The sequence below is a fragment of the Bacillus sp. JJ722 genome (assembly GCF_036963345.1).
Lineage (GTDB): Bacteria > Bacillota > Bacilli > Bacillales > DSM-1321 > Bacillus_AD.
On sequence record NZ_JBALMO010000068.1, the window covers coordinates 1 to 48,909 of the forward strand.

Consider the following 48,909-nt stretch of genomic DNA (forward strand, 5'->3'; position numbering starts at 1 on the left):
CAGTTCAACACGTTTTCCTTCTGCTTTGTCAGCTCTTGCAGGTGCTTTCATTTCATTGATATCATTTGCAATCATGACTAAGTCGCGAACAAAGGTATCATTTTGAATACTTCCTTGCGCTCGGACCCACATGCCTTTCTTAACTGAATTAAGAATAGCCGCATCTTCTTTATCACGTGAGAACATTTTAACCATGATCGAGCTAGTATAATCCGTCATTTTAAAGGTTAATAACGTACGCCCACTACGTAGCTCTTTCGTTTCTGCATGGAAGATGAAGCCTTCAACAGCAATACGACGCTCTTCATCAACAATCTCTTCCATTCGTTTAAAGTCAGCGTCATCTTTAATCGTATAACCGATTTTAATCGGTCCTTCTGGGATATCTGGTGAAGAAGCACTTTCCGTTTCCTTCCTTTGCATTTCAACAACTGCGGCCATCGCTTTTTCCGCATCTTCTTTTTGTTTTTGTTCAAGGAACTTCGAGTATTCTTCATTTGAAGCCGAAATTTCTGTATCTAAAGTTAAGGTTGGAAACCCGTATGTTTCATAAACCTCTGAGATTTTTTGAGAATATTTATTCTTCAACTGACCTGCTTCCGCTTCATTTCGTGCATTCACAATCAGCTTATGACCAACAACCTTAGGAACTTGCTCATTTAGTAAAGATAATAATGCTGGAGACGTTCCATCTAACTCTGCTAAACAGCTTGTCCAATAATCTTTAATTAACTCTTCGGTAACTTGTTGATTACGTACCGACATATTATACGTAACATCCGCAATATGTGAAAATGTTTTAACAAGTTGTGTTGAAAATCTTGTTTGTACATTACATGGAATGATTTGATCTAGTAAAAAGTGAAAATGCCATCTTTTCGCTGATCGTTCTATGAATAGTTTTGTGACTTCTGCATTAGAAAAGTAAGATACAACTGCATCTTCAGTTAACTGTAGTTGTTGGAGTAAGAGCTGAAATTTCTCTCTTCCTTGTTGTGGATTTTGATCCAACGACTCTCCCCCCTCAAATAATAATCAGTCGTTATTATAACATATTCTACCCTCAGAATATCGAAAATAGTGCAAACAAAAAGGCACTTAGAAAAGTGCCCTTTTATGTTTAAAGCTATATTTAACCTAAAATCTCATTAATCTTTTCAACTAGCTGATTAACATGAACTTCTGCTGAATCACCTGTTTTACGATTTTTCACTTCTACAATACCTTCAGCAGCTTTTTTACCTACTGTTACTCGAACAGGTAGACCCATTAAATCAGAATCATTAAATTTAACACCAGCACGCTCATTACGATCATCAAGCAATACATCAAAACCTTTTCCTTTTAATGAAGCATACAATTCATTACCTAATGAAGCTTGTTCTTCATTCTTCATGTTAACAGGAATTAAATGTACATGGAATGGTGCTAGTTGTTTAGGCCATACCAAACCGTTCTCATCATTATACTGCTCAGCGGCTGCAGCTAATGTTCTAGAGACACCAATACCATAACAACCCATAATCATTGGTTTGTTCTTACCGTTTTCATCTAGGAAGTTAGCACCCATATATTCACTATAGCGTGTACCTAACTTAAATACGTGTCCTACTTCAATACCCATTGCGAACTTAATTGTACCGTTGCCACAAGGAGAATCATCTCCTTCTTGAATGAAACGAATATCAGCATATTGCGCTACTTCAAAGTCACGATCAGGATTTACATTAACGAAATGGTAATCTTTTTCATTAGCACCGCATACACCATTTACAATGCTCGCTACTGCATGGTCTGCAATCACTTCAACATTATTCTTCACATTAATTGGGCCTAGTGAGCCAATTTCACAACCAAGTACTTCTGCTGTTTCTTCTGAAGTAGCTAGCTCAACAACTGATGCTTCTAATAAATTTTTCACCTTAATATCATTAACTTCATGATCACCACGAACTAGTACTAATACAAATTTATCATCAACTTTAAATAATAATGATTTAATACATGATGCAGCATCTACCTGTAAAAATGTAGAAATCTCTTCAATGCTCTTTTGATTAGGTGTTTCTACCTTTTCAAGTTCTTTTGGTGCGTCTGTACTTTTTTCATAAGTTGCGACAACTGGTGCCATTTCAATGTTAGCTGCATAATCAGATGAGTCACTATAAGCGATTGTGTCTTCACCAATTTCAGAAAGCACCATGAATTCGTGCGTATCTTTACCACCCATTGCACCTGAGTCAGCAATAACAGCTCTGAAGTTTAAACCGCAACGACTAAACACATTGCTATAAGCTGCGAATAAATCATCATACACTTCATCTAAGCTTTCTTGGTTCGCATGGAAAGAATAAGCGTCTTTCATTATGAATTCACGACCGCGTAATAAACCAAAGCGTGGACGTTTCTCATCACGGAATTTTGTTTGAATTTGATATAGTGTTAACGGTAACTTTTTATAAGATGATAACTCATCTCTTACAAGGCTTGTTACTACCTCTTCATGTGTTGGCCCCAATGCGAATTCACGGTTATGACGATCTCTCATACGCATTAATTCTGGACCATAAGAGAACCAGCGTTGAGACTCTTGCCATAACTCAGCTTGCTGTAATGTTGGCATCAGAATTTCATTTGCACCAGTGTTATCCATTTCTTCTCTTACGATTTCTTCAATTTTCTTCAATACTTTTTTCCCTAAAGGCAAGTAGCTATATACACCACTAGATGTTTGACGCATATATCCTGCTCTTAATAACAAACGGTGACTTGTTACTTCTGCATCAGCCGGAACTTCCCTTAATGTAGGAATAAACATTTTTGTTTGCTTCATCTTTTGCACCTCTTCAACTAGCTTCTAAACTGAAATTGTTAGTGAAATTCACTTTATAATTACACAATTATATACGTAAAAAAAGTAGATGCAAAGCTTAAATATACCTTCGCCTCCACTTTTTTCATTTTACCATACTACTTAATTATTTAAAGAAAAAATCTTTGTATATCGTTCCAAGTAACAACGAGCATAAGTAGCATTAATAAAGCAAAACCGATGAAATGAACCATTCCTTCTTTTTGCTTATCAAGCGGTTTACCTCTTACTGCTTCGACTGCAAAGAATGCTAGTCGCCCACCATCAAGCGCAGGAATCGGAAGTAAGTTCATAATACCAAGATTGATACTAAGTACCCCTGCCCACTTCAATAAGTAAATGACACCTGATTTTGCCACTTCTTCAGTTGATACATAAATACCTACAGGACCCGATAACATATCAATATTGAACTGACCTGTTACTAATTGACCTAACAATGTAAAGATTTCTTTTGTCCAAAAATACGTTTCAGTGAATCCATAAGCAATAACGCCTGTAAATGATTTTTCAGTAGGAGGATACACACCAATTACTCCAAGTGCTTTTCCTTCTCTTTCAACCTCTTTCGGTGTTACAGGTATTTCAAGTGTCTCACCATCACGTTCAACTACAAATTCAATCTCTTCACCAGGATGCTTTTGAATCTCTTGTTGTACATCCATCCACGAAGAAACTTCAGAACCGTCAATTGATTGAATTTCATCGCCTTTTTTCAAACCTGCACTAATTGCAGCACCATCTTCGGTTAGTTTCCCTAGCTTAGCTTCATCCGTCACAACACCTTGGATTGCTGCCATGACCATGAATATCACAATTGCTAAAACGAAGTTCATCATCGGTCCTGCAAATATAGCCATCGTTCTTTGACCTAATGTTTTCGATGAGAATTGGCGATCATACGGTGCAATTTGCATTTCCACACCATCTTGTACAACTGCTGCTTTTGGATGAACCTCAAACGTTTGTAACGTTTGATCTTCTTCATCTTCAAACCCCTTCATGTACAATTTATGCTCTAAATCAACATCTTCTACTTCTATAACCTTAATGTCACGATACTTATCTTTATTATTGAGAATGATTTTAGTAACTTTTCCGTCACTATCAAACTTTAATCCTACGCGATAACCAGGCTTGATTTCAACAGCCTCAACATCTTCTCCTGCCATTCGTACAAATCCACCAATTGGCAGCAAGCGAATCGTATATACTGTTTCGTTCTTTGTAAATGAAAATACTTTCGGTCCAAAACCAATTGCGAATTCACGGCATAATATGCCTGCTCGCTTAGCAAAAATTAAATGCCCTAGCTCATGGACGAAAACGAGTGTTCCAAAAATAATCATAAATGAAACAACGGTTTGTATGGTTTGCACGTATTCACCACCTCTATTTTACAAACGTTTTTGCTAACGCTCTAGTTTCTTTATCTACTTGTTGAATTGTCTCCAAATCGGGATGTATTAAAACATCATGTTTGTCCATTGCAGAATAAATGATATTTTCAATCTGTAAGAACGAAATCTGCTTTTTTAAGAACAAATCTACTGCAACTTCATTTGCTGCATTTAACACCGTTGGTAGGGTACCTCCCACTTTTCCAGCATCATATGCATACTGCAAACAAGGAAATCTTGTAAAACTCATTTTTTGAAAGTTTAACGTTGCGATTTCCGCTAAGTTCAGTCTTTCTTTTGAAGCATTTTTCAATCGATCCGGGAACATAAGAGCATGTGAAATCGGCACTCTCATATCTGGTGTTCCTAGTTGCCCCATGATGCTACCATCATGGAATTCAATCATAGAATGAATAATACTTTCTTTATGCATCAATACGGATATCTTGTCATAAGGGATATTAAACAACCAATGGGCTTCAATTACCTCAAGACCTTTATTCATCATTGTTGCAGAATCTATTGTTATTTTAGCACCCATTGACCAATTTGGGTGATTTAACGCTTGATCAACTGTTACATCTTGAAGCTGTTCTCGTGTATAATCACGGAAACTACCTCCAGAAGCAGTAATAATTAAGCGTTCAATATTCTTCTCGTCTTCACCATGCAACGCTTGAAAAATCGCGGAATGCTCACTATCAACTGGCAATATACGAACGCCATTTTGCTTAGCAGCTTCCATCACTACATGACCAGCTGTTACTAATGTTTCTTTATTAGCGAGCGCAATATCTTTCTTCTCAGCAATTGCCTTTAAAGTCGGATATAACCCCACACTACCAATTACGGCGTTTACGACAATGTCGCTGCTCGGATATACCGCTACCTCAACTAAGCCGTCATCTCCATATGAAAAAGAAGTATTACTAAATTCCGATTTCAAAGCTTCATAATCTGATTTTTCTTTAACAGAAACTAATTTAGGAGAAAACTCTTTAATAAATTGTTTTGTTAGTTCTATATTATTACCTGAAGAAAAGGCTACAATTTCAAAAAGATCACGATTTTCACGTACTATCTCTAGTGTTTGTCTACCTATTGATCCTGTAGCACCTAAAAGACTAATTTTCTTCACTGATCGTAATCCCCCATTCATCATAAAAAACTCCATATTATATTTATATTTCATTATGCTTTGAACTAGCACAAAACAGAACTAAATCAATTGAAACAAATGTAGAATTGGGAATACAAAAATCCAACTATCTGTACGATCTAATACTCCTCCATGCCCAGGTAGCAAATTCCCCGCATCCTTCACACCATAATGACGTTTGAATGCTGATTGAACTAAGTCTCCTAACTGACCAAATATAGCAATTACAATTGCATTAACCAACAATTTCAATAATGATGCATCCATATCAGTTGCAAAAGAGAATATTAACGCAATAATTAAAGCTGCACCAATTCCCCCAACTGCACCTTCTATGGTTTTATTCGGACTAATTTCAGGCCATAGCTTGTTCTTGCCAATAGCTCGTCCCACAAAATATGCTCCAGAATCTGTTGCCCATAATGTAAATAGCACAAAGAATATATAAAATAATCCTTCATCTCTTGTAGCATTTATATAATAAAAGCCCACTCCTACATACAAAACGGAAATAATGATAAAACCAACATCATCAAATGTAAAACGATTTTTCGATATAACAGTGCAAATCAATAAAAATATTGCTCCTATTAAAACCGTATTTGCCTTCGTAATACTCCAATCACCTATACTAAGCGTATCGCCTGCCGGTAATAATATAGCCCATAGCATTAAAAATCCAATAATGCTTGAAACCGATAGCGTAGGTAGTTTATGCATTTTCAACAATTCATGTAAACCGATTGTTGCCATGATAAACAATAAGATCGTAAGAGGTATCCCCCCATACATCACAATCGGCAAGAAAACAGCCGCAGCAATCACAGCTGTAATAATACGTTGCTTCATAATTTTCTTAGTCCTCACCTTCTAATGCCTATTTCTAGATTGTACCTCTAAATAGACAGTATTCCCCTACAATATTCACCTTAAGCGTAGGGGAAGCTATATTAAAATATTCATACATATTAATATGAAATTCGAAGATCAATTTTATAATCCACCGTATCTTCGAGAACGTGCTTGATACACTTCAATGGCTTCCATAAAATCTTTCTCATTGAAATCAGGCCACAGCACATCCGTAAACCAAAACTCTGTATAAGCAAGCTGCCAAAGCATGAAATTGCTCAATCTAATCTCTCCACTTGTTCGAATTAATAAATCTGGATCACTTATACCATCCGTCATTAAATAGGAAGAGAAAAGCTCTTCAGTTATTTCTTCGCTAGCTAACTTACCCTGTTTCACATCTTGCATCAACTGTTGAACACCCAACATCATCTCTGCACGACTTCCGTAATTAAATGCTAGATTTAATAACAATCCATCATTATGTTGTGTATCCTTCATTGCTTTTTCCACAGCAGCTTTTGTATGATCTGGCAAACCATCTATTTCACCCATAATGTTTACTCGAACATTTTCCTCTATTAATTCCGGTAGAAATGTATCAAGAAAATCAACAGGTAATTTCATTAAATAATTTACTTCCTTTTCAGGACGCTTCCAATTCTCAGTAGAGAAAGCATACAATGTTAATGCTTTAACACCTACTTCATTAGCAAATTTAGTAATTTTCCGAACAACCTTCATTCCTTCTCGATGACCTGCAGCACGAGGTAGCATCCTCGATTTTGCCCAGCGTCCATTACCATCCATAATAATAGCAACGTGTTCAGGAATATCCGAATTCTTCAGCTTTGTCATGCTATTATCATCTATATTAGCAGAAGCATTTTTGTTAAACCAACGCTTCCAAATTGCCTTCATATCTAAGTCCTCCAATAGGTTCTTCCTCGGTTAAAGTATGGTGAATTCACTTAATAATATCAGAAAATCAGAAAATATCCTATCGGTATTCTAAAATACATATGTATTGTTTTTGAAATAGAAACTACTTATCCATTTTACAATAGGTTATATTCCTATCATATTTTATTATTAATTATAGTTTTAATCAATTACTTAAAACCCTATTACATACTTATGTACTATAAGCTTAAAAAGCCCCTTTATAGGGGCTTTTTAAGTTAAATTAAACTGACATAATCTCTTTTTCTTTATCTTTTGCAACATCATCAATTTTTTGAATGTGTGAATCAGTTACTTTTTGAATATCCTCAGAATAACCACGTAACTCATCTTCAGTTATTTCACTATTTTTTTCAAGTTTCTTAAGATCATCATTTCCATCACGACGGATATTACGAACTGCAACTTTAGCTTCTTCAGCCTCTTTTTTCACAAGCTTCACTAATTCTTTACGGCGCTCTTCCGTTAACGCTGGAATTGCAATACGAATTATTGAACCATCGTTTGTAGGGTTTAATCCAAGATCAGATTTTAAAATCGCTTTTTCAATTTCACCTAATACAGTCTTATCATAAGGTTGAATAACTAGTAGGCGCGCTTCTGGTACAGAAATACCAGCTAATTGATTCACTGGAGTTGGTGCACCGTAGTAATCTACAGTTACCTTATCAAGAATTGCTGCATTCGCACGACCTGCACGAATACTCGCAAGCTCTCTTGATAAAGCTTGAACAGCTTTATCCATTCTTTCTTTTGTAGACGCAATTACTTGTTTAGCCATATTATTTCCCCCTCACTATAGTACCAATTGTTTCACCCATAACAGCGCGTTTAATATTGCCTTGTTCTGTTATAGAGAATACGATTAATGGAATATCATTATCCATGCATAAAGAAGACGCTGTTGAATCCATTACTTCTAAGCCCTCTTTTAACACATCTAAATATGATAAATTATCATATTTCACTGCACTTTCATCTTTACGAGGATCTGCATTGTACACGCCATCAACATTATTTTTCGCCATAAGAATTACATCGGCTTCAATTTCTGCTGCTCTTAACGCTGCAGTTGTATCTGTAGAGAAATATGGGTTTCCTGTTCCAGCGGCAAAGATTACTACACGTTTCTTTTCTAGGTGACGGACAGCTTTTCTTCTAATATAAGGTTCAGCCACTTGTCTCATTTCGATTGAAGTTTGTACGCGTGTTTCAATTCCTAGATTTTCAAGACTATCTTGTAATGCTAATGAATTCATAACTGTTGCTAGCATTCCCATGTAATCCGCCGTCGTACGATCCATCCCCATTTCGCTTCCGATCTTCCCTCTCCAAATATTTCCGCCGCCAACAACTACAGCAACTTCAACATCTAGTTCAGCAATTTCTTTCACTTGTTCAGCGATTGACTTAATAATAGCTGGATTAATTCCAAATCCATCTTGCCCCGCTAATGCTTCTCCGCTTAATTTCAATACAACACGATTATATTTAGCGTTACTCATGAGAACCTCCAACTTTCTATTACCTTCACATTTTGAAAAGGTGGTTTATATCAAATTTAACTAACATTTATTCAAAAAATAGGGAACACAAAGTGTTCCCTATTGACTTACTAACAAAAGCCTAGCGTATTAATTAGTCTTTTTTAACTTGGCTCATTACTTCTTCAGCGAAGTTATCTTGACGTTTTTCGATACCTTCACCAACTTCGAAACGTACGAAGCTTGTTAATTTACCACCAGTTGCAGCGATAAATTGTCCAACTTTTTGATCTGGGTTTTTAACGAATGATTGGTCAAGAACACAGATATCTTCGAAATATTTACCAAGGCGACCTTCAACCATTTTTGCAACGATTTTTTCAGGTTTTCCTTCGTTAAGAGCTTGTTGAGTTAATACTTCACGCTCTCTTTCGATTTCTTCAGGAGTTACTTCATCACGAGAGATGTAAAGTGGTTTAATAGCAGCGATGTGCATAGAAACATCTTTAGCTGCAGCTTCGTCAGTAGAACCCTCAAGAACTGTTAATACACCGATACGTCCACCCATGTGAAGGTAAGCACCGAATGCATCAGCATCAGTTTTTGAAACTACTTGGAAACGACGAAGAGTTAATTTTTCACCGATTTTTGCAATTGCAGCATTAATGTGCTCAGCAACTTGAGTACCATTTTCCATAGTTTGCTCTAGTGCAGCTTCAACAGATGCCGGTTTATTAGCTAGAAGGTGAGCAGCTAATTCTTGAACTAATACTTGGAAACCTTCGTTTTTCGCAACGAAATCAGTTTCAGAGTTAACTTCAAGAATTACAGCTTCGTTACCTTTAGTAACGATAGAAGTTAAACCTTCTGCAGCGATACGATCGCCTTTTTTAGCAGCCTTAGCAATACCTTTTTCACGTAAAAAGTCGATTGCTTTTTCCATATCACCATTTGTTTCAGTTAGTGCTTTCTTACAATCCATCATTCCAGCACCAGTTTTTTCACGAAGTTCTTTTACCATTTGCGCAGTAATAGCCATTATGGATGTCCTCCTTATATTTTATGTACTTTATTAAACCTATAGTAGATTCCGTACAATATTAAGTTAGAAATACGAGTGTACTTCATATTCATTTTACCTACATACGTAGGGACTCATACATGAAGCCTGAGTAGCTTCTTTCTGAAAAAAAAGGTGATAAAAGGCCTTATCCTCTTATCACCTTTTTAGAAAGACTAAGATTATTCTGCAGCAGGAGCTTCAGAAAGATCTTCGCCTTGTTTAGTTTCAAGAATTGCATCAGCAATCTTAGCAGTTAGAAGTTTAACAGCGCGAATAGCGTCATCGTTTGCAGGGATTACATAATCAATTTCATCTGGATCACAGTTTGTATCAACGATACCAACTAGAGGGATGTTTAATTTGTGTGCTTCTGCAACAGCAATGCGCTCTTTACGAGGGTCGATAACGAAGATCGCATCTGGTAGACCCTTCATGTCTTTGATTCCGCCTAAGAACTTTTCTAAACGCTCTTGCTCTTTTTTAAGATTGATAACTTCTTTTTTAGGAAGAACTTCGAAAGTTCCGTTTTCTTCCATTTTTTCGATATCTTTAAGACGCGTAATACGTTTTTGAATTGTTTCAAAGTTTGTTAAAGTACCACCTAACCAACGTTGGTTTACATAGTATTGACCAGCGCGGATCGCTTCTTCTTTAACTGAATCTTGAGCTTGTTTTTTAGTACCAACGAAAAGAACAGTACCACCGTTAGCTGCTACTTCTTTAACGAAGTTGTAAGCTTCTTCGATTTTTTTAACTGTTTTTTGTAGGTCGATAATGTAGATACCGTTACGCTCCATGAAGATATATTTCTTCATTTTTGGGTTCCAACGGCGAGTTTGGTGTCCAAAGTGTACACCAGCTTCAAGCAATTGCTTCATAGAAATTACTGACATGTTTGTTTCCTCCTAGGTTTTATATTCCTCCGCCTGAATCGTCTTTGATCAAAAACTGTAGAACAGCACCTATTAATCAAATCATCTGGCGTGTGTATTAACACCATGAAATAATATAGCATAGACAAATATATTTATCAAGCTTTTTTACGAATTAGGTTTGGTTTGAAATTTTAATAATAATTCTATTTCTGTTTTTCCCCTATTTAACTTCTTAGCAATCTCTTCAATACCATAACCGTTATTATTCATCTCTAGAATAATTTCTTCTGTTGTTTTACTTCCTTCATTTAGCTTATGTTTATTTATTTGCGCCTTTAATGCACTTTGAAACGCAGCTCCTTGATCTTTTTGTTCATCCACAATTTGAGGCAAATCCGTTTTTGTCACTGATAACTTATCTTTAACTTCATTATAAGGAGGTTCATATTTAGCCTGAAGTTGCTTATTTGCGTTATAAGCGCTAACAACGGCATGCTTAGAAGGCTTTACCAGTATATTCGCCTCAATCTCTGGTACAACCTTTTTATCATTTTCATTTATATGTATTGAATCTGATACCTTGGAGACTGCAGATTCCTTAGGTGCTTGATTACCCTCATGTAAGGTCGCCAAAGTAGCTGCAATCTCTTTGTTTTCTTCTTTCATTTCAACCATATAAGCCTGAAAAATATCATCGATATCACGTCGGAGACTTTCCATCTTTCTCTCTGTTTCTTTATATTGATTCTGCCTTAAATACAAAATGATAATGGCAAAAATACTTATGCAATGTAATACAATACTTAATGTAATAATTAATGTTAACATTATGTCCCTCTATCCAGAAAAATCTATAGCATTCCCTTTATAAGGATGTGTTTGTTTTATAACTTTCTCCGTTTTTTCAGCGCTCTCTTCCTTCTTCTCACGTTGCAAATGACTATGCTCATATTGTTGAGAGGAATCATCTTGCTTCAGATGCACTTCTTCTTTCTGATTATATTTAGTAACTGTATGTTCTTTTCTCTCTGTTTCTTTTTGCATTTCTCGGGCAGCTAAATCATGAGTGAGTTGACTTCTTTGTTGTAATTGTTCTTGGATTTTGCCAACATCTTGCGTTCGTGGAAGGGCAATTTGCAATTCAATGGCCTTTAAACCCATAAACTCCCTCCTTTAAAACGGACTAGAAACTATTTCTCCATACTCTAAATATATTTTTACTGCCTGTATTTTACTCTGAACCGGCTTCGAATACTTCCCGAAATGAATTTGAGTATTAGGATAAATTACACCTTTTGCTTTTAAAAACACATTCGAGTCCATAAGACCTTCACCTCTTAAGCGCATAAGTTCCTGCTCTAATTCATGTAAATGCGCTTTTTGAGTAGATACCGTTAATTGTTGCTTTTTCAACAACAATTGGTCTTGCTCTGTGATATGACCATGGGTAAGTTGCCGCTTCTTAATTCGCTCAAAAAGAGCGCCTAATTTTTTTAAAGCTTCTCGCGTTTCTTTTAATTCTTTATGAATTTCAGCTTCTCGTTCAAGATTTTTCGGTGGGCTTCCAACAAATAAGACTGTCTGCATATAATGTTGATTACCAAAGTCAGTAGCTTCAATACTTTCCATTGCAGAAGTTTCGCCACCAATAATATGCCCCTTACGACAAGTAACTTTTCCACCACTAGTAATTTTGCTATGAAGGATGTAAGAATCTACTGAAACATCACGTCCAGCTTTACATACAGCTTGATTTAAATAGTTAGCAAGAATATCTACCCCCGCTTCTACTGATCCTTTATAAGCCCCTGCAATACCGCCGGAAATAGATACTGATCCTCCAGCTACTAAATGAGCACCTTCCACAAGACCAGTAACTTTAATATCGCCACCAGCCTTGATTGAATATCCAGTTGGCACATTCCCACGAATAATAACATTACCAATAAAATCAATGTTTCCGGTTTTTAAATCTAAATCTCCATTCACTTCAAAAACAGGAAATACATTCACAGTATTAGGAGTAATTGAAATTTGACCATCGGTTGTAGAAAAAACACTATCCATGTGGTAAAGAACATTTTTACCTGGTCTCAGCCTTAATGGTTTACCATTTTTCGCTTGAATAGTATTCCCATATACATCTTTTCCTGGTATCCCCATGGAAGCTTCAACAATTTGAGCTAAAAGCTGACCGTTTTTTACCGATTTTATTTTCGTCACATCGCGAAAGTTAAAAGCCTTTCCATCATCTTCTGCTGTTTTTTGTTCGTCATCTAGTTCGGTTTTATTTATAAGATAACCATCTCTTCCTTTTTCAGGCTTTATACCTTCCGCAACAGTGATAGGATAATCAATTTCATATATATCCTTACATATTTCTTGTAACACATCTTCTTTAATACCAAATACTATTTTTCTTACTTTTAGTATCTCTTTGAGTTGAGCAACTGTGATTTCAGTATCTTCAAAGACCTCGTTTTTCAAAGAAATCTCAGCCGTTAAACGATCTTTCGAAACATGAATATCGAAAAGGCTGTCCATGTAAGCTCCCTCTCTTTCCCCTTTATAACTCCTATACTATTTTTGAAAGGATATTTCTTAATTTAAAAATCGCTTTCGAATGTATTTGTGAGATTCGTGATGTTGATAAATCCATTACCTCGCCTATTTCTGTTAATGTAAGCTCTTCTTTATAAAATAATTGAAGAACGAGTTGCTCATTTTTATTTAGTGTCAAGATTACCTTCTCTAATTCTTCGTACAATTCTTTACGTATTACATTCTCTTCAGGAAGAACAGCTTTTTCATCTTTTAAGAAAAAACCTTTCCCATCTTTATCTTCCTGATCAAGTGGATTTTCATCTACTGAGATAACATTGGCAAAAAAGTTCTCGTTAAGTGTTGAAACAACTTCTTCTGGAGTTATATTTAATTCAGCAGCAATTTCTTCAGCTGTTACCGTTCTCATGTTTAATTGCTCTAACTTCTCTATTACGCTATCAATCTTTTTCGTTTTTTCTCTTGAACTGCGTGGTAACCAATCTTCCTTCCGTAAACCATCTAAAATCGTTCCCCTAATTCTAAATGATGCATAAGTGTCAAACTTTAAATCTCTATCTGGGTCAAACCTTTCTAATGCGTTAAATAATCCCATTAAACCAAGACTTCTTAAATCATCTCTACACACATTTTTAGGTAAACCAACAGAAATACGTTGTACATGATAGGAAACGAGAGGCATGTATTTTTTAGCCAAAAAATCTCCTGCTTGTGGGTCTTTTGATTCAACCCACTTATACCATTGATGAATTTCTTCTTCATTAGCTACTTGAGACATTGTTCCCCTCCTAACCACTCATGAGTAAGTGTTATTTTTAATATTTTCCAAATATTATATTCAAAAAATAGCCAGCAAAGCTGTGACTCCGCTGACAAATTAATCTTCTCTCATCAAATCTTTCACATAGTTAGAAACGGATGTGATTTGCTCTTCATTAACAATTTCTTTTTCATTATGATTTTGTTCAGGTGAAATAGAATTGTTTTTCATACCAATTTCAACCGTTTCATTTTTATCTTTATTATTATTTTCTGTAAGAGCGATTCCAAGAAGCCATCTTATTAAATAGGCAAATAAGTAAAATACAATAAACGTAATAAAGGCATTTAATAATGATTGTAGAGGAAAACGTAAACTAAATGAAAATAGACCATAAAGTAATAAACCAAACAATCCAAATACGATATTTGTTTTATATGACCCTATCATTACAAATCTTTAACCCCTTTGTTAACCGTTCTAATAGTTAACATCCCTGTTTTCGGATTAAATTCAATTGTTCTACCATTATTTCCTCCACAATCTTCTGCTATTAAATCAATTTTCAATTGATTTAATACCTTTTTAACTGCCTCAAGATTTCGCGGTCCAATTCGCATAAGATCATTCCCATTAGAAAACTGAAACATCTGAGCTCCCCCAGCGATTTTGGCCTTCAGCATTGAAGCTCGAGCCCCTTCATTTTGCAACCTTTTCACTAATTCCCTAACGCCTGTATCTGCATATTTTGCCACGTTTAATTGCCCCTCTTTCGCAAGCGAAGAGTCAGGCAACATCACATGGACCATTCCCGCTATTTCTTTCCATTGGTCATAAAGCACTACCCCTACGCAAGATCCAAGGCCCGCAGTTCGAATTATATAAGGCGGATGCACAATATTCATGTCTGCAATTCCAACTTTAATAATTTTTAGACTCTCAATCATTAACAGGAACTCCTAATGCAGAAAAAATAATTTCAAATGAATCCGGATCTGGAAGTAAAAAGAAATGACCGTTGACGCTACTAACATCTAATACATGATCTTCAATTAAAGCGGTATCAATTACTATTGCGTAATCACTCACTTTAGACAATTCAATTAATCCATAGCTGATAACTGCTCCCGCCATTTCAATAGAGAGTGCGGGTACAGATGGTATAAGCTTCAGATTCGTAAAATTTGACAACGATGTTAGGTATGATCCTGATAGTATATTTCCGATTTCTTGCAATGCGGATAACGCAATATCTGGATAAGGCGGTTGAGCAAATTGAAAGCTATGATCTCCCGTCATATTTCGAATAAAATGATTGGCTTGCTCCAAGGATAAAATGAAAAACATGCTACCTGGAGCATTTCCTTCAATACGAGAAAAAACACAAGCCACAACATTATCAGGTCCACCTGCTAATTCCATCATTTCATCAAAAGTTACTACCCTAACACTTGGAACCTTCATCTCAATTTTCTTACCTAATAAAGTAGACAATGCTGTCGCCGAATGACCTGCTCCTATGTTGCCAATTTCTTTCAATATATCAAGATGAATAGAAGATATATTCTCTAATGAAAACATAGTTAATTATCATCTCCGTGTCGGTCTACTACTTTATCTGCAACTAATATTTTTTCTAAATCTATTAAAATTAATAATCTCTTTTCTAGCTTGGCAACTCCAGTAATGAATTCAGCTTCATCCGTTCCAACAACTTCTGGTTGTGGTTCGATATTATCGTTGGGAATATCAATTACATCATTAGCTGCATCCACTACTAAGCCAACCTCTAAATCTTCTAACGAAACAATGATTATTCTAGTACTTTCAGTATATTCCTCTTCTTCAAGATCAAATCTAGCTCGTAAATCAATGATTGGGGTAACTACACCACGAAGGTTAATAACCCCTTTTACATAATGCACAGCATTGGGAACTCTTGTAATATGCAATACTTTTTCAATAGAACGAACTTGATTAACAGGAATTGCATACTCTTTTTTCTTTAATTGAAACACAATAACTTTCATGTCGGATAATCCGATTTCTTGAGACATAGCTATTCTCCCCTTATACAAAACGTATATTCATTTCAAACCTACGTTTTATTTAATAAGTGCATTACAATCAATTATTAATGCTACTTGACCATCTCCCAATATTGTTGCTCCAGAGATAGCAAAAACAGATGTTAAATAATTTCCTAATGACTTAAGAACAATTTCTTGTTGCCCAATAAATGAGTCTACAACTAAACCAGCCATTTTATCTCCTTTTCGAACAATAACAACCGATACATACTCATCTACTTCTTCATATACAGGTACATCGAATATTTCACTTAAGTCTAATAAAGGAACAACCTTGCCACGGAAATCAATGACCCTTTGATTATGCGCATTCATGATTTCATCTTTCTTAACAATTGCAGTCTCAATAATAGAAGAGAGTGGAATTGCAAATTTTTCTTTCTGAATTTCGACAAGCATAACTGAAATAATAGAAAGTGTTAACGGCAATTGAATTGAGAAGACACTACCTTCACCTTCTTTTGCATCAATCGAAACTGATCCACCTAATGATTCAATTGTGTTTTTTACAACATCTAGTCCAACACCTCGACCTGAAACGTCTGAAATTTGCTCTGCAGTTGAAAAACCAGATGCAAAAATCAGTTCATATACTTGTCGATCTGATAATGTTGCTCCAACCTGTTCACTAACAACACCTTTAGAGATCGCTTTTTTCAAAACACGTTCTCTACTTATTCCAGCCCCATCATCTTCTATTTCAATAAAGACATGATTACCGCTATGATATGCTTTTAAAACAACAGTTCCTTCTTCCTCTTTACCATTAGCAATACGAACTTCTGGTGTTTCAATACCATGGTCTAAAGCGTTACGAAGCAAATGAACAAGCGGATCCCCAATTTCATCAATGACAGTTCTATCAAGCTCTGTTTCTGCACCAATGATTTCTAAATGGATTTTCTTATTCAAATCTCTCGCTAACTGTCTAACCATTCTTGGGAAACGATTAAATACTGTTTCAACTGGTACCATGCGCATATTCAAAATGATTGCTTGTAAATCACCAGAAATACGAGTCATTCTTTCAACCGTCTCGTGCAATTCTTGATTGTTTAACTCTCGAGAAATTTGTTCTAGTCGTCCGCGATCAATAACTAACTCTTCAAACAGATTCATCAAAATATCTAATCTCTCTATGTTTACACGAATCGTTTTATTTACATTAGCAGCTTTAGAATTAGCTTGCTTCTTCTCATTTGAATTACCATTAACTGATTTTACTGGTGCCGAGTCAGCCTCAGTCGTTTTTACAGTTTTTGGTGGTTCAACACTTATCTGACTTTCTTTATTCTTAATTGCTTCTAATTCAAGTGGTTGAACGTCCACTTTATCAACTTCGGAAACTTTCATTATTTTTGCTCGTAGTTCATCAGCTGTTTCTTTCGTAACAAAAGTTATTGTGAATTCTAAGTCAAACTGTTCTTCCTCTAACTGCTCAGATGAAGGATTTGATTTGATCACTTCACCCAATTTCTCTAATACTTCAAATACCATAAATACTCGCGCAACTTTTAATAGACAGTCTTCTCGTAAATGAACGGTAATTTCATAGCTAGAAAACCCTTGTTCCTTAGACTGTTCAAGAACCGTATATTCAAATTCATCATATGTGCTTTTTAAAGTATTACTTGGTTTCTCAATTGTCGTTGCAGATACTTCTTGTTTAGCTTCATTCTTTACATTTGGCGATTCACCTTTTTCAATTGCCAACAATTGATTAACAGTTTCTGAAACATCCTTCTTACCGTCACCACCAGATGCAATACTTAAAACCATTTCTTCTAAATGATCCACAGCAGCAAATACCACATCTAAAATTTCAGCTGTTACAGTAAGTTTATTATTACGCATAGCATCTAAAACATTTTCCATTTTATGAGTTAGATTGGCTAAATCTTCATATCCCATTGTCGCTGACATACCTTTCAACGTATGAGCAGATCGAAAGATTTCATTTATAATAGATAAATCCTCAGGGTTTTTTTCTAACTCTAATAACTGTTCATTACAGGTTTGTAGGTGTTCTTTACTTTCTTCAATAAACACCTCTAAATATTGATTCATATCCATACAGTAGCACCCCTCAAAGTTTAGCAATATTTATTTATTGCTTGAGCAATATTTTCGACGTTCTCTACAACATCAACTAGATTAGTAGCAATCGCTGCCTTTGGCATCCCAAAAACTATTGAACTTTCTTCTGACTCCGCAATGCATTTTGTCTGTTGAATTTTATTTAAGGCTACTAATCCTTTTGAACCATCATTTCCCATACCTGTCATAATAACGGCGATTGTAGAATAATCCGTTATTTCACTCAAAGATTCAAATAATACATCAACGGAAGGTCGATGACCATTTCTTGTTTGAGTTTGATCAAGCGAAGCAACTAGTTCTCCTCCTCGCTTCATTACTTTCAAATGATAACCACCAGGTGCAATATAGGCAGTACCTTTTTTCAAAACTTCTCCATCTTCTGCTTCTTTAACAAAAATTTCCGATAGATTATTCAAGCGATTAGCTAGTGATTTCGTAAATCCAGCTGGCATATGTTGCACTACTACTATGGGAGCATTCAAATCTTTTGGGAGATTTGTAAGAACACATTGCAGTGCTCTCGGGCCCCCTGTAGATGTCCCTATCGCTACGATTTTTTTTGTTTCTTTCCATGATAATCCTAATGTTGATTGAATCTGAACTTGATTCATCATAGTCCTAATTCTCGTATTTGATTCTGTATCATTCTCTACTACAGTACTTTTCTGTAATTTAGCTATATTGGCTGTCCCTGCAGCCGTTATCTTTGCTTTTAATTCATCTTTAATTTTATGTAAATCAAGTGATATTGAACCAGAAGGCTTAGCTATAAAGTCAAATGCTCCGTATTGCATAGCTACGAATGTTTTATCTGCACCTAAATCCGTAGCACTAGAGAGAAAAATTACAGGAACAGGACACTCTTTCATTATTACTTTCAAAGCATCTATGCCATTCATAATGGGCATTTCAATATCCATCGTTACAACATTAGGTTGCCATTTCTTAATTTTTTCAATGGCATCTTTACCATTCCTAGCGGTACCTATTACTTCAAAACGCTCGTCTTCTGATAAAAAATCCGTAATGAGTTTCCTCATAAATGCTGAATCTTCAACAATGAGAACTTTTATTTTCTCCATAGGACTAACCTACCTTCCAATGAAAAAATTTTGCAGCTTATCTAGAAAGGATTTTTTCACACCTGATTGTTCTTCCTTAAAATTATTTAATAAATAACTAGTAGTTAATTTATTTAATGCTGCACTAATATCAGCATTTGGATTTAGTATTGAAAAAGGGGTTTGAGCTGTAACTGCTTTTACAACCACCCTGCTATCAGGTAGGGAACCTAAAGAAATAATCTCTTTTTCTAAAAATTTTGCTACAGTATTTTGTAGCCTTATGATTGTATCTCTGCCCTGTTTCTCACGCTGAGCCCGATTACATACAATGTAAACCGGAAGTTGCTTATTTAATAAATGTATATATTTAATAATTGAATAAGCATCCATAATAGAAGTCGGTTCTGGTGTAGTAATTGTAACAATCTCATCTACACATTTTAAGAAATCCGATAACTCACTTGATATCCCAGCACCTAGATCAAAGATAATATAATCATATTCCTTCTGTACCATTGAAAACTCATTAACAAATCGCTCAAATTGAGTTTCACTCATTGTAAATATTGAAGCTAATCCTGTTCCACCACAAATGAACGACATATTATCTGATACTTTTGTAATAACATCTTGAAAAGGAACTTCATGTTGAAAATAATCCACGATTGTTTTTTGAGTAATATTACCTAGTAAGATATTGATATTCCCCATACCAATATCCATATCAAATAGTAACACGCGTTTGCCTTTTTGAGATAATAAAATGGAAAAGTTTAACGAAAAATTCGATTTTCCTACTCCACCTTTACCACTTACAACAGCAAGTGTCTTAGCATGCTTTTGTGCAATATTTTGTTGGACTCGAATACGAAGGTTTTCAGCTTGATCTTTCATTTGCACATGCTCCAAGAATAGTTTCAACTATGTTGCTAGGTTTGGCTTTCATAATATCATCTGGTACATTTTGACCATTAGTTAAATAAGCAGTGTTAATCTTATAGTTTGCCATCATATTGAACATCGCACCGTATGATGCTGTTTCATCGATTTTAGTAAAGATAAAATGCGAAATTGATATTAATGAAAATTGTTGTAAAATGACTTCCATATCACTCTGTTTACTAGTTAAAGATAAAACTAGAAACGTTTCCATCTCATCATCAAATGAAATAATATTTTTTAAGTCTGCAACATACTCAGGATTTCGAAAATTTCTTCCTGCTGTATCAATAAAAACAAGATCATAATGCGAAAACCTTTCTGTAGCTTTTTTGAAATCCTCCAAATTATATGCAATTTCAATTGGAACATTAAGTATTTTCGCATAGGTTTTTAACTGATCTATTGCTGCAATTCTATATGTATCAGTTGTAATAAATGCAACCTTTTTTTGATGCTTCAATGCACTTTCAGCCGCTAGTTTTGCAAGTGTAGTTGTCTTCCCCACGCCAGTTGGACCAACTACATTAATATATTTTTTTTGAAACAATAAACTAGGTTCGGAAGGTAGCTTAGATAACAAGTATTCTTTTGTTAGAGCTAAACATTCTTCATACGAAATCTCATTATCAACAATAGATTCTTCTAACAAAATAATAATTTCAGTTATTACATCGTTATCAATATCTTGGTATTTCAAGAGATTCACCGTTTTCTTGATATTACCAGTTAATAGAGAACTATTATTAATTACATTGATGTTTTTGACGATTTTTTTTAAATCATTTATTTCCTTCAAGACGGTATCTTGCATCGGTTGTTGCGTCGTTTCCTTTTTGCCTAAGTCACGATCTACGTTATGTAAGATATGTTCCGAAGGTGTGATAGAAACATTTCTCTTCCTCGGCTTTTCTTTTATTGAAGGAATTTGCTCAATATTTGCTTGTGGATCTATTGCTGCAATAACTTCTATACTTCTTTTTTTGAAAAAACCGAGAAATCCACCAGAATACAATACTTTTGAATTTAAAATTACAGCATCCTTGCCAAGTTCCAGCCTAATTTGCTCCATAGCTTGATTCATCGATGGTGCATGATATTTTTTTATTTTCATTAGCTCACATTCACCACACCTACACTTTGTATTTCTACTTCAGCTTCTAATTCATTGTAAGATAGAATTGGGACATTCGGAAAATATCTTTCCGTCATTTGCCTTATATACATTCTTACAGCAGGAGAGCATATCACGACAGGAACTTGGTCCATGAGTGTTAAATCCTCCAGTTTAGAAGCTAGTGACGTCAATATTTCTTGTGTATCATTTGGATCCATAGATAGAAAATTACCTTGTTCTGTTTGTTGAACAGAATCAGCAACCATCTTTTCTACCTTTCCTGACATCGTAATAACTTTTAATGATTTTTCATCACTTAAATATTGTTGTGTTATTTGACGAGCTAAATTCTGCCTTACGTATTCAGTTAATAAATCCGTATCATTCGTCATTTTCCCATAATCTGCTAACGTTTCAAAAATGATTGGTAAGTTTCGAATTGAAATCTTTTCTTTTAACAGCTTGGATAATACTTTTTGAATTTCTCCAACTGATAACGGATTCGGTGTTACCTCTTCAACCAAAATAGGTGAAGTCTCATTCAAATGATCGACTAATTGTTTTGTTTCCTGTCTACCAATTAACAAGTGTGCATTACCTTTAATTACTTCAGTAATATGAGTAGAAACAACACTTGGAGGATCAACAACTGTATATCCCAACATTTCAGCTTGCTCTTTCATATCCTCACTAATCCATTTTGCAGGCAACCCAAACGATGGTTCGATTGTATCAATACCTTCAATTAAATCATCATCGGTTCCTGGACTCATTGCCAAATAATGATCTAATAAAAGTTCTCCTCGGGCCATTTCACTGCCCTTTATTTTCAATCGATATTCATTTGGATTTAATTGAATATTGTCTCTTATTCTTACAACTGGGATGACTAATCCCATCTCTATTGCTAGCTGACGTCTAATCATAACAACTCGATCTAACAAATCGCCGCCTTGATTGGTATCAGCTAAAGGTATTAAACCATAACCAAATTCAAATTCGATTGGATCTACACTTAACAAATTAACAACACTTTCAGGACTTTTCATCTCATCCGTGTGTAATTCCTCCTCAATTTCCTCTAGTTCCTCCTGATCTTGAACAGGTTTACGTTCGATTAAATATCCTCCTATAATTAAAAGCAACGAAATAGGCATCGTGTACAAACTGCTTATTGGTGTTAATAAACCTAATATAAGGATCGTTCCACCCGTGATATACATCATCTTAGGATAAGCAAATAATTGTGACGTAATATCTTCTCCCAAGTTTCCGTTGGAAGCTGCTCTCGTAACGACAATACCAGTAGCAGTAGAAATTAATAGCGCTGGTACTTGCGTTACAATTCCGTCACCTACTGTTAATAGGGCAAAATGTGTAGCGGACTCTCCAAAACTCAAATCTAACTGGGTTACCCCGATAATCATTCCGACTGTTAAATTGACGATAACGATTATGATTCCTGCAATGGCATCCCCTTTAACAAATTTACTGGCACCATCCATTGAACCGTAAAAATCTGCTTCACTACTTATTTTTTCACGTCGTTCACGTGCTTCTTTATCCGATATTAAACCTGCATTTAAATCTGCATCAATACTCATTTGCTTTCCCGGCATAGCATCTAATGTAAAACGTGCAGCTACTTCTGAAACACGTTCAGAACCTTTTGTAATAACAATAAATTGGATGATAATTAAAATTAAGAAAACTACCATACCGACAAGTACATTTCCTCCGATAACAAACGTACCAAACGTCTCTACAACCTCACCCGCATCACCATGAGTCAAAATCGCTCGAGTTGTTGAAACATTCAAACCTAAACGAAATAACGTCATAAGTAAGAGCAAAGAAGGGAAAATTGAAAACTCTAAAGGTTCTTTCATATTCATAGTAGTTAGCAGAACAATAAGAGCAAGAGAAATATTACAAAGAATAAGGAAACTTAAAAGCCATGTTGGTAAAGGTATAATAAGCATGGCAATTATTAAAATGACAGAAATTAAAACCGTTAAATCTCTTGCTTTCATTTTTTTCTCTCCTAACAAACATTTATAAGATTAAACGTCCATCTGAAATGGAAAATCGGAACATTCAACTATTAATATACTTTTTTAAGGTCAATACTATTAAATCCACGTCAAAAGTAAGTTAAATTTTACCTTTTGTCTTGTAAACAACAGCAAGAATTTCGGCCATTGCTTTAAAAAATTCTTCGGGAATAACTTGACCAATTTCAGTTTGATCATAAAGTGCTCGTGCTAAAGGACGATTCTCTACAGTCATGACATCATTCTCTTTAGCAATAAACTTTATTTTTTGAGCAATAAAGTCCACACCTTTTGCAACAACATAAGGCGCATCCATTTTGTTTTCATCATATTTAATTGCTACAGCAAAGTGCGTCGGATTTGTTATTACCACATCTGCATGGGGTACTTCTTGCATCATTCTTTGCATAGCCATTTCACGTTGTCTTTGCTTAATCCTTGATTTTATTAATGGATCACCTTCTATGTTTTTATGTTCATCTTTAATATCTTGCTTAGACATTCGAATATTTTTCTCAAAATCATATTTTTGATACATATAATCAAAGATTGCCAATACCAACAAAACTATTGAAGCATAAAGTGTCCAACTTTAACTGTAATATCTGCTATAGTCGCAAATGCTGCCCCTACCGATTTTTGTGAAAGAATTAATATTTCATCCATCCTACCCCAAATAACCCAAAACACTACTAAACCTACTAATGAAATTTTTAAAATAGATTTTAATAGTTCTACTATTGCCCTTAAAGAAAAAATTCTTTTAAACCCTTGAATCGGGTCTATTTTACTTAACTTAAATTGAATCGACTCAGGTGAAAACAGAAAACCTACTTGAATATAATTGGCTATCACACCACCAAGTAGAACTGCCACCATTATAGGTGCCATAAAATATGCTGCTTTCTCCACCATTCTCAAAAATATAATATGTAGATTTGCTTCTGTTAATGGCATCAACATAAATTCTTCAAATGAAACTCGATAAATTTCAAGAACAATATCTTTTAAGTAACCACCTAGAAAAGATAGCAAGGCGAAACCAACCAACAACACAATTGCTGTATTGACATCCTGGCTTTTAGCCACTTGCCCTTTTTTCCTTGAATCTTGTCGTTTCTTTGGTGTAGCTTTTTCAGTTTTCTCACCAGAAAAGAACTGCAAATCAAGTGAAAGCCATTCCATTTATGCTCCTCCAATCAGTTCCATTAAACCTCTCATCGTCACTAGTAAATATTCAAACAAGTGTCCTACAACTGTCATCATTACACCAATTACAATTAGTAAAACAAGAAAGCTTACTGCTATTTTAATAGGTATACCAACAACAAATATATTTAATTGAGGCACTGTTCGAGCCAGAATACCAAGAGCTATATCGACGATAAACAAGCTACCTACGACTGGAATAGCCATTTGGAAAGCTATAATAAACGATTGGTTAAAGCTTTTAACTACAAACTCCAATAAATCTTGATTTCCAAAAAGCGCAAAGCCTTGATCAATAGGAATAAATTTGTAGCTGTAAAATATTCCATCTAATAAAAGATGGTGACCATTAGTAGCTAACAAAAACAAAAGCGCTATAGTGTGTAAATATTGACCCATTAATGGATTTTGTGCGCCTGTTTGTGGATCAATTACATTCGCTATTGCGAAACCCATTTGAAAATCAATAAAACCACCAGCTATTTGAATGGCAGTTAAGATCATGTACGCAACAAAACCAATCATTAATCCAACCAAAGCTTCTTTTAAAACGAGTAAAATAAATGTCTCATCGAATGCTATATCGGGAATTTCAATTGTATAATACATAATCCAAGCCAAAAAAAAGCTTAATCCAATACGATGAGTTGCTGGTATTGTTCTATATGAGAATATTGGCATCGTTACAAAGAACGATGTTATTCGCACAAGAACTAATAAAAATCCAGATAATGAAGGAATCATTGCATCCATTCGATTACCCTATAAACCTATTTAGATTGGAAAAAATCTCGGTAGCATATGAAATCATATGTGTTAACATCCACGGACCGAAAAGAATCATACCTAATAATACTGCAACTATTTTTGGAACAAACGCCAACGTCTGTTCTTGAATTTGCGTAGTTGCCTGAAAAATACTGACTATTAAACCAATAACAAGAGCAAGTATAAGAAGTGGTCCACTGATAATCAAAACCGTGTAAATACCTCTTTCTGCTACATTAATTACAAATTCTGGACTCATTTTTTCTCACCAACTAAAAGCTTTGTAATAAAGATTTCACTACTAAGTACCAACCATCAACTAACACAAACAATAATATTTTAAATGGTAATGAAATCATAACAGGTGGCAGCATCATCATACCCATAGACATCAAAACACTGGCGACAATCATGTCTATAACTAAGAACGGGATAAAAATCATAAATCCTATCTGAAATGCTGTTTTAATTTCACTAATTGCAAACGCGGGTACTAATGCAGTTAATGGGATATCTTTGATGCTTTCTGGACGTTCCATTTCTGCATAGGAAAGAAATAATTCTAAATCCTTCTGTCTCGTATGGGTGCTCATGAATTCTTTAAGTGGGACCGATGCCTTTTCATACGCTTGTTCTAAATTAATCTCTTCCTTAAACAAAGGAGTTAAAGCTTGTTCATTCACCTCATGAAATGTCGGTGCCATTATAAAAAATGTCATAAACAATGCAATACCAATCAACACCTGTGTAGGAGGCATTTGCTGCGTTGCCAACGAGGTCCTAACAAAACCTAATACAATAATAATTCTAGTAAAACAAGTCATTAAAATTAATATACTAGGAGCTAGCGATAAAACCGTTAATACAAGCATTAATTTAATTGACGTAGATACATTAGAAGGATCACTGTTATTAAAGAATTCCATAAACTCATTCATTATCAGTGTTCACCTTCTTCTCTATTTCTTCACGTAATTGTTTACGATTATTTTTCATTTCATTTAACTGCTGTTTTAATTGTTCGGCAAATTGATCATTATTATTATCTGATTCATTTTTATTTTTTTTTAACCACTTTGTTAATACATCTGAGGGAACTAATTTTTGATCTACTGTTTGGTTGTAAGTAGATAATATATGTTCAATTTCAGTCTCATTTGTAATTTGTGTGAGAAGTTGTACATCTTCTCCAACACCTAAAACATAAATGTTCCCACCAATTTTAACAATTTGAATGGACTTATTACTCCCTAAGCTTGTACCACCCAAGTTTATTATTATTTTATCTCTTTGAAATCCTTTGTTCTTATTATTCAAAAAGCGAAGCATAAAATAAAGAAGCGCAACTACAAAGATAGTTGCAGCAATCATGCGAAAAAAATCTGAAAAAGTAAAGCTTGTTGAAGAGGTTTTAGTATTTATAGCATTCTCTGAAGACGTTTTATCTTCAGACTTTTCCTCTTTAGATTTATCTGGATTAGTATAAGCATCTTTTACAGATTGATCTATTTCCTCAGCGCTAACAACACCTAAGTATGAAAATGATAGAAAAATCACAATACCGAACGCTTTAATCAATTTTGTTATGAAAGTCAAAATTACTTACTCCCTCTTACCGTTGAATATATATTGAAATATTAGTTAAGAAGTTTCTCAACATATTAAAAGATGTAAAAATATTTTATGGAAAGGTGTCCCCTACTTAAGAACTATTAAACAATTCTTAAAGTAGGGGTGTAAAACTTAATAGAATTAACTTAATGTTTTATTAATTGCTTCAAGAACACGATCCGCTTGGAATGGCTTTACAATAAAGTCACGTGCTCCAGCTTGAATCGCATCAATTACCATTGCTTGTTGCCCCATTGCTGAACACATTATTACTTTTGCAGCTGGATTGATTTGTTTGATTTGCTTTAATGCAGTAATACCATCCATTTCAGGCATTGTAATATCCATCGTTACTAAATCTGGTTGTGTCTCTTTATATTTCTCTACTGCTTGCACTCCATCTGCAGCTTCAGCTACCACTTCGAAACCATTTTTTGTAAGAATATCTTTAATCATCATTCTCATAAATGCTGCGTCATCTACGATTAAAATTCTTTGAGCCATTTACAGTTACCCCCATGCATTATCTTAATTTTTTAATTCGGTCCGTTTGACTTATAATATCTGTTACTCGGACACCAAAGTTCTCATCAATTACCACAACTTCACCAGTAGCAATTAAGCGATTATTAACAAGGATATCAACTGGTTCCCCTGCTAATTTATCTAATTCCAGAATGGAGCCGCTGGAAAGTTCTAATATTTCTTTCACTGTTTTCTTTGTTCTACCTAGTTCAACTGTTACTTGTAATGGAATATCTAAAAGCATATCAAGATTTTTAGCTTCAGATTCCTGTAATTGATACGGTTGAAAGCTTGAAAAACTTGCTGGTTGAACGTTAACCGGTTGAGATGGTTGAGCATATTGTGAACCGTATTGCTGCGGTACGCTTTGTTGCGGCACACTTTGTTGCGGTATACTTTGTTGCTGTATACTTCCTGGTGGTGTCATGTATTGTTCTTGACTTACCGCCTGTTCAACATAAGTATTCATTGTTTCTATAGATGATTCAGTATGAGATGCTACCGGTTCGTTCAATTGTACTTCTTCCACTTCAGATGTTGTTTGCATTAGTTCACTCACTAAATCCTTAGCGAATTTCACAGGTAATAATTGCATAATATTAGAATCTATTAAATCACCTATTCTTAATCTAAAAGAAACCTTGACTAATAAATTATCAGGAGGAATACTATCTTCTCCTTGTCCTGTGTGTATATTCAATAAATCAATACTAGGTGGTGAAATATCCACCTTCTTATTGAATATGGTAGACATAGATGTTGCAGCAGATCCCATCATTTGATTCATAGCTTCTTGTACTGCACTCAATTGTATTTCATCTAATAAATCAGACGGATTTCTTCCATCCCCACCAAGCATCAAATCCGCAATAATTGCAGCATCGCTTTGTTTAATTACAAGTAAATTCAAACCATCAAAACCAACTGTATAGTTTACTTGAATTGCCACATACGGATGTGGAAACTCTTCTTTCAAAAATTGACGATCTATCAATGTAACTGTTGGAGTAGTAATATCTACTTTTTGTCTTAATAATGTAGACAGTGCAGTAGCAGAGCTCCCAAAAGAAATATTTCCAATTTCACCCAACGCATCTTGTTCAACAGGACTCAAATATTCACTAATAGGAGGAGTTTCTACCCCAAGGTCATCATCGTCGTTTAAGCCATTTAATAAAGCATTAATTTCATCTTGAGATAACATATCTTCACTTATCATCTTCGTCGTCTCCCCCCCTAAAGGTATCTAAAATTTGGATGGCCATTTTTTTACCAACCAATCCAGGTTGACCAATAAATTTAGGCGTATCTCCTACTTTTATCAAATAAGGGCTCTCCAAATGAGTATTCAAATCTATAATATCTCCCATATTAAGCAACAAGAAATCACGTATTGAAATTTCTGTTGTTCCAATTTCGGCTACAACAGGTAGTTCAGCCCTTTTAATTCGTTTCTCTAAAACGTTTATTTCATCAGGTTGTCTTTCTTTCTTTGATGTTTGCATCCAATAATGTACAGACAACTTAGGAATAATTGGTTCTAAAACAACATGTGGAATACATATATTAATCATTCCAGTCGCTTCACCAATTTGTGTATTTAAAGAAATAACAATAATTGTTTCATTTGGTGAAACCATCTGTAAAAACTGTGGATTCACTTCAAATTCGGATAGTATAAGATCAATGTCTATTATATTTGCCCATGCCTCTTGTAAATTTTCAGCTCCTCGTTCAAACAAGTTAGACATAATCTTCGTTTCAATCTCTGTTAAACTATCTACTTTATTTACACTTGCTCCTCTACCACCTAACACTCGATCCATCATAGCATAAGCAATATGTGGATTAACCTCCATAACAATTCTTCCATCTAATGGAGGTACTTCAAATACATTCAAAATTGTCATTTTCGGAACAGAACGTATAAATTCTTCATATGGAATTTGATCTACCGAAGCAACAGTTATTTGCACATATGTTCTTAATTGTGCAGAGAAAAAAGTAGTTAATAACCTAGCAAAATTCTCATGAATACGAGTTAAACTTCGAATTTGATCTTTCGAAAAGCGTAAAGCTCTTTTAAAATCATAAACTTTTACTTTTCTTTCTGTATCTTCTTTCTTTAATTCTTCTGCATTCATCTCACCAGTTGAGATGGCAGAAAGTAAAGCATCAATTTCTTTTTGTGATAACACTTCGCTAGACAACGATCCTCACCTCCCAATATCGCAAAAAATTAAAGCTCGAGCAGCAATCTTTATTGGATAATCGAGGAGGTAATATATACCTGTTCTACACTTCCTGTTTGCATTATGCTGTTTATTCTCGTTTTTAATTTTTCTTGCAAATTCTCTTGTCCTTTTTTACCTTTAAAATCCTCTGCTTTTAATTCTGATAACTCTGCTATTATAATATTTTGTACTTGGAAATTACGTTTCTCTAATTCTGTTTTTGCATCCTCGTTATTTGCTTGAATTGTGAATTTTATTTTGATAAAACCATTATCAGCTAGATTCGTTGTTATCTCCGGTACTTCTACCGAAACCTTTACAAGTTCATCAGCAGAAGGCTCTTTACCTTCAGCAGCACTTCCATCTGTTTTCAAAATGATTACAAGTGCAACTACTCCAGCTAAAGTAATCGCAATTAGTATCCCCAGCATTATCACCAAAAGCTTATTCTTCTTCATCGTAACCCCCCATAGTTTCCGGACGACCAAACATTGAAATAGATTTATAATAGCTATGTATAGATTGCAAAATCTCTTGTTCTGATTCTTTCACTACATATTTCTTACCATTTGATAGTGTTATTGTTGTATCAGGATTACTCTCAACCATTTCTATGTATAAAGCATTGATATTATAGCTTTTTCCGTTTAACCTTGTAACTTTAATCATGTAATGTGGAGCTAGAGAACATGCGCCCTCAGCTCCACCCCTCCCTCACATTATCGTTTCAAGTTTACTAGTTCTTGAAGTATTTCATCTGATGTTGTAATGATACGCGTATTTGCTTGGAAACCACGTTGTGCTACGATCATCTCTGTGAATTCTTCAGATAAGTCTACGTTGGACATTTCGAGCATGCTTGATTCAATTGTACCGAGAGTTGCTCTTACAGTTTCATCAATAATCGCTGGACCTGAACTTGGACTAGGTTTAAATAAATTACTACCAGTTTTCAATAAACCACCTGTATTATTAAATTTAGCTAACCCAATTCTTCCAATTGGTACAGGTTCAGTTCCATTTGCATCTATAACAGTCACAACTCCATCCTTCCCAACGGACATACTTGTGGCGCCTTCTGGAATTGTTATTTTTGTGAAATCATCTTGTAAAACGTATAAACCATCTCCGTTAACTAAAGCACCTTTGTCATCGATATAAAAATTCCCAGCTCTTGTATAACTAGGATTTGTATCTCCATCTGCACCAACTATGAAATATCCATCTCCAGCTATCTTAAAATCTAATGGTCTCCCAGTAAATTGCGAATTCCCTTCAGTGTGAATAGTATCGATTGCTCCTAATTGAGCACCTAAGCCAATTTGCATTGGATTTGTTCCACCACGCGTTGTTTCATTAGATGCTGTTCCTCCTTGTGCTGTTTGACTTATTAAATCTTTAAAAACTACCCGACTCTTCTTATAACCAAAAGTATTAACGTTAGCAATATTATTACCTATTACATCTAGTTTTGTTTGAAAGTTTTTCAAACCACTAATTCCTGAATACATCGAACGTAGCATGTTTTTTCTCCTTTCGTACTGACCGCTTCTGTCAATCCACGATCATCGGCCTCCTAATAAGGTCCAGCCATTAATCTAATAGTATTGTTCCATTAATATTAGTGAAGATTTGTGAACTAGCTTCTTCACGCCCCATAGCAGTTACCACAACATTGTTCTTTGCACTTACTATCAATGCAGCATTATTCAACAGAACAAGTGAATCCTTTACTCCCAATTTTTTTGCTTCACTTATTCTTTTTTCAACTTTCGCCCACATTTCAGGGTGTATTTCTATGTTTCTTTGTTGCATTCGTGTTTGGGCATGTTTGCTAATACTTAAACTGTTTGATGAGTTATTAATACTTTGTTGAAGCTCAGTAGCAAAGCGTCCCTTAACTCTATTGTTATTTTGATTTAACTGATGTACATTTTTACTTGTAACAATTGGAGTGGGTTGAAACGGATGAAAATTTGTTTTCATCAATATTCCACCCCTTACACAGATGAAATCTTAATTATTTGATTGGCAGTCAATTGGGTTCCATCAGATAGTTCATACATTACTTTTCCATCTTTATAGGATACGGATTTCACTATGCTTGATTGTTCTGTTTCATCCTTCTTCCAAGTTACAGATTTACCTATTAATTCACTCGCCTGTATTAGATTATTACTTGCACCACCAGAGCTAGAAGAACTGTCTATTACCTCTGAAATATTCCCAGGTTCAAGTTGAGTACCATCCTGTAATTCAAATATAACTGATCCATCTTTATATTGAACCTTTGAAACCACACCTGTTCCCTCTTGAACACTCGGTTTACCCTCTGGATATTCTTCCGTTTTGTCACCGTAAGTTATTTTATGCCATTTTACTTCTTTTCCAATAAATTCATTGTAGGCTATCATTTGACTCTGCATCTGTACATTTGCTAATTTTTCAAAACTGACTGCCATGTTTGTCATCTGTTCCAAAGTAGAGAATTGAGCCATTTGTGCAATAAATTCTTTATCGTCCATCGGATTCATCGGATCTTGATTCTGAAGCTGGACCATTAGTATTTTTAAAAACTCATCTTTTCCTAATACACTTCCATTATTTTTCCGCTGTTCTTGTTGATTATTAGATAAATAATAAGAAGGATCAATACTTGCCATGTTTTCTCACCTACATTTCTGCTTGTATTAAAGCTTCCTTAAATTGATTTTGGAAATCATCCTTCACTTCTTCTTCATCTACTACTTGTTGCTGTTCTTTATGCTGATTTTGTTGCTGATTTTGTTCCTTCTGCAAGTTTCTTTCTTGAGACAAATTAGTAAATGATTGTGAAACTTCAATTTTTTCAACTTGAATATTTTGGTTAACAAAAGACTGTTTCAGACCTTGCAATTGAGAATCCAAAAGTTCTTTTGCTCCTTTTGTGGACGCGATAATTTTCGCCATCATCATCCCATCTTTTTGAACAAGCTCAATTCGTAATGAACCTAAACTTTCTGGGTTTAACTTGATAAATAACTTTTGAATTCCATTACTATTTGAAAACTTTGCTTTACTTAATAAATTTTCAAAAGCTTTCATGAACTCTTCTTGATTTACAGGTGTCCTAGTGGTCGGAACAGTTAGTACATATTGTTCTACTTTAGACATTGTTATAAATGGATTATGCGTTGTAATACTTTCATTTCCTGAAGAATTTACTATGCCAGAAGTCATACCAGCTTGCTTAAGAGTTTGAATACCCACGTCTTGTTTCAAATTATTAAAGGAATTCACATTTTGAAGTTGTAATTGTGCATCAAGAGACCTTTGACGATTAAAAATCGTCGCAAAATTACCTTTAACAGAAGTACCTAATATTTGATCCAACTTCATGACAACTTTTTCAAGAGAATGTTTTAAAGCATCCAATTGCTCCAACTGCTTGTTTGATAAATCTATTTTATTTTTTAACAATGTAAAAATCTTACTGAACTTCAGAACACTGTCTGCATTCTGTATCGATCCATTCATAGATGCAAGATTTTTCATTTCACCTAACAATTTATCAACAACATCTCCTAAATGTTGGATTAAATCTAGTTTTTGTCCAGATTCATCATTAATAGAATTTAAAGATGCCATTAATTCATCATTAGGGTTTAGTTCATTCATACCAATTAGGGATGCAAGCAGTTCTTCTTGACCATTTCCCCCTAATATTTCCGCTAACAATGGGTGGTTTTGAAGTTCATTCATACTACCCATTATTTCATTAGCCAATTCTTCACCATGTTCAATATCAGTTATATCGTCGAGCTTCAAGAAATCTAGTAAGGAAGTAATTTTCTCCATTTGTTCAGATGACACACCACTATCATCCATCGATTCTCCCTCAGAAGGCTTAAGCGTTTGGGATAAAACATCGCCGAACTTGCTTGTCGAAGAAACGCCTTCTCCTTTCGAAGCTGTAGATACATTTAATGCTTTACTTTGACTTGGTGCCAACATCATTACGTTCACTCATTTCACCTCCTTTCAAATTGACTGGATTATTGCGCTTGATTGTCTTTTTCACTTTCGATTGTCAATTGTTTTGTGAATTTAGCCGCATCAACAGGAGCCATTTGTTCTAATATTTTCGCCAATGTTTCAGCTTTCATATTGGACAGTATTTTCATAGCTTCTTCCGTTGGTAATGCTGTTATAATTGGAGCAGCTTTTTTAGGCGACATTGATTCATAAGTACGAATAATGTCTTTAATTGCTCGGTTATCTTCGCTTTTACTTTGAGTAGGTTTATTTTCTTTTAATTTTTTTATTTCTTCCTCTAATCTTTGCTTTTCTATATCTGCTTTCTTTATTTCAGAATCTTTTCCATCTATGATGCTTTCTAATTTCTCAATTTCTGCATCACGATCTTTTATGTCGCCTTCAAGATTTACAATTTGTTTTTGAATATCCTTTTCTGAGTTCCCTTTTTCATCATTTACTAGATTCGAAACTAAAGGGATTTTACTGCCTATATCTTCTGACCATTTAAAGACATTTATTCCAGCAACGGATAGTACAATTAACAATATAAAGATTGCAAAAAAGACAGGAATAACGATAGCGAACAAAAACCATTGAAATTTATTGTATGGTTTTTCTTCTTTTTTAGATTCATTCACTTCTACTTTTTTTTTCGCCATACAATCACCTAATTTTCTTTGCTCAAAAATGTTTGAATAGAAACATCATCCATCTGATTGTTTTCTTGAATTCTATTAATTGCTAAGAAATTCTCGTAATCTTTTTCTTTGATTTTTTCATACTTTTTCACTTCGATGTTCTTCTCTATTAAAATCACTTGCTGAGCATTCATTCGTTTACGTGCTACAATTACTTCTTGTTGATACTGGTTAATCATTTTTTCTAAATTATCCATAAAAATTTGGTTATGCCGTACCTCTAAAACCGATAATCCTTCTCGTAATTTAATCTGTTGGAAATCTTGCAATTCTTCCTTTTTCTTTAAAAGTTTATAAAGCTTTTCTGCTACCTCTTCGAATTTCTTTTTAGCTTCACTATATTTTGAAAATGCATCATTTTTTTCTTTCTCGCGTATGGTCAGTATTTTGTCAAATTTATACTGATAATTCATCATTTAATTAAACACTTCCAATCAAACTAATTAGACGATGTACACTATCTTGCTTACTAACCGCTTCGTCTACACCTTGCTTTAAAAACGAAATGATTTCAGGATACTTAAGAATTGCCTCATCAATTTCTTTTGATGAACCTTTTTTGTATGCTCCAATGTTAATTAAATCTTCATTCTCTATGTATTTTGCGAGCATTTCCCTTAGCTTTTCTGCACTTTTAACATGTTCCTCATCAACAATGTGATTCATCAGCCTTGAGATACTTTTTAAAACGTTAACAGCAGGATACTGACCTTTATTAGCTAATGAGCGATCTAAGACGAAATGACCATCTAATATCCCACGGACTGTATCAGCTATAGGTTCGTTCATATCATCCCCATCTACTAAAACCGTGTAAAAGGCCGTAATTGTCCCTAATTGATTAGTTCCAGTTCTCTCTAACAATTTTGGTAATATCGCAAATACGGAAGGAGTATAACCTTTTGTAGTAGGTGGTTCTCCTACTGCTAAGCCTATTTCCCTTTGCGCCATCGCTACACGAGTAACTGAATCCATCATCAACATGACATTTAAACCTTTATCTCTAAAGTACTCTGCTATAGCAGTTGCTGTATAAGCTCCTTTTATTCTCATTAAGGCTGGGGAATCAGATGTAGCGACTACTACTATGGAACGAGATAAACCTTCAGGTCCTAAATCGCGTTCAATAAACTCTCTTACTTCTCTACCTCGCTCACCAATTAAGCCTATTACATTAATATCCGCCGTTGTATTACGGGCAATCATACCTAGAAGCGTACTTTTTCCTACACCACTTCCAGCAAATATCCCAACACGTTGCCCTTTACCAACAGTAAGTAGACTGTCAATTAATCGTACTCCAACCTCGATGCTTTCATTTATCGGTGGTCGTTCCATTGGATTTGGTGGTATTGCTTCTGTACCAACAGTTGCTAAACCTGTAGGCAAACTCGATCCATCTAAAGGTAATCCTAATGGATCTATTACACTGCCTATCATAGCTGAACCAATTTTTATTTCTAGCGGTCGCATAGTTGCTTCAACAAGACATCCTGGAGCAATTTCATTAACCTCTGTATAAGGCATTAAAATGATGTTTTCTTCTTTAAACCCAACTACTTCAGCACGAATTATTTTTTTTTGACTTTTCGCTCCAACATGAATATAGCAAACATCACCAATTGAACTTTCAGGTCCTTGGGACTCGATCATTAATCCTACTACACGTTTTACTCGGCCATATTTTTTATACGTATCCAGATCGGAAATGAAAGGTAATAATTCTTCAGCTTTCAAAATATTATTCCCCTTCCAAAATTTCCAATAATTTTTGTTTTACTTCATTAAGCTGACTATCTATACTTGCATCTATTCTTCCATTAGAAGATTCAATGATACAGCTTGTCTCATCAATCTCATCATCTGGAAAAATATAAAAATCGGTTTCTTTAGGAAAAATCCCTTGCAACTCTTCTTTTTGCAATAATATATTTTCATAATTATTTGGATGAATCATTAGTCTTACTTCACGATACTCTCTTGCTTCTTTAATTACTTTTTTAACAATGGATAGTATTACATCTTTGCTAGTTTTTAATTCAGTATCGATAATTTTTTCAGCAATTTGAACAGACAATTCCAAAATTGTTTTCTCAGAAGATTGTAGATAGTTTTTATAATCGTTCTTGGATAATTCAACTATATTTTTTGCATGTTCTATTTGTTCATGCATTTCTTCATAACCTTGTTGTCTACCCATAGAACAACCATCTTCATATCCAATTCTTCTTGCGTCTTCTTCGAGCTGTCGGCGATCAACTTCTTGCCAATGTTGCTTTTCTGCTTCAATTTCAGCCCTTATTGCTTCTCCTTGCTGATTTGCTGCTTGTATAATCGCTTCTGCTTCACCATTCGCCTTGTTGAAGATTTCATCAATTTCTCTTTGATTAAAAACGATGTTTTCTTCTTCTTGCTCATGGGGTGACAAATCAAAATTTGGCAAAGATTTAATCTCTATTATTTTCCGTTCTGTAGATTCGTTATTTGTCCAAGGAGATTTAATAATTCTAGACAATAATATCATCTCCTCCGCCACGAGCCACTACGATTTCACCAGACTCTTCCAACCTTCTGATAACTGCTACTATGCGGGATTGAGCTTCTTCTACATCTCTTAGACGCACTGGTCCCATATACTCCATTTCTTCAGTAAATGTTTCAACCATACGTTTGGACATGTTTTTAAATAGGACAGACTTAACTTCCTCACTTGCAACTTTCAACGCCAACTTAAGATCATCGTTCTCCGAATCACGGATAACACGTTGAATGGCTCTACCATCCAATGTAACGATATCTTCAAATACAAACATTCTCTTCTTAATCTCTTCAGCCAATTCTGGATCTTGGATTTCTAAAGCATCTAGAATCGTTCTCTCCGTTGTACGATCTACTCCATTTAAAACATCAACAACTGCTTCTACGCCACCCGTTTGAGTATAATCTTGTGTTACAGTAGCCGATAGTTTCCTTTCAAGTATTTGTTCAACTTCATTAATTATTTCTGGCGATGTACTATCCATAATTGCGATACGTCTCGCTATATCAGCCTGAACTTCTTGTGGTAATTCCGATAATATTTGTCCCGCTTGCGAAGGATCTAAATAAGATAATATTAGTGCAATCGTTTGGGGATGTTCATTTTGTATAAAATTCAAAATCTGAGCCGGCTCAGCCTTTCTAGCAAAGTCAAATGGTCTAACTTGTAACGATGAAGTTAACCTATTAATAATGGCTGCTGCTTGTTCACTTCCAAGTGCTTTTTCTAGCACTTGTTTAGCATAGCCAATTCCACCTTGTGTAATATAATCTTGAGCTAACGCTATATTATGAAATTCATCTAAGACATTTTCCTTTTCAGTTGAATCAACTTTTCTAACGCTTGAAATTTCTAACGTCAACCTTTCGATTTCTTCTTCAGAAAGATGTTTATAAACGGATGCTGACACATCAGGACCTAAGGAAATAAGCAAGATGGCAGCTTTTTGTTTACCCGTTAATCCTCCTTTTTTATCTTTCTTTGACAACTGCATTTCCCCCTAGTCTTGTGTTAACCAAGTTCGCAGTAATTTTGCAAACTCTTCTGGTTTTTCTTTAGCCAATTTCTCAAGTTGTTTTCGTTTCTGAGCTCCTTCAGTCATCAGTTCTTCATTGACATCAGGTATCTCCTCTTCTTCCTCTTCATCAAATAAAAACTCTTCTTCCTCTTCATTTCTACGTTTACGAGCACGTATATATAGAACAATAGCAATTATTAATGCTACTACTAAAATTCCACCCACAATGTATACCCAAATTGGTATAACACTCTTCTCTTCAGTATCAAAATTCACTTTCCCGTTAAATTCTTGTACAGAAACAGCAATTTTATCTTCTAACTCCTCATCTGTTAAACCTTCTGGGTTCGCATCTTTATCAACTGTTGTACGAACAATCGTACCTAAGATTTGTGTAATATCATCCAAACTTTCTTGAGGTAAGGAATTTGGATCATCTGCTACTGGTGGTTCTACCATAACTTGAATTCCAAGATCTCTTACTTTATAAGGACTTTCAACGATTTCTTTTCGAACTCTGTTTACTTCATTATTAATCGTTTCTTCCGTCTTCTCATAATCCCCATTACCATTCGTACCTTCTTGATATCCTGGCGCTAATGTATCTGCTGGTTCTCCACCCTGTGGAACTCCACCAGGTGCACCAGTACCAGTGTATGTTTCTGTGAGACGTTGTGCACTTACTGCTATACCTTCCATATTATCTGGATCAACTGGCTCTACTAAATTGTGTTCTGATTTTTCTTTAGCAAAGTCAACATCTGCTGTTACGGACACAACTACTTTATCTCTTCCCATAATCGTACCAAGCATGTTTTGAACTTGTCGTTGTATATCACGTTCGATTTCTTTCTTAATATCTAGTTGATTTGCAATCTCACCAGCATTAGTCATCTTGCTGTTTTCTTTCAAGTCATAATACTCGAAATCCTGATTCATAATCACAATGTTCTCTGTTGGAAGATTAGGAACACTCTTAGAGACTAAATGATACAATGCTTTTATTTGCTCATCTTCAAACTTGTAACCAGGCTTTGTATCTAAAACGATCGATGCAGATGCTTGTTCATTCGCATCAGTCACAAATACACCCTTCTCAGGTAGCGAAATCATTACTTTAGCATCATTAACTCCTTCAATACCCTTGATTAAATTCGCTAATTCCGTTTGCATTGCCTCAAGATTCAATACGTTGAATTCATTATCAGTCATACCTATTCCGGCATTTTGACCAAAAAACGAATAATCAATTCCTCCTGATTCAGGTATCCCTTCTGCCGCTAAGTCAACTTTTAATGTATCTACTTGCTCTTGAGGGACGGATATGCTTTTTCCAGCATCTGTAATTTCATACGGTACACCTCTTGCGTCAAGGTTTTCTTTTATTGTCCCTGTTTCAGAAGGAGATAAATTTGAATACAACGGCACCATTGTTGGTCTAGATAAATACCAAGTTGCACCAACTACAAATGCAATTACAGTCACTACCGTTCCAATAAAGATAGCTTTTTGCTTTTTTGTTCGTCCTCCCCAAATGGCTGCAATCTTATTTTTAAAATTCATTACTTTTTCATTCATCTTGATCCCCCAACTACTTTGTTTTCTCTCTATGCTCCGTTAAAACTTGTCAAACATAACTCTAATAAGGAAGGGATGAATGTTATACTTGCATTCTCATAATTTCTTGATATGCCTCAATTGCTTTGTTTCTTACCTCTAAAGTAGTAGAAAGCATAATACCAGCTTTCTTTGAAGTGATTAATACGTTATGTAAGTCTACTTGTTCTCCTCTTGCCATCTTCTCTGTTAAAACATCTGATTCAATTTGAGCATTATTTACCTTATCAATTGATTCTTTCAGTAATGTCGTAAATTGCTTTTGTGCCTCCCCAGGCGTAACCGTATTTCTAGTTGATTGATCAATAGGTGAAATACTACTAGAATTTATGCCAAATACGTTCATAATTCATTCTCCAATCTATTTTCCGATTTCAAGTGCTTTCATCATCATGTTCTTAGCCGCATTAAATACAGTGACATTTGCTTCATAAGACCGTGTAGCACTCATATAATCTACTGTCTCTCTTAAAGGATCTACATTTGGCATCGCTACATACCCTTCATTGTTTGCATCAGGGTGATTTGGATCATAGACCATTTTAGCAGGCGTTTCATCATTGATTATTTTTGAAACTTGAACACCTTGACCAGCAGAGGAATTACTACCCATCGCTTTATTTAAGAAGCTAGAAAATCCAGCGTCTTTTGGTTGTAATACAACCATTTTTCTTTGATATGGTACCCATTCACCATTTACATACTTACCTCTAGTAGTATCGACATTAGCCATATTAGATGCTATTACATCCATTCTAAGTCTTTGTGCCGTTAGAGCCGATGCTGTTGTATTCATACTATGGAACATCGTCATGCTTATTTACCTCCCTTTATTACATTTTCTAACGACTGAAACTTACCTATTATTCGGTCTGTTAGAGCATTGAAATAAATCGCATTCGTAGCTAAGTCACTCATTTCTTTATCAACATCAACACTATTACCGTTATGATTGTATGCAACATTTTGATTCACATATACCCCTGAAGCTGAATCATTGCTATTCGTAAAGTTGATATGTCTACGATCTGTTCTATTCGCTACCAATGAACCTTGCATTTCATCTTCCAACATCTTGCTAAAACTAACACTTTTGGCTTTATAGTTAGGAGTATCACTATTTGCAATATTGTCAGAGATGACTTTTTGCTTAGTTGCAGCATAGTTCATCGCTTGCTCTAACGTAAGAATTGTTCCCGATATTATCGACATTTTTCTACACCTCTATTACATCTATAAAATAAGTAGTTATGTACTATATTCCAATCTCATTCACCAATTGTAAATAATGCCCACGTTAATGACTATGTAGGATTTCCTATATTTACTAAAAAAATTATTCAAAAATCAGGAATAATTAATTATAGCTTCTTTAAAATTAGTATTTTTATAATAATCATAAAGTTCATCATTTTTTACCATTTCATAATTGTACCATTTTGTCGTTATATACATAATAATGAATTTTTTAAAAAAATAACGCCTACTATATACCTATTTTATATAGATTTACAAAAGTGCATTTTTCTTTAAAAACACTATGATTATGTTAAAAATATCTGACTTAAGTTGTATTTCTAGTATTAGTAACTATTTTTTCGACAAAATTCTCATTTTTCTCCTAATTAGCTAAAAAAACAAAGCTTTCGTATGAAAATACAATAGGAGTAAGGTCACGTTTTTTAGTAATATTTCCGATAATTTTTTTTCGATTTTAATATTCCTTTAATGTTTTTATGCAAAATTTACGTTTCCTTAATATTCGAGTATAAGGATTTTTGCTTATGTATTTAACAAAAAATGAAAAACCCTACCATATGATGGTAGGGTTTTATTTTCAATGATTTTTTAATTTTTCTAATTCAACTAAAAACTTATCATTTAATACTTTAATGTATGTTCCTTTCATACCTAAAGAACGGGATTCAATTACACCAGCACTTTCTAACTTACGTAATGCGTTTACGATAACAGATCGTGTAATTCCTACACGGTCAGCAATTTTTGAAGCTACTAATAAACCTTCGTTACCATTTAACTCTTCAAAAATATGTTCAATTGCTTCTAATTCACTGTATGATAAAGAGCTAATAGCCATTTGTACTACTGCTTTACTACGAGCTTCTCCTTCGATTTCTTCAGCTTTTTCGCGTAGGATTTCCATTCCTACTACAGTAGCACCATATTCCGCAAGAATTAAATCATCATCATTGAATTTATCGTGTAGACGAGCAAGAATTAATGTTCCTAATCTTTCTCCTCCACCGATAATTGGTACAACTGTTGTTAAACCACTCATGAATAAATCTTTGTTTTCTACAGGAAACGCAGTGTATTCGCTGTTTACATCAAGGTTAGATGAAGTTTCTTGAAGGTTGAACAAGCTGTTTGTATAATCCTCTGGGAAACGACGATCTTCAAACATTTTCTTCATACGCTCATTTTCAATTTGTTGACTGATTGAAACTCCTAATAATTTACCTCTTCTACTTACTACATAAACATTCGAATCAATTACTTCACTTAAGCTTTCAGCCATTTCTTTAAAGTTAACTGGTTTACCAGCCGCTCTTTGTAGCATTACATTAATTTTTCTAGTTTTTTCAAGTAAATTCATTTTTGTGTTCCTCCTAATGGGTGCTATATTTAGTTTTATGTCGATTTGTTGAAAGTTTACTCCATCACTTGAAAATAACGTATTGTGAACTTAGATACATATAAATTACAAAATGAATTGACTTAAATCTTTATTTTTAGATATTGTCCCCAGTTTATCCTCTACATATTGCGGTGTTATAACGATTTTGTCCATTGTTATATCCGGCGCTTCAAATGATAAATCTTCAAGAAGCTTCTCCAATATAGTATGCAATCTTCTGGCTCCAATATTATCTGTATTTTGATTCACGTCATACGCTACTTCTGCAATCCTACGAATAGCATCGTCAGAAAATTCTATTTGTATACCTTCTGTTTCTAAAAGAGCTACATATTGTTTCAATAGTGCATTATCCGGTTCGTGAAGAATACGTTGGAAATCCTCTACTGTTAATTTCTTTAGTTCTACACGAATAGGAAATCTACCTTGTAGTTCTGGAATAAGGTCAGACGGCTTTGCCATGTGAAATGCACCAGCCGCAATGAACAATACATGATCTGTTTTTACAGCTCCGTACTTCGTTACAACCGTTGAACCTTCAACTACTGGAAGAATATCTCGTTGTACACCTTCTCTTGAAACATCAGCAGATGAGCCCCCTGAAGATTTACTTGCAATTTTATCAATTTCATCGATAAAAATAATTCCTGACTGCTCCGCTCTTTCAACAGCTTCTTGTGTTACTTCATCCATATCAATCAGTTTGGAAGCTTCTTCGTTCGTTAATACCGATCTAGCTTCAGCCACTGTTAATTTTCTTTTCTTTCTTCTCTTTGGCATTAAATTGCTTAAAGCATCTTGCATATTCATGCCCATTTGTTCCATACCCGAACCTTGTAACATATCAAACATAGAAGGTGGTTGTTCTTCTACTTCGATAGTTACATATTCGTTTTCTAATTCACCAGCTGCCAATTTTGCTTGGACTGCTGCTCTCTTCTCTTTCACATTTGTTTCTTCAGAAGACTTTGCCTCTGATTGTTCTTCAGTATTATTACCCCCAAAAAACATTTCGAAAGGGTTTTTCATTTGAGATGTTTTTTTCTCAGAAGGCACTAATAACTCTACAAGTCGTTTATTTGCATTGGATTCTGCTAATTCTTTAACACTTAGAATTTTTTCTTCTTTTACAATTCGGATAGCTGACTCTGCCAAATCTCTAACCATTGATTCTACGTCGCGGCCCACGTATCCTACTTCTGTAAATTTCGTAGCTTCTACCTTAACAAATGGAGCATTAACAAGCTTTGCTATACGACGAGCAATTTCTGTTTTACCTACACCAGTTGGTCCAATCATTAATATGTTTTTCGGAACAACTTCATCACGTAACTGATCTTTTAATAAGCTTCTGCGATATCTATTTCGTAATGCAATTGCGACTGCACGTTTAGCATCATTTTGTCCAACTATATATTGATCTAATTTTTCTACAATTTGTCTTGGGGTTAAATTTGCACGATTTGTTTTCATTCTTGTATCCTCCTCGACTTATAATTCTTCAATTATAATATTTGAGTTTGTAAATACACATATCTCACCGGCAATATCAAGTGCAGCTTCAGCTATTTCACGTGCTGAAAGATTATCGCCTGAATACCTTTTCAATGCTCTACCTGCACTTAATGCATAACTTCCCCCAGAACCAATCGCTAGAATACCGTCATCAGGTTCAATAACCTCACCAGTACCAGATACAAGCAATAAATTCTCTTTATCCATAACAATTAACATGGCTTCTAACTGTCTTAGCATCTTATCGCCTCGCCATTGCTTAGCGAGCTCTACTGCTGCTCTTTGGAGGTTGCCATTGTACTCCTCTAGCTTACCTTCAAACATTTCATATAACGTAAAGGCATCCGCTACTGACCCTGCGAAACCAGCCAATACTTTCCCTCTGAATAGCTTCCTTACCTTTCTCGCAGTATGTTTCATTACAATTGAATTTCCTAATGTTACTTGCCCATCACCAGACATTGCACACTTTCCATTATGATGTACAGCAAAAATTGTTGTCGCATGGAAGTTTCCCATAATACTTCTCCTTTCGTAATAAGCTTACGCTCGTGGATGTGAAGATTGATAAACTTTGCGAAGTTGCTCTTTTGTAACGTGGGTATATATTTGTGTAGAAGATATATTAGAATGTCCTAGTAATTCTTGAACCGATCTCATATCGGCACCATTATTCAACAGATGCGTCGCAAAGCTATGACGTAACATATGAGGATGCAAACTTCCTTCATTACAAGCATTATTAAACATTCGATTTAAAATATACCTTACCCCTCTCACAGATAAAGGTTCACCACGGTAGTTCACAAATACACAATCATGTTTAACACCTTTGACTAAATCATTTCTTGCATTACTAATATAAGTATGCAGAGCATGACTCGCATATTTCCCAAAAGGTACATAACGATCTTTTTTTCCTTTGCCGTGAACGAGAATCGTTCCTAGAGAAAAATCAACATCCTTTAATTGCAAACCGCAACATTCACTTACTCGAATACCCGTTGCATAAAGAAGCTCTACTAAAGCTAAGTCTCTTTTTCCTAGTGATGTATCTGTTTTTACCGATTTAAACAAAGAGTTCATCTCTTCTTCATATAAGAATTGAGGAAGCCTTTGTTCTTTCTTAGGTAATGATACAAGTGCAAAGGGGTTATCGTGAACATATTGTTCTCGCATTAACCATTTATAAAAACTTCGTAAACAAGATGTTTTACGGGCAATTGACTTCTTTGCTAAATTCTTTTCATATAACCTCGTTAAATAAAGGCGTGCATCAAAATACGATACTGTATGTAAGTCTTCTATACTTTGTTCACTTATGAACATGAAAAATTCGTTGATATCCTTATGGTAGAATTCAACGGTATAATCAGAATAATTTTTTTCCAATTGTAAGTACTGTAAGAAATTTAAAACTATTTGATCTCTGTTTTGCATATATTTACACCTCACAAGAGCTACTAAATAGTAACACAATTTAGTAGCCCTTGCAATTAATATTGCTCATTTGTCACAAAGTTCTGAATAGTTAATAGTGCTCGTTTCGCATGCATTTCATTACGTTCTTTCTTTCCTCTGATTTTTTCTGGAAGTTCAGGGAACAATCCAAAGTTAGCATTCATAGGTTGAAAGTTTTTTGCATTTGTAGTTGTAATGTATTTTGCCATGCTACCGATTGCTGTTTCTGCAGGGAATTCGATTGGTTCTTGTCCAATAACAAGTCTCGCTGCATTCACACCAGCAATTAATCCAGAAGCGGCTGATTCAACATATCCTTCCACACCAGTCATTTGACCAGCGAAGAAAAGACCTGGACGTGATTTCAATTGATATGTTGCTTTTAAAACGTTTGGTGAATTGATGAATGTATTACGATGCATTACTCCATATCGGACTATTTCAGCATTCTCAAGACCTGGAATTAATCGTAATACTTCTTTTTGAGCTCCCCATTTCAGATGTGTTTGAAATCCTACAAGATTGTACAAAGTACCTGCAGCATCATCCTGCCGTAGTTGAATAACTGCATACGGTCTTTTACCTGTCTTTGGATCTTCTAACCCAACCGGTTTCAAAGGACCAAACAACATTGTTTTCTTCCCTCTTGAAGCCATAACTTCAATCGGCATGCAGCCTTCAAAGAAAATTTCTTTTTCAAACTCTTTCAAAGGCACTGTTTCAGCTGAAATAAGGGCTTCATAGAATTTGTTGAATTCTTCTTCATTCATTGGACAGTTTACATATGCCGCTTCACCTTTATCATATCTTGATTTCACATATACTTTGTCAAAATCAATGCTATCCTTCTCAATTATAGGAGCAGCAGCATCATAGAAATAAAGATGTTCTTCTCCAGTTAATTCTTTAATTTGAGCAGATAATTCAGGTGAAGTTAATGGACCTGTAGCGATAATTGTAAGGCCTTCTGGAATCTTAGTAACTTCCTCATTCACAACTGTAACATTTTCATGATTTTTTAAGGCCTCTGTTATTCTCCCAGCAAATTCATGACGGTCAACCGCTAGTGCACCGCCCGCTGGAACCGAGCTCTCATCCGCCGCCGATATTACAAGCGAATTTAAGTGTCTCATTTCTTCTTTAAGTACACCGACAGCATTTGTAAGAGTGTTTGCTCTCAATGAATTACTGCAGACTAATTCTGCAAATTGACTTGTATGATGAGCAGGTGTCATCTTTACAGGTCTCATTTCAAACAGCTTTACTTTTACTCCTCTATTGGCAAGTTGCCAAGCTGCTTCGCTACCTGCAAGACCAGCACCAATTACGTTTACAGTTATGTTTGTCATATTAAAACCTCCAAATGAAGAAATATATTTGATGATCATTATATTCTTCGCAAATAATATTACTAAAAAAACTCAGCATGGCTAAGTTTTTTCACAAATCTATTTCTATCAAGAAAAAGCCCTAACAAGATGCAATTATATCCTTATTGTTCGCTATTTGTCCATAGACATTTCACAAAAATTTGGATTTTGAGACAGGAAAAAAGTAGGTGATTTTCCACCTACTTTTGTTGACCCTCCTTATAATCGCATTCAGCACATTGTACTTGTATGCCTTTCTTGAGTTTCTTCTCAACAAGTAGTTTATTACATTTAGGACATTTACGAGCTATTGGTTTGTCCCAAGAAATAAAATCACATTCAGGATATAGATTGCATCCATAAAATATACGTTTCTTTTTACTTTTTCTTTCTATAATAGAGCCTTTTTCACATTTTGGACAAGTTACTCCAATTTCTTTAACGATTGCTTTAGTATTGCGACAATCTGGAAAATTACTACATGCCATAAATTTCCCATAGCGACCCATTTTGAAAACCATCGGGGCTCCACATTCTTCACAATCTTCTCCTGCAGGTTCGTCTTTGATTTCTACCTTCTCCATTTCTTCTTCCGCTTTTCTTAAATGGACTTCAAAATCACCATAAAAATCATCAATAACTTGACGCCATGGAATTTCTCCCTCTTCAATATTATCGAACTCTCCCTCCATCTTTGCTGTGAATTCTACATCGATAATATCTGGGAAGAATTCCATTATTAACTCAAATACAATTTCACCTAACTCTGTAGGTACAAAACGCTTATTATCTAATGTAACGTAGCCGCGTTTTTGAATGGTATCTAAAGTTGGTGCAAATGTAGAAGGTCTTCCTATACCTAACTCTTCAAGTGTTTTTACTAATCTAGCTTCAGTATAGCGTGGCGGTGGCTGTGTAAAGTGTTGACTTGGCTCAACATCTTTTGAAAATACAATATCACCTTCTGCAAGATCAGGTAGAATTTTGTCTTTTTCTTCTACATGGTCATCTGTTCCTTCAACATATACTTTCATGAAACCAGCGAATTTCACCTTTGAGCCATTAGCTCTAAATAGTACTTTATTGTTTTCTAGATTCACACTCATCGTATCTAAAATTGCAGGAGCCATTTGACTTGATACAAATCGTTCCCAAATCAATTTATATAATCTAAATTGATCTCTTGATAAAAACTCTTTAACAGATGCAGGATCTTTAATTGTGCTAGTTGGACGAATCGCTTCGTGAGCATCCTGTGTTTTACCTTGCTTCTTTTCTTTTCTCTTTTCAGAAAGAACATATTCTTTTCCATAATGAGATTCAACATACTCGGAACATTCACTTAGAGCAATATCAGAAATTCTAGTTGAATCTGTACGCATATATGTAATTAATCCAACTGTTCCCTCTTTACCTAAATCGATTCCCTCATATAATTGCTGTGCAAGCATCATTGTCTTCTTCGCTCGGAAATTTAGTTTTCGAGCAGCTTCTTGTTGTAAAGAAGATGTTGTAAACGGGAGTGCAGCATTTCTTTTTCTTTCTTTTTTAGTTACTCCAGTTACTTTAAACTCATTCCCTTTAAGAGTAGAAAGAATATTTTTCACATCTTCCTCAGAGCTAAGAGATACTTTCTCTCCATTAACACTGAAAAAAGAGCCATCGAATGTTTCATTTCCTTTAACAAACTCGGTTCCAATAGTCCAATATTCTTCAGGAACAAATTTTGCAATTTCTTTCTCACGTTCAATAATTAATCGAACAGCAACAGACTGTACTCGTCCAGCACTTAACCCTTTCTTAACCTTTTTCCAAAGTAACGGGCTGATATTATAACCTACAAGACGGTCCAAAACACGACGAGCTTGTTGAGCATCTACTAAATCCATATTTACCGGTCTTGGATGCTTAAACGATTCTTTAATCGCGTCTTTTGTAATTTCGTTAAAAACTACGCGACAATCAGAAGTCGTATCCAAATCTAAAGAATTAGCTAAATGCCAAGCAATTGCTTCTCCCTCTCGATCAGGATCGGCCGCGAGATAGATTTTTTTAGCTTTTTTCGCAGCAGTCTTCAATTCCTTTAAAACAGGTCCTTTTCCACGAATCGTAATATATTTCGGTTCATAATTGTGTTCTATATCAACGCCCATTTGGCTCTTTGGTAAATCTCTTACATGACCCATTGACGCTTTAACTTTATATTTTTTGCCAAGGTACTTTTCAATCGTTTTCGCCTTGGCTGGTGACTCTACAATGACAAGATAATCTGACATGCAAAATCCTCCTTAAGAGGTTATTTAAATCTTCACTA

The 48,909-nt window shown here is 34.8% G+C and carries 51 protein-coding genes and 1 pseudogene; all 52 read right to left on the reverse strand.

Features of this window, described 5'->3' with window-relative positions:
- The coding region (locus V7014_RS09800; RefSeq protein WP_335506583.1) for a PolC-type DNA polymerase III N-terminal domain-containing protein at positions 1-1,011 on the reverse strand (1,011 nt) is incomplete at its 3' end.
- Between the two features lie 121 nt (positions 1,012-1,132).
- The gene (locus tag V7014_RS09805; protein ID WP_335506585.1) at positions 1,133-2,833 is read right to left on the reverse strand and encodes a proline--tRNA ligase; all 1,701 of its coding nucleotides are present in this window, start codon (positions 2,831-2,833) and stop codon (positions 1,133-1,135) included.
- Positions 2,834-2,982: 149 nt separating this feature from the next.
- Positions 2,983-4,242 (reverse strand): RIP metalloprotease RseP, encoded by a 1,260-nt coding sequence (gene rseP, locus V7014_RS09810; RefSeq protein ID WP_335506675.1) that lies wholly within the window; start codon positions 4,240-4,242, stop codon positions 2,983-2,985.
- A 22-nt stretch (positions 4,243-4,264) separates the two neighbouring features.
- Positions 4,265-5,410 carry a 1-deoxy-D-xylulose-5-phosphate reductoisomerase gene (locus V7014_RS09815; protein WP_335506587.1) on the reverse strand — a complete coding sequence of 382 codons (1,146 nt, stop codon included), beginning with the start codon at positions 5,408-5,410 and terminating at the stop codon, positions 4,265-4,267.
- Between the two features lie 81 nt (positions 5,411-5,491).
- Positions 5,492-6,280 carry a phosphatidate cytidylyltransferase gene (locus V7014_RS09820; protein WP_335506588.1) on the reverse strand — a complete coding sequence of 263 codons (789 nt, stop codon included), beginning with the start codon at positions 6,278-6,280 and terminating at the stop codon, positions 5,492-5,494.
- A gap of 144 nt (positions 6,281-6,424) precedes the next feature.
- Positions 6,425-7,204 carry an isoprenyl transferase gene (locus V7014_RS09825; protein WP_335506590.1) on the reverse strand — a complete coding sequence of 260 codons (780 nt, stop codon included), beginning with the start codon at positions 7,202-7,204 and terminating at the stop codon, positions 6,425-6,427.
- A gap of 265 nt (positions 7,205-7,469) precedes the next feature.
- A complete protein-coding gene (gene frr, locus V7014_RS09830) occupies positions 7,470-8,027 on the reverse strand; it encodes a ribosome recycling factor (protein ID WP_335506592.1) in 558 nt (185 codons plus the stop codon).
- A gap of 1 nt (position 8,028) precedes the next feature.
- The gene (gene pyrH, locus V7014_RS09835) at positions 8,029-8,751 is read right to left on the reverse strand and encodes a UMP kinase (protein WP_205061054.1); all 723 of its coding nucleotides are present in this window, start codon (positions 8,749-8,751) and stop codon (positions 8,029-8,031) included.
- 133 nt (positions 8,752-8,884) lie between these two features.
- Complete coding sequence (gene tsf, locus V7014_RS09840) at positions 8,885-9,769, reverse strand: translation elongation factor Ts (RefSeq protein ID WP_335506594.1); 885 nt, start codon at positions 9,767-9,769, stop codon at positions 8,885-8,887.
- Between the two features lie 203 nt (positions 9,770-9,972).
- Positions 9,973-10,686 carry a 30S ribosomal protein S2 gene (gene rpsB, locus V7014_RS09845; protein ID WP_335506596.1) on the reverse strand — a complete coding sequence of 238 codons (714 nt, stop codon included), beginning with the start codon at positions 10,684-10,686 and terminating at the stop codon, positions 9,973-9,975.
- 147 nt (positions 10,687-10,833) lie between these two features.
- Positions 10,834-11,496, reverse strand: coding sequence for a hypothetical protein (locus tag V7014_RS09850; RefSeq protein ID WP_335506598.1), 663 nt, complete (start codon positions 11,494-11,496; stop codon positions 10,834-10,836).
- Between the two features lie 9 nt (positions 11,497-11,505).
- On the reverse strand, positions 11,506-11,829 hold the full coding sequence (locus V7014_RS09855; RefSeq protein ID WP_335506600.1) for a hypothetical protein: 324 nt from the start codon (positions 11,827-11,829) through the stop codon (positions 11,506-11,508).
- A 12-nt stretch (positions 11,830-11,841) separates the two neighbouring features.
- On the reverse strand, positions 11,842-13,212 hold the full coding sequence (locus V7014_RS09860) for a DUF342 domain-containing protein (protein ID WP_335506602.1): 1,371 nt from the start codon (positions 13,210-13,212) through the stop codon (positions 11,842-11,844).
- 31 nt (positions 13,213-13,243) lie between these two features.
- A complete protein-coding gene (locus tag V7014_RS09865) occupies positions 13,244-14,008 on the reverse strand; it encodes a FliA/WhiG family RNA polymerase sigma factor (RefSeq protein ID WP_335506604.1) in 765 nt (254 codons plus the stop codon).
- 99 nt (positions 14,009-14,107) lie between these two features.
- Positions 14,108-14,440, reverse strand: coding sequence for a hypothetical protein (locus tag V7014_RS09870; protein ID WP_335506606.1), 333 nt, complete (start codon positions 14,438-14,440; stop codon positions 14,108-14,110).
- The gene (locus V7014_RS09875) at positions 14,440-14,937 is read right to left on the reverse strand and encodes a chemotaxis protein CheD (protein WP_335506608.1); all 498 of its coding nucleotides are present in this window, start codon (positions 14,935-14,937) and stop codon (positions 14,440-14,442) included. The genes V7014_RS09870 and V7014_RS09875 overlap by 1 nt, the downstream gene beginning before the upstream one ends.
- The gene (locus V7014_RS09880) at positions 14,930-15,571 is read right to left on the reverse strand and encodes a chemotaxis protein CheC (protein ID WP_335506610.1); all 642 of its coding nucleotides are present in this window, start codon (positions 15,569-15,571) and stop codon (positions 14,930-14,932) included. The genes V7014_RS09875 and V7014_RS09880 overlap by 8 nt, the downstream gene beginning before the upstream one ends.
- Before the next feature lie 2 nt (positions 15,572-15,573).
- On the reverse strand, positions 15,574-16,047 hold the full coding sequence (locus V7014_RS09885) for a chemotaxis protein CheW (protein WP_335506612.1): 474 nt from the start codon (positions 16,045-16,047) through the stop codon (positions 15,574-15,576).
- Positions 16,048-16,095: 48 nt separating this feature from the next.
- Positions 16,096-18,153 carry a chemotaxis protein CheA gene (locus V7014_RS09890; protein ID WP_335506614.1) on the reverse strand — a complete coding sequence of 686 codons (2,058 nt, stop codon included), beginning with the start codon at positions 18,151-18,153 and terminating at the stop codon, positions 16,096-16,098.
- Positions 18,154-18,173: 20 nt separating this feature from the next.
- Positions 18,174-19,262 carry a protein-glutamate methylesterase/protein-glutamine glutaminase gene (locus V7014_RS09895; RefSeq protein WP_335506616.1) on the reverse strand — a complete coding sequence of 363 codons (1,089 nt, stop codon included), beginning with the start codon at positions 19,260-19,262 and terminating at the stop codon, positions 18,174-18,176.
- 9 nt (positions 19,263-19,271) lie between these two features.
- Positions 19,272-20,138: a MinD/ParA family protein gene (locus V7014_RS09900; RefSeq protein WP_335506618.1), complete on the reverse strand. Its 867-nt coding sequence runs from the start codon at positions 20,136-20,138 to the stop codon at positions 19,272-19,274.
- The gene (gene flhF / locus V7014_RS09905) at positions 20,122-21,297 is read right to left on the reverse strand and encodes a flagellar biosynthesis protein FlhF (protein ID WP_335506620.1); all 1,176 of its coding nucleotides are present in this window, start codon (positions 21,295-21,297) and stop codon (positions 20,122-20,124) included. Before flhF ends, V7014_RS09900 begins: the two co-directional genes overlap by 17 nt.
- The gene (gene flhA, locus V7014_RS09910) at positions 21,297-23,333 is read right to left on the reverse strand and encodes a flagellar biosynthesis protein FlhA (RefSeq protein WP_335506622.1); all 2,037 of its coding nucleotides are present in this window, start codon (positions 23,331-23,333) and stop codon (positions 21,297-21,299) included. The genes flhF and flhA overlap by 1 nt, the downstream gene beginning before the upstream one ends.
- 121 nt (positions 23,334-23,454) lie before the next feature.
- Positions 23,455-24,539: pseudogene (gene flhB / locus V7014_RS09915) on the reverse strand (flagellar biosynthesis protein FlhB).
- A complete protein-coding gene (gene fliR, locus V7014_RS09920; protein ID WP_335506625.1) occupies positions 24,540-25,316 on the reverse strand; it encodes a flagellar biosynthetic protein FliR in 777 nt (258 codons plus the stop codon).
- Between the two features lie 4 nt (positions 25,317-25,320).
- The gene (fliQ, locus tag V7014_RS09925) at positions 25,321-25,590 is read right to left on the reverse strand and encodes a flagellar biosynthesis protein FliQ (RefSeq protein ID WP_335506627.1); all 270 of its coding nucleotides are present in this window, start codon (positions 25,588-25,590) and stop codon (positions 25,321-25,323) included.
- A gap of 13 nt (positions 25,591-25,603) precedes the next feature.
- On the reverse strand, positions 25,604-26,269 hold the full coding sequence (gene fliP, locus V7014_RS09930; RefSeq protein WP_335506629.1) for a flagellar type III secretion system pore protein FliP: 666 nt from the start codon (positions 26,267-26,269) through the stop codon (positions 25,604-25,606).
- Positions 26,262-26,927 (reverse strand): flagellar biosynthetic protein FliO, encoded by a 666-nt coding sequence (locus tag V7014_RS09935; protein WP_335506631.1) that lies wholly within the window; start codon positions 26,925-26,927, stop codon positions 26,262-26,264. The genes fliP and V7014_RS09935 overlap by 8 nt, the downstream gene beginning before the upstream one ends.
- A 156-nt stretch (positions 26,928-27,083) precedes the next feature.
- Entirely contained in the window at positions 27,084-27,446 is a 363-nt protein-coding gene (locus tag V7014_RS09940; protein WP_335506633.1) for a response regulator, read from the reverse strand.
- 19 nt (positions 27,447-27,465) lie between these two features.
- Positions 27,466-28,686, reverse strand: coding sequence for a flagellar motor switch phosphatase FliY (gene fliY / locus V7014_RS09945; RefSeq protein ID WP_335506635.1), 1,221 nt, complete (start codon positions 28,684-28,686; stop codon positions 27,466-27,468).
- Positions 28,676-29,677 carry a flagellar motor switch protein FliM gene (gene fliM / locus V7014_RS09950; RefSeq protein ID WP_335506637.1) on the reverse strand — a complete coding sequence of 334 codons (1,002 nt, stop codon included), beginning with the start codon at positions 29,675-29,677 and terminating at the stop codon, positions 28,676-28,678. Before fliM ends, fliY begins: the two co-directional genes overlap by 11 nt.
- A 50-nt stretch (positions 29,678-29,727) precedes the next feature.
- On the reverse strand, positions 29,728-30,159 hold the full coding sequence (gene fliL / locus V7014_RS09955; RefSeq protein ID WP_335506639.1) for a flagellar basal body-associated protein FliL: 432 nt from the start codon (positions 30,157-30,159) through the stop codon (positions 29,728-29,730).
- Positions 30,146-30,370 carry a flagellar FlbD family protein gene (locus tag V7014_RS09960; RefSeq protein ID WP_335506641.1) on the reverse strand — a complete coding sequence of 75 codons (225 nt, stop codon included), beginning with the start codon at positions 30,368-30,370 and terminating at the stop codon, positions 30,146-30,148. The genes fliL and V7014_RS09960 overlap by 14 nt, the downstream gene beginning before the upstream one ends.
- A gap of 50 nt (positions 30,371-30,420) precedes the next feature.
- Positions 30,421-31,224, reverse strand: a complete 804-nt coding sequence (flgG, locus tag V7014_RS09965) for a flagellar basal body rod protein FlgG (RefSeq protein ID WP_335506643.1) — start codon at positions 31,222-31,224, stop codon at positions 30,421-30,423.
- 70 nt (positions 31,225-31,294) lie between these two features.
- Entirely contained in the window at positions 31,295-31,687 is a 393-nt protein-coding gene (locus V7014_RS09970) for a TIGR02530 family flagellar biosynthesis protein (RefSeq protein ID WP_335506645.1), read from the reverse strand.
- A gap of 14 nt (positions 31,688-31,701) precedes the next feature.
- Positions 31,702-32,364 (reverse strand): flagellar hook assembly protein FlgD, encoded by a 663-nt coding sequence (gene flgD / locus V7014_RS09975; RefSeq protein WP_335506647.1) that lies wholly within the window; start codon positions 32,362-32,364, stop codon positions 31,702-31,704.
- 10 nt (positions 32,365-32,374) lie between these two features.
- Complete coding sequence (locus tag V7014_RS09980; protein WP_335506677.1) at positions 32,375-33,697, reverse strand: flagellar hook-length control protein FliK; 1,323 nt, start codon at positions 33,695-33,697, stop codon at positions 32,375-32,377.
- Positions 33,698-33,735: 38 nt separating this feature from the next.
- Positions 33,736-34,377 (reverse strand): MotE family protein, encoded by a 642-nt coding sequence (locus V7014_RS09985; RefSeq protein ID WP_335506648.1) that lies wholly within the window; start codon positions 34,375-34,377, stop codon positions 33,736-33,738.
- 8 nt (positions 34,378-34,385) lie between these two features.
- Positions 34,386-34,829 (reverse strand): flagellar export protein FliJ, encoded by a 444-nt coding sequence (gene fliJ, locus V7014_RS09990; protein WP_335506680.1) that lies wholly within the window; start codon positions 34,827-34,829, stop codon positions 34,386-34,388.
- Positions 34,830-34,836: 7 nt separating this feature from the next.
- The gene (gene fliI / locus V7014_RS09995; protein ID WP_335506650.1) at positions 34,837-36,153 is read right to left on the reverse strand and encodes a flagellar protein export ATPase FliI; all 1,317 of its coding nucleotides are present in this window, start codon (positions 36,151-36,153) and stop codon (positions 34,837-34,839) included.
- A 4-nt stretch (positions 36,154-36,157) separates the two neighbouring features.
- Positions 36,158-36,931 (reverse strand): flagellar assembly protein FliH, encoded by a 774-nt coding sequence (gene fliH / locus V7014_RS10000; protein ID WP_335506652.1) that lies wholly within the window; start codon positions 36,929-36,931, stop codon positions 36,158-36,160.
- Positions 36,924-37,943: a flagellar motor switch protein FliG gene (gene fliG, locus V7014_RS10005; protein WP_335506654.1), complete on the reverse strand. Its 1,020-nt coding sequence runs from the start codon at positions 37,941-37,943 to the stop codon at positions 36,924-36,926. The genes fliH and fliG overlap by 8 nt, the downstream gene beginning before the upstream one ends.
- Positions 37,944-37,955: 12 nt before the next feature.
- Positions 37,956-39,551, reverse strand: coding sequence for a flagellar basal-body MS-ring/collar protein FliF (fliF, locus tag V7014_RS10010; protein WP_335506656.1), 1,596 nt, complete (start codon positions 39,549-39,551; stop codon positions 37,956-37,958).
- A gap of 82 nt (positions 39,552-39,633) precedes the next feature.
- Positions 39,634-39,936: a flagellar hook-basal body complex protein FliE gene (gene fliE, locus V7014_RS10015; protein ID WP_335506659.1), complete on the reverse strand. Its 303-nt coding sequence runs from the start codon at positions 39,934-39,936 to the stop codon at positions 39,634-39,636.
- 15 nt (positions 39,937-39,951) lie between these two features.
- Positions 39,952-40,404 (reverse strand): flagellar basal body rod protein FlgC, encoded by a 453-nt coding sequence (gene flgC / locus V7014_RS10020; protein WP_335506660.1) that lies wholly within the window; start codon positions 40,402-40,404, stop codon positions 39,952-39,954.
- A gap of 2 nt (positions 40,405-40,406) precedes the next feature.
- Positions 40,407-40,802, reverse strand: a complete 396-nt coding sequence (gene flgB, locus V7014_RS10025) for a flagellar basal body rod protein FlgB (protein ID WP_335506662.1) — start codon at positions 40,800-40,802, stop codon at positions 40,407-40,409.
- A 625-nt stretch (positions 40,803-41,427) separates the two neighbouring features.
- Positions 41,428-42,207: a GTP-sensing pleiotropic transcriptional regulator CodY gene (codY, locus tag V7014_RS10030; protein ID WP_335506664.1), complete on the reverse strand. Its 780-nt coding sequence runs from the start codon at positions 42,205-42,207 to the stop codon at positions 41,428-41,430.
- Between the two features lie 105 nt (positions 42,208-42,312).
- Positions 42,313-43,722, reverse strand: a complete 1,410-nt coding sequence (gene hslU, locus V7014_RS10035) for an HslU--HslV peptidase ATPase subunit (protein ID WP_335506666.1) — start codon at positions 43,720-43,722, stop codon at positions 42,313-42,315.
- 18 nt (positions 43,723-43,740) lie between these two features.
- Complete coding sequence (gene hslV / locus V7014_RS10040) at positions 43,741-44,283, reverse strand: ATP-dependent protease subunit HslV (RefSeq protein WP_335506668.1); 543 nt, start codon at positions 44,281-44,283, stop codon at positions 43,741-43,743.
- Between the two features lie 24 nt (positions 44,284-44,307).
- Entirely contained in the window at positions 44,308-45,204 is an 897-nt protein-coding gene (xerC, locus tag V7014_RS10045; RefSeq protein ID WP_335506670.1) for a tyrosine recombinase XerC, read from the reverse strand.
- A 56-nt stretch (positions 45,205-45,260) separates the two neighbouring features.
- Complete coding sequence (gene trmFO / locus V7014_RS10050) at positions 45,261-46,574, reverse strand: FADH(2)-oxidizing methylenetetrahydrofolate--tRNA-(uracil(54)-C(5))-methyltransferase TrmFO (RefSeq protein ID WP_335506672.1); 1,314 nt, start codon at positions 46,572-46,574, stop codon at positions 45,261-45,263.
- 221 nt (positions 46,575-46,795) lie between these two features.
- Positions 46,796-48,871, reverse strand: a complete 2,076-nt coding sequence (gene topA / locus V7014_RS10055) for a type I DNA topoisomerase (RefSeq protein WP_335506673.1) — start codon at positions 48,869-48,871, stop codon at positions 46,796-46,798.
- Positions 48,872-48,909 lie beyond the last annotated feature (38 nt).

Excerpts from the sequence above, each read along its gene's own strand:
- V7014_RS09805 (WP_335506585.1), bottom strand. The coding sequence starts at position 2,833 with ATGAAGCAAACAAAAATGTTTATTCCTACATTAAGGGAAGTTCCGGCT.
- V7014_RS09820 (WP_335506588.1), bottom strand. The coding sequence starts at position 6,280 with ATGAAGCAACGTATTATTACAGCTGTGATTGCTGCGGCTGTTTTCTTG.
- V7014_RS09825 (WP_335506590.1), bottom strand. The coding sequence starts at position 7,204 with ATGAAGGCAATTTGGAAGCGTTGGTTTAACAAAAATGCTTCTGCTAAT.
- frr (WP_335506592.1), bottom strand. The coding sequence starts at position 8,027 with ATGGCTAAACAAGTAATTGCGTCTACAAAAGAAAGAATGGATAAAGCT.
- pyrH (WP_205061054.1), bottom strand. The coding sequence starts at position 8,751 with ATGAGTAACGCTAAATATAATCGTGTTGTATTGAAATTAAGCGGAGAA.
- tsf (WP_335506594.1), bottom strand. The coding sequence starts at position 9,769 with ATGGCTATTACTGCGCAAATGGTAAAAGAACTTCGTGAAAAAACTGGT.
- rpsB (WP_335506596.1), bottom strand. The coding sequence starts at position 10,686 with ATGTCAGTAATTTCTATGAAGCAATTGCTTGAAGCTGGTGTACACTTT.
- V7014_RS09850 (WP_335506598.1), bottom strand. The coding sequence starts at position 11,496 with ATGTTAACATTAATTATTACATTAAGTATTGTATTACATTGCATAAGT.
- V7014_RS09855 (WP_335506600.1), bottom strand. The coding sequence starts at position 11,829 with ATGGGTTTAAAGGCCATTGAATTGCAAATTGCCCTTCCACGAACGCAA.
- V7014_RS09860 (WP_335506602.1), bottom strand. The coding sequence starts at position 13,212 with ATGGACAGCCTTTTCGATATTCATGTTTCGAAAGATCGTTTAACGGCT.
- V7014_RS09865 (WP_335506604.1), bottom strand. The coding sequence starts at position 14,008 with ATGTCTCAAGTAGCTAATGAAGAAGAAATTCATCAATGGTATAAGTGG.
- V7014_RS09870 (WP_335506606.1), bottom strand. The coding sequence starts at position 14,440 with ATGATAGGGTCATATAAAACAAATATCGTATTTGGATTGTTTGGTTTA.
- V7014_RS09875 (WP_335506608.1), bottom strand. The coding sequence starts at position 14,937 with ATGATTGAGAGTCTAAAAATTATTAAAGTTGGAATTGCAGACATGAAT.
- V7014_RS09880 (WP_335506610.1), bottom strand. The coding sequence starts at position 15,571 with ATGTTTTCATTAGAGAATATATCTTCTATTCATCTTGATATATTGAAA.
- V7014_RS09885 (WP_335506612.1), bottom strand. The coding sequence starts at position 16,047 with ATGTCTCAAGAAATCGGATTATCCGACATGAAAGTTATTGTGTTTCAA.
- V7014_RS09890 (WP_335506614.1), bottom strand. The coding sequence starts at position 18,153 with ATGGATATGAATCAATATTTAGAGGTGTTTATTGAAGAAAGTAAAGAA.
- V7014_RS09895 (WP_335506616.1), bottom strand. The coding sequence starts at position 19,262 with ATGGAGAAAATAAAAGTTCTCATTGTTGAAGATTCAGCATTTATGAGG.
- V7014_RS09900 (WP_335506618.1), bottom strand. The coding sequence starts at position 20,138 with ATGAAAGATCAAGCTGAAAACCTTCGTATTCGAGTCCAACAAAATATT.
- flhF (WP_335506620.1), bottom strand. The coding sequence starts at position 21,297 with ATGAAAATAAAAAAATATCATGCACCATCGATGAATCAAGCTATGGAG.
- flhA (WP_335506622.1), bottom strand. The coding sequence starts at position 23,333 with ATGAAAGCAAGAGATTTAACGGTTTTAATTTCTGTCATTTTAATAATT.
- fliR (WP_335506625.1), bottom strand. The coding sequence starts at position 25,316 with ATGGATGCAATGATTCCTTCATTATCTGGATTTTTATTAGTTCTTGTG.
- fliQ (WP_335506627.1), bottom strand. The coding sequence starts at position 25,590 with ATGAGTCCAGAATTTGTAATTAATGTAGCAGAAAGAGGTATTTACACG.
- fliP (WP_335506629.1), bottom strand. The coding sequence starts at position 26,269 with ATGAATGAGTTTATGGAATTCTTTAATAACAGTGATCCTTCTAATGTA.
- V7014_RS09940 (WP_335506633.1), bottom strand. The coding sequence starts at position 27,446 with ATGGCTCAAAGAATTTTAATCGTAGATGACGCAGCATTTATGAGAATG.
- fliY (WP_335506635.1), bottom strand. The coding sequence starts at position 28,686 with ATGATAAGTGAAGATATGTTATCTCAAGATGAAATTAATGCTTTATTA.
- fliL (WP_335506639.1), bottom strand. The coding sequence starts at position 30,159 with ATGAAGAAGAATAAGCTTTTGGTGATAATGCTGGGGATACTAATTGCG.
- V7014_RS09960 (WP_335506641.1), bottom strand. The coding sequence starts at position 30,370 with ATGATTAAAGTTACAAGGTTAAACGGAAAAAGCTATAATATCAATGCT.
- flgG (WP_335506643.1), bottom strand. The coding sequence starts at position 31,224 with ATGCTACGTTCGATGTATTCAGGAATTAGTGGTTTGAAAAACTTTCAA.
- V7014_RS09970 (WP_335506645.1), bottom strand. The coding sequence starts at position 31,687 with ATGAAAACAAATTTTCATCCGTTTCAACCCACTCCAATTGTTACAAGT.
- flgD (WP_335506647.1), bottom strand. The coding sequence starts at position 32,364 with ATGGCAAGTATTGATCCTTCTTATTATTTATCTAATAATCAACAAGAA.
- V7014_RS09980 (WP_335506677.1), bottom strand. The coding sequence starts at position 33,697 with ATGATGTTGGCACCAAGTCAAAGTAAAGCATTAAATGTATCTACAGCT.
- V7014_RS09985 (WP_335506648.1), bottom strand. The coding sequence starts at position 34,377 with ATGGCGAAAAAAAAAGTAGAAGTGAATGAATCTAAAAAAGAAGAAAAA.
- fliJ (WP_335506680.1), bottom strand. The coding sequence starts at position 34,829 with ATGAATTATCAGTATAAATTTGACAAAATACTGACCATACGCGAGAAA.
- fliF (WP_335506656.1), bottom strand. The coding sequence starts at position 39,551 with ATGAATGAAAAAGTAATGAATTTTAAAAATAAGATTGCAGCCATTTGG.
- fliE (WP_335506659.1), bottom strand. The coding sequence starts at position 39,936 with ATGAACGTATTTGGCATAAATTCTAGTAGTATTTCACCTATTGATCAA.
- flgC (WP_335506660.1), bottom strand. The coding sequence starts at position 40,404 with ATGACGATGTTCCATAGTATGAATACAACAGCATCGGCTCTAACGGCA.
- flgB (WP_335506662.1), bottom strand. The coding sequence starts at position 40,802 with ATGTCGATAATATCGGGAACAATTCTTACGTTAGAGCAAGCGATGAAC.
- codY (WP_335506664.1), bottom strand. The coding sequence starts at position 42,207 with ATGAATTTACTTGAAAAAACTAGAAAAATTAATGTAATGCTACAAAGA.
- hslU (WP_335506666.1), bottom strand. The coding sequence starts at position 43,722 with ATGAAAACAAATCGTGCAAATTTAACCCCAAGACAAATTGTAGAAAAA.
- hslV (WP_335506668.1), bottom strand. The coding sequence starts at position 44,283 with ATGGGAAACTTCCATGCGACAACAATTTTTGCTGTACATCATAATGGA.
- xerC (WP_335506670.1), bottom strand. The coding sequence starts at position 45,204 with ATGCAAAACAGAGATCAAATAGTTTTAAATTTCTTACAGTACTTACAA.
- trmFO (WP_335506672.1), bottom strand. The coding sequence starts at position 46,574 with ATGACAAACATAACTGTAAACGTAATTGGTGCTGGTCTTGCAGGTAGC.
- topA (WP_335506673.1), bottom strand. The coding sequence starts at position 48,871 with ATGTCAGATTATCTTGTCATTGTAGAGTCACCAGCCAAGGCGAAAACG.